This window comes from Neisseria sp. HMSC078H04 (assembly GCF_001838135.1).
Taxonomy (GTDB): domain Bacteria; phylum Pseudomonadota; class Gammaproteobacteria; order Burkholderiales; family Neisseriaceae; genus Neisseria.
The window spans coordinates 217,425-274,488 of the sequence record NZ_KV835822.1 but is presented as its reverse complement, the minus strand read 5'-3'; the positions used below and the strand labels follow the sequence as shown (position 1 = coordinate 274,488).

Genomic DNA, 57,064 nt, shown 5'->3' with positions numbered 1-57,064 from the left:
GTGGTGCCTTCTGGGGCATAAACCGCATTGGCAACATTGGTTTGCAGGGATTCGGCAAACGAGCCGCGATACACTTTTGCGCCTTGGTGGGTCAGATTGGATTGCACGTCGACGTACACTTCGCCGCCGATTTGACGCCAGAGGTGGCAGAATGTGTAGTCTTCGGATAGGTAGCGTTTGCTTTCAGGGTCGACCATGCAGTCGAAGAAGCGGTAGTGCAGGCCTTTGTTTTCCGGGCTGTAGTCGCTGTCGGAGACGTAGTTCAACTCGGGATAGGCCTCTATCATTTTTTCAAATACGCTGCGTTTGATAACCATGAAGCCGGTTGGCGCGTCATGGACTTTCATAAAACCGTCTTCATCTACTTTCAGGACGATTTCACCGTTTTCATTTTTGTCGTTGGTATTGACGGTGTAAGAAGTGTACATGCGCTCAAAATCGGCTTGGGTCATGCCAGCCGGAAGGCCTGCTTTCGGCCAGTTTTCTCGTTTGAGCGGATAAACGCCGGCTACAACGTCTTTGTCGGCCAAGAGCAGGCGGTAGAATGAATCGGGAGAGAAGCCGATGTCGGAGTCAATCCAAAATAAATGCGTCCATTCTTTGTTTTCCAAAAATCTGGCCACGCAGTTGTTGCGCGCGCGCGTAATCAGGCTTTCGCCGCGCTGCATCATCACTTGAAGCGGCAGGCCGTGTGCGGCGTTGGTGTGGACGATGTTCAGAAGTGAGAGGGTGTAGTTGTGGAAATATTTGCCGTCATGGCTGGGGGTCATGATTACAGGGTACATTTCGGCAAGGGCTGATTCTGGCAACATGAGTTTTCCTTATTGTTGATTGTGAACTTCATTATTGTAAGGGATTTAATTGTATCAATAAACAAACCGTACTATTTTGTTTGGTTGATCAGTCGGTATTGCGTGCGCAAAAATTCGTCTAAGACGGCCTGTTGTATTTCCAGCCGTTTGGAAACGGGGGAGGCGAAGCGTACGATGATGTGGTACACCTTGTCATCATGCGGCACGCGGGACACGCGCGGCTGGGCGGCGGGGGTAATAAAGAGTTTTTGCGCTTGAACGTTTTCCAAATATTGTTGGATAACGGGAACATAGGCCGCGCACAACGGCTCAAGAACGGCTTTCAGACGGCCTATGATTTCGTCCGAATCCAAATGAATCGGCACGGGGATTTCCACCGTATGAATCACATAATTGCCCAAAATATTGTCGCGGCGCACGGTGTGGCTTAGAAGTAGGCTGTTGGGAAACGAGAGTGTTTTTCCGGAAAGCTGGCCAATCAACGGATTGGGGCCGATTTGCATCATCAGCGTGTTCAGCATATTGATATCGACCACCCGTCCGCGCAGGCCGTTGATTTCGATGTGGTCGCCGATGGAATATTGTTTGGTTACCGAGCGCAGGATGCTGCCGGACAAACACATAATCAATTCTTTGGTCGCCACCACAATCGCTGCGGCTACCGCAAACATCGACAACGCCAAAGTTTGAATCTGCGCCGCCCAAATCATCGCCAGCCCGAACAAGAGCAGCAGCATGGTAATGTTGCGGCTGACTACCAGCGAACGGCGTTTGTTTTCAATGCTTAAATCCGGATGGCTGCGAAAATGCGCCGAGAGTAAGATGCTGCGCCCGGCAATGACGGCCACAATCATCACCACCGACATCAAAGCCGATTTGATGATTTCTTCACTGACAGGCAAAGCGTTCAGCCAATCCTGTATGGTGTTCCACATAATGCTGTTTCCTTTCCCTTTTTAGGCCGTCTGAAAACCCACGCGTTCAAAAATTTCTGCCGCACACGCTTCCGATACCGCAAACAAAGTTGCCACGCTGCCCAAAGCCCGTTGTGCTGCCACGCTCAAATCGTCGCGGCATACTTCGCCCAACCACTCAACCGGCCGCACCAGCGACATTTTTTCATCGTCCCATTGCGGACAATGCACCGCGCCGCCTGTAATCCTGCCGACCCGATAACGGCGCAAGGCAGGCGAGTAGGTCAGTACGGCATCTCCATCAGCCAATTCGTTGACAAACCGCCACACCTGAGCCGCGCCCGATTGCGCCGTTCTCAACTTCACATCCGGCACGGCCGAACGGTAAATATCGGTCAGCTCCTCACGGCCAAAACCTTTTGCCGCCGCTTCAGCCAGCATGGGCCAAGCCAACGCCGCCACGCCGCGTTCAAAAAATACATCATAAAGCGCACCTTGCGTGCTGCGAACCATATAAAGTCTGGCTTGTTTTCCCATTGCAGTACCTGTTTGTTTGAAGAACATATCACTTTGTTTCCATGTTACCCGTTACAGCTGAAAAATTCGATATTTTGAATGGTCGGAAGGGTTTGAAGTTCTCGCTGAAAATAAATGAATTATAAATGAAAGGCCGTCTGAAAAATAAAATAGGCTTATATATCAACAGATGATATATCGTAACAATATATTAATAACTGTAAAATTTTTTACGTTTGTATCAAAAAAAAGATAAAATGAAAGAATCAATCGCGAAAGATTGCTATTCACTGAACATTAGGAGAGAAAAAATGACCTGCAAAACCCACGAACATCATGACCACGTTCACGGCGCAAACTGCGGCCACACTGCCATCAAACACGAAGACCACGTCGATTATCTGCACGACGGCCACCTGCACCATGAGCACAACGGCCACTACGACGAGCATGCCCTGAGCGTCAATGAAACCAACCCTGACGGCTGCCACCCGGTTGACACCTGCCACGGCCACGTTCACGGCGAAGGTTGCGGCCACGAAGCCGTACCGCACGGTGATCACGTCGACTACATCGTCAACGGCCGTCTGCATCACCAACACGGCGACCACTGCGACGACCACGGCCCGGTTGAAATCGTTAAATAAAACTGTTTTTCAGACGGCCTTTGATATGGGGCTTCTATAGAAAAAGGGGGTGTATTTTCACCCCCTTTTTTTGTGGGCTATCTTTTCCTATTAGCCAAAGTCTCTTGCAATAAACTTTTCAGATAATCTCTCTATACAATAAGGTCGTCTGAAAGCCTCAATCCGTATTTGATTTATGTTTTTAAAGCGCTTTTTAAATTAAAGGCCGTCTGAACGTGTAGTTTCAGACGGCCTTTAGTCTTACCAATTCACACGAACTGCCCTGCTGCCGAGCAATGTTTCCAGTTCGTCAAACAAGGCGGTGCTTGGCGTTACAATCCATTTGGGCGCAATTTTCAATTTACCCGATGCTTTGCCGTTGCTGTACGATAGTTGCAGCGGGATGTGCGATGTGTCGGGCAGGCGGTGTGTAGTGAGGATGGCGGCGAGGCGCGTGATGTCATGGCCGGGGGTGAGGGCGAGGCTGAGACTGCGGGCGTAGCGTTCGCGCGCCATTTGCAGGGTCATGACTTGGTTGGCCATAATGCGCAGTCCGTCGCCGCCGCCGTAGTCGTCGCGGCTGACTTTGGATTCGATAATCAGCACTTGGTCGGATTTGAGGTAGTCTGCGCAGTTTTCCAGCGTGTGGCCGCTGACCATGATTTCAATCTGCCCGCTCAAATCTTCAAGGCTGACGAAGGCGATTTTGCCGCGTTTGCCCATCATGGTGCGCACGGCGGTAACGAACCCGGCGAGGCGCACGCTGTCTTGCGGTTTCAGACGGCCTAATTTGGTCGGGGCGATTTGGCGGACTTCTTGGGCATATGGGCCGAACGGGTGGCCGGAGAGGTAGAAGCCGATGACGGTTTTTTCTTCGGCGAGTTTTTCCGATTCGCTCCACATGGGGGCATCGACGAGCTGCACCGGTTCGATGGCGTCTTCCATCATGTCGAAAAGCCCGCCCTGATTGGCGTTGGCGGCTTTTTGGTCGGCGTTGTTCATGGCGAGGTCGATGTTTGCCAAGAGCATGGCGCGGTTGGGTTCGATGCTGTCGAACGCGCCGCCGCGTATCAGGGCTTCGAGGGTGCGGCGGTTCATGTGTTCTTTGCCGACGCGCTCACAGAAGTCCAACAGGCCGGTAAATTTGCCGCCGCTTTGCCGCGCGGCGATGATGGATTCGACGGCGGCTTCGCCCGTGCCTTTAATTGCGCCGAGTGCGTAGCGGATTTTCATGTTCGGATACGGCGTGAAGCGGTAGTCGGATTCGTTGATGTCGGGCGGCAGGAACTCGATGCCGTTGGCGCGGCAGTCGTCGTAGAAATGTTTGAGCTGGTCGGTGTTGTCCAATTCAGACGACATGGTCGCCGCCATAAATTCGGCGGGGTAATGGGCTTTGAGCCATGCGGTCTGGTAGGAAATCAGGGCGTATGCGGCGGCGTGGGATTTATTGAAACCGTAGCCGGCGAATTTTTCCATGTAGTTGAAGATTTCGTCGGATTTTTCGCGCGAAATGCCTTGTTTAGCCGCGCCTTCGGCGAAGATTTCGCGGTGTTTCACCATTTCTTCGGGCTTTTTCTTACCCATGGCGCGGCGCAACAAGTCTGCGCCGCCGAGCGAGTAGCCGCCGATAATTTGAGCCGCCTGCATCACTTGTTCTTGATACACCATAATGCCGTAGGTTGGTGCGAGGATGCCTTCCAACAGCGGGTGGATATATTGGAATTCCTGACCCTTCATACGCGCGACGAAGTCGGGAATGTTGTCCATCGGGCCGGGACGGTAGAGCGATACGAAGGCGATGAGTTCTTCAAACTTGGTCGTATGTGCCGTTTTCAGCATTTTTTTCATGCCGGTCGACTCGAACTGGAATACGGCGGTGGTGTTCGCATCGCGGAAGATTTGGTAGGCGGCTTGGTCGTCAAGCGGAATCTTGCCGACATCGACGATATCGCCGGTGGTGTTTTTGATGTTGTTCTGCGCCATTTCGATAATGGTCAAGTTGCGGAGACCCAAAAAGTCGAACTTCACCAAACCCACGTCTTCCACATCGCCCTTGTCGTACATGGATACGGGCGAGGCGGATTCGTCCGCCTGATACACGGGGCTGTAATCGGAAATCTTGCCCGGCGCAATCAACACGCCGCCTGCGTGCATACCCAAACCGCGCGTCAGGTCTTCCAGCTTTTTCGCCAGCGTAATGAGTTCGTCCGCTTCTTCTGCTTCAATCAATTCCTGAATCTGCGGCTCGGCCTCCATGGCTTTTTCCAAACTCAGGGGTTTGTTGGCTTCCAACGGAATCAGCTTGGACAGTTTGTCGCACAGCATAAACGGCAGTTCCAGCACGCGTCCGACGTCGCGAATCACCGCTTTGGACGACATCGTGCCGAAGGTAACAATCTGGCTGACCGCATCCGCGCCGTATTTCTCGCGCACATATTCAATTACGCGGCCGCGGTTTGCCTGACAGAAGTCCACGTCAAAGTCGGGCATAGAAACGCGTTCAGGGTTTAAGAAACGTTCGAACAGCAGCGCGTATTTGAGCGGGTCGAGGTCGGTAATTTTCAGTGAATACGCCACCAGCGAGCCTGCGCCCGAACCACGGCCCGGCCCAACCGGACAGCCATGCGTTTTTGCCCAGTTGATAAAGTCTTGTACGATAAGGAAATAGCCGGGGAATTTCATCTGGATAATGATGTTCAACTCAAAATCCAAACGTTCCTGATATTCCGGCATTTTTGCCGCACGCTCCGCCTCGTCGGGATAAAGCTGAACCATGCGTTCCTGCAAGCCTTCGTTGGACAGTTTCACCAAATAATCATCCAGAGACAGGCCGTCCGGAGTAGGGAAGAGCGGCAGGAAGTTTTTGCCCAATGTGATGTGCAGATTGCAGCGTTTGGCAATTTCCACCGTGTTTTCCAAGGCTTCAGGCAAATCGGCGAAACGTTCGGCCATGGTTTCCGGCGGAATGAAAAACTGGCTCGGCGTGAAATCGCGCGGACGTTTTTTGTCCGTCAATACCCAGCCGCCTGCGATACACACCCGCGCCTCGTGTGCGTTGAAATCGTCGCGGCTCATAAACTGCGTCGGGTGTGTCGCCACCACCGGCAAACCCAGTTCCTCCGCCAGCTTCACGCTGCCCGAAACGCAAGCCTCCCATTCGGGGCGTTCGGGCAGGCGTTGCAGCTCTAAATAAAACGCATCGGGAAACCACGCCGCATATTTCAACGCCGCCGCACGCGCCGCGTCTTCATTGCCGTTTAAGAGATTCACGCCCACTTCGCCGTAATGCGCGCCGCTCAAACAAATCAAGCCGCTGTTGTCGCCGTTTTCCAGCCATTCGGGATTGAGTTCCGCATGATGGATATTACGGTCTTTGCCGACATAAGCCTCTGTCAAAAGCTCGCTCAAGCGCAGATAGCCCGCATCGTTGCGGATAATCAGCATGGCGCGAAATGGCTTGTCGGGCGCATTCGGATTGCCTATCCACACGTCCGCCGCCCCGATGGGCTTAATCCCTGCTCCGCGACAGGCTTTATAGAATTTCACCAAACCGAATTCGTTCATCAAATCGCTGATGCCCAAAGCAGGCAAACCGTATTCCTGCGCTTTGGCAATCAGTTTTTTAATCCGCACCATACCGTCGGTAATCGAGAATTCGGTATGCAGGCGCAGGGGGATGTAGGTCGGCTCGGTCATGGCAAAATCGGCGTGAACAATAAAAGGCGTATTGTAGCAGGGTTGGCAGCTAAAGGCCGTCTGAAAACCAAATGTAATGAGGTTGGATAAAGCAAATAAAACAGAAGGGGGCTTTCTTTCAGACGGCCATGTTAAAATATCGCCATTATTGAAAAGGATTAAATGATGGAAGCAACCGTCTATCTTGAAGACAACGAATACATCGCGTTGTGCGACTTATTGAAATTGGCCGGTCTTGCCGAAAGCGGCGGACAGGCAAAAGCGTTTATCGCCGAAGGGCTGGTGTTGCGTAATGGCGAAACTGAAACCCGTAAAACCGCCAAAATACGCGGCGGCGAAGTGATTGAGTTTGACGGTGCGCGCTTGGAAATCGCCGATGGATACGACCCTGAAGAATAAAGCCGAAGCCATCTTGGGCGAGCCATTGTTAGACGAACCCGTCCGCCCCGAGTCGTGGGAATGTTGCGGCAGCGAATGCGGCGATGCCTGTATCCAGACAATGTATTGGGTGGAAAAAGCACGCTATGACGCGCAACAGCGGAAATTGAAAGAAGCAGGGTGGGTAGATGGCGAAGATGAGGCAAAGGCCGTCTGAAAAAGGTTTAGTTGAATAAGACCATGCTTTTTAAGATTTTTCACTGATGCGTCGTTGTTTTTAGTTTGCGATAAGAAAATAAAAAAACGCAATAAAAAAGGGTATGCGTATACATACCCTTTGAAAGTCAGATAGAAAACGGCATTATAGAAAAACAAATGACGGAATAAGATTTGCGGTTGGTCAATTCATCTTATTCCGCCTTGTTTTACAATCACTCAGGCGATGCTTCGCCTGCAAGATTTTCGATTTCTTCGCGATGCGCGTCAAACCATGAACCGACCACTTGATTGACTTCGTCCATGCCTTGTTTTTTCAGGCTGGAGAACAGTTGAACGCTGATTTTTTGACGCTCGGTGTAGGGTTTGAGTGATTTTTTTACCGCCGCCAAAGTTTTAATCTGGTCGTTTTTAGACAGCTTGTCTGCTTTTGACAGCAGGATATGCACAGGGCGACCAGTGATGTGGAAAAAGTCCAGCATTTGAATGTCTAAAGCCTTAAGCGGATGGCGCGAGTCCATAATCAAAATCAGGCCGATCAGTTGGCGGCGTTGTTGCAGGTAGTCGCCCAAGAGTTTGACCCAGTGCGCACGAATGGCCTCCGGTACTTGCGCGTAGCCGTAGCCGGGCAAGTCGACCATGAAATTGCCGTTTTCCAGCTCAAAGAAATTGATGTGTTGGGTGCGGCCCGGTGTTTTGGAAACGTAGGCAAGGCGCACATGATTGGTTAAAGTATTGATGGCGCTGGATTTACCGGCATTGCTTCGGCCGACAAAGGCAATCTCGGCCGGCGTGTCGGGCAGGTCTTTCAGATGGTTGACCGTTGTAAAGAATTTGGCGTTTTGAAAAAGGTTCATCAGGATTTCCTTACATGGAAACAAAACTGCAACATCATAATTTGTATCGGGCATTTATGTTGCAGCAGTTTGGTAATTTGAGTAGTAATTTAATGTAAACTTGGTATAGAATAGCACGTTTATAGAATTATCGGTTTTAATCGGGAAAATTCCCCGGTATTTGAGTATAAAAAAGGCATTGACGCGGTACGCAATGCTGTAATCAGGAGCACTCCATGAAACGATTGACTTTATTGGCCTTGGTATTGGCTGCCGGTGCGGTTTCCGCTGCCCCTAAAGCAGATGCTGAAAAAGGCAAACAGGTAGCGACTACTATCTGTGCGGCGTGTCACGCAGCCGATGGTAACAGCGGTATCGCAACTTATCCTAAACTGGCAGGTCAGTTTGCGGCCTACACCTACGGTCAAACCATGGCCATCAAAGACGGTACCCGTACCCACGGTGCTGCCGGCGTGATGAAACCGATGGTGATGAACTTGTCCGAACAAGACATCCGTGACGCTGCCGCCTACTATGCCAAACAACAAGGCAAACCGGGCGAAGCCAACCCTAAAGAAAACCCAGAGCTGGGCGCGAAAATCTATCGTGGCGGCCTGAGCGCTAAAAAACTGCCGGCATGTATGTCTTGCCACGGTCCTAGCGGCGCAGGTATCCCTGGCGGCGGTACTGAAATCCAAGCCTATCCTCGTCTGGGCGGCCAACACAAAGCTTACGTTGTCGAGCAAATGAAAGCTTACCAATCCGGCCAACGCAAAAACGCCATCATGGCCGATATTGCCAACCGCCTGAGTGAAGAAGAGTTGAACGCGGTAGCCAACTTCATCCAGGGTTTGCACTAATTTCGTTTTGAAACGAGCTTATTGATACAGGCCGTCTGAAAACCCTTCAGACGGCCTTAGCCAATATAGGCTGATAAGCCTGATTGGTTTTTTCAAATAGCGACAGCAAGATTTTTACTACAATATGCAGTATTCTTCCTTTCGCATCATAACGTCCATCGCAGCCCGATTGATTGGGTTGTTCAAAGCCGACAGTTGAAACATGAGTAAATCTTCATCATCCGTCCCACTCATCCGCAGACCGTGGTTTGCCTTTTTCAGCTCCATGCGTTTTGCCGTCGCCCTGCTCAGCCTGTTGGGCGTGGCTTCGATTATCGGTACGGTCTTGCAGCAAAACCAGCCACAAGTCGATTATTTGGTGAAATTCGGCCCGTTTTGGTCGCAGATTTTCGGCTTTTTGGGCCTGTACGACGTGTACGCCTCGGCGTGGTTCGTTGTCATCATGATGTTTTTGGTGATTTCCACCGGATTGTGCCTGATTCGCAATGTTCCGCCGTTTTTGCGCGAGATTCGTTCGTTCCGTGAAAACGCGAAGGAAAAATCACTGGCGGCAATGCGCCATTCCATCGTTTTAGACGGACAGGTGACGCCCGAAGTTGCGCAACGTTATTTGGAAGTGCAGGGCTATGGCTGCAAAACCGTTACGCGTGAAGACGGTTCGGTTTTGGTGGCGGCGAAAAAAGGCGCGATGAACAAATGGGGCTATATCTTTGCTCATGCCGCGCTGATTGTAATTTGTTTGGGCGGTTTGATAGACAGCAATATCCTGCTGAAAATCGGTATGCTTACCGGCCGGGTCGTGCCGGACAACACTGCGGTTTACGCCAAAGACTTTAAGCCCGAAAGCGTGTTGGGTACGTCCAATTTGTCGTTTAGGGGCAATGTCAATATTTCGGAAGGGCAGAGCGCGGACGTGGTATTTCTGAATGCGGATAACGGCATGCTCGTGCAAGACTTACCGTTTTCCGTCAAATTGAAGAAATTCCATATTGATTTTTACGATACCGGTATGCCGCGTGATTTCGCCAGCGACTTGGAAGTTACGGACAAGGCAACCGGCAAAGTCAGCGAACACACCATCCGCGTCAACCATCCTTTGACGCTGCACGGTATTACGGTTTATCAGGCAAGTTTCGCCGACGGAGGCTCAGACTTGACGTTTAAAGCTTGGAATCTGGCTGATGCCGACCGCACTCCGGTCAAACTCAAAGCAACTTCCATGCGCGAGTTTCCGCTGGATTTGGGCAAGGCTTCTTATAAATTGGAATTCGACCAGTTTACTTCGATGAACGTCGAAGACATGAGCGAGCCGTCTGAAAAAGAGCAAAACCTGAAATCCGCCATCAACGATGTTCGCTCCGTCCGTCAAGAAGGCAAAAAATACACCAATATCGGCCCGTCTATCGTTTACCGCATCCGCGACAAAGCAGGGCAGGCGGTCGAATATAAAAACTATATGTTGCCGCTGAAACAAGATGAAGACTATTTCTTCATTACCGGAACGCGCAGCGGCTTGGCGCAGCAATACCGCTGGTTGCGCATTCCGATGGATAAAAACGGTAAAATCGATACCTTTATGGCTTTGCGCCAATATTTGAAAGACGATGCGGCACGCCGTAAAACCGTTGCCAATGCCGTTAAAGGCGCGCCTGCCGAAATCCGTGAGCAATTCATGGCGGCGGCGGAAAACACCTTGTCGATTTTTGCCAAAGGCGGCTATTTGGCTTTGGACGAATTTGTTACCACCAACATTCCGAAAGAGCAGCAGGAAAAAATGCAGGGCTATTTCTACGAAATGCTCTATGGCGTGATGAATGCCGCTTTGGAAGATACGATCAGCACATACAATCTGCCGGCTTGGCCGCAAGATGAAAAACGCAACCGCTTCCTGCTGCATGCAATGGACGCGTACACCGGTTTGACCGAGTACCCTGCGCCGATGTTGCTGCAATTGGACGGCTATTCCGAAGTGCGCTCTTCCGGATTGCAGATGACCCGTTCGCCGGGCGCATTCTTGGTGTATTTGGGTTCGGTATTGCTGGTGTTGGGCACGGTGTTTATGTTCTATATCCGTGAAAAACGCGCTTGGCTGCTGTTTTCAGACGGCCGTATCCGTTTTGCCATGTCTTCCAGCCGCAACGAACGCGACTTGCAGAAAGAATTTCCGCAACACACACGGCAATTGCAGCAGCTTGCCAAGGATTTGAACCATGAATAACAAACATCAGGCCTTGCCCGAGCATGAGCTTCTGACACACAAATCATTTATCCGAAACCTCAACCTTTTTGACTGGGCATTTGCGCTGCTGATTGCAGTCGGCGCGTTTATTGCCCAAACCCAAGCCGGTCTGCACATGGACATCTACGAAATGGTGATTTTGTGGGCGAGTGCCGGTATTGCCATTTTTCTGGGTTGGTTTTTCAAACCGATGCGCTGGTTTATCCCTTTGGGTGTGTGCTTGGCGTATTTGGCCGTTGATTTGTATGGCGGTGACATCAAACATGCAGACGGTTTCCTGCTCAAATATCTGTTAAGCAGCCAGTCGGCGATTATGTGGCAATGCGCGTTTGTGTTCTTTGCCTTGTTTGCCTATATCGTCGGCGCGATAGCGGCGGTGCGCAAAAATGTGTCGTCCAATACGCTTTTGGGCATGGGTACCGTGTTTGCGTGGGTTTCCGCGATGGCGGGCTTTGTCGGTTTGCTGGTACGCTGGCATGAAAGCTATCTGCTGCGTCCCGATGCCGGCCATATTCCGGTTTCCAACCTTTACGAAGTATTTATCTTGTTCTTGGTCATTACGGCACTGATGTACCTCTATTACGAAGGCCGTTTTGCCGTACAAAAACTGGGTGGCTTTGTCTTCAGCTTTATGGCAATTGTGGTCGGATTTGTCTTATGGTACAGCGTTTCACGCGAGGCTCATGCCATTCAGCCGCTGATTCCGGCTTTGCAGTCTTGGTGGATGAAAATCCACGTTCCGGCCAACTTTATCGGCTACGGCGCATTCTGTATCGCTGCCATGCTGGGTATTGCCGAACTGCTGGCGCTCAGAAAAGAAGATGCGGGCAAAAAATCATGGCTGCCGCACTCGCAAGTCATTGAAGAAGTTATGTACAAAGCGATTGCTGTCGGTTTCTTATTCTTCACGATTGCCACCATTCTCGGCGCATTGTGGGCAGCCTCTGCGTGGGGTCGCTATTGGAGCTGGGACCCGAAAGAAACTTGGGCATTCATCGTTTGGCTGAATTACGCTGTTTGGTTGCATTTGCGGCTGGTGGCAGGCTGGCGCGGCAGGGTGTTGGCTTGGTGGGCAGTCATCGGCCTGGTCATTACCGCCTTTGCCTTTATCGGCGTGAATATGTTCTTGAGCGGCCTGCATTCTTACGGCACTTTGTAAACCGCTTATTCCGCACTTTATTTCAGACGGCCTTTTTCCGTTTTCGGAGAAAACGCCGTCTGAATCGTTTTTAATCATTTTTTCAGACGGCCTCAAACCATGTTGGTATTAGGAATTGAATCATCTTGCGACGAAACCGGCGTTGCGCTCTACGATACCGAGCGCGGCCTGTTGGCGCATCATTTGCACACACAAATGGCGATGCACGCCGAATACGGCGGCGTTGTCCCCGAATTGGCCAGTCGCGACCATATCCGCCGTGTCGTGCCGTTGACGCAAGGTTGCTTGAAGGAAGCAGGCGTAGGCTATGCCGACATCGACGCGGTTGCCTTTACGCAAGGTCCGGGCTTGGGCGGCGCATTGCTGGCCGGTTCAGGCTTCGCCAACGCCTTGGCATTTGCCATCGGTAAGCCCGTTATCCCTGTCCACCATCTTGAAGGCCATTTGCTCTCGCCTTTGTTGGCAGACGACAAGCCTGAATTTCCATTTGTCGCTTTGCTGGTGTCGGGCGGGCATACACAATTTATGGCTGTACGCGGTATCGGCGATTACACCTTGCTGGGTGAAAGCGTGGATGATGCGGCAGGCGAGGCGTTCGACAAAACGGCCAAGCTTTTAGGTTTGCCTTATCCCGGCGGTGCCAAATTATCCGAGCTGGCCAAACTCGGCACGCCTGATGCCTTCACATTCCCACGTCCTATGCTCCATTCGCACGATTTGCAGATGAGCTTTTCCGGTTTGAAAACAGCCGTTTTGACCGCTGTCGAAAAAGTCCGCGCCGAAACCGGCAACGATGAAATTCCCGAGCAGACACGTAACGACATTTGCCGCGCTTTCCAAGATGCGGTGGTTGACGTGTTGGCGGCCAAAGCCAAAAAAGCGTTGTTGGATACCGGCTTCAGAACTTTGGTGGTTGCCGGCGGTGTGGGTGCAAACTGGAAGCTGCGTGATGAATTTTCGCGCTTAACCGTCAAAATGCCATCTGAAAAAGGCAAACCAAAGCCGCAGGAAGAAAAAATCAATGTTTATTTCCCGCCGATGGCATATTGTACCGACAACGGAGCAATGATTGCCTTTGCCGGCGCGATGCGTCTTGCCGAGCGTCAGGCTGTCGGCGCATTCAATGTCAAGCCGCGCTGGCCGCTGTCGGATATTGTGAAGCAGGGTTGATGCATTAGACTGCTTTGATGCAATGAAAGGCCGTCTGAAAACCTGAAAACATGGTTTTCAGACGGCCTTTAATGAAACGGATGTTTACGGTAAAACTTCATTCAAAAAGATGAGTAATTTTTTCATCCGTTTTTTCTACAATATTAACTTTGATTGATTGCAAAAGGCCGTCTGAAATGACGAATTTATCCAAAGGTTTGCTGGCTGCGATAGCGTCCAATTTGTTGTTTTCCATGCTGTTTCTGTACGGTATGTGGATGAGGCCGATGACGGGGACGGAGGTGTTTGCCTGGCGCATGGTCGCCATGCTGTCGGCTTTGTGCGTGCTGATGACGATGGTCAGCGGTTGGCTGGCGGCAATGCGTTTTGCTTATGGAGTCGGCCGGGATTGGAAACGGTGGCTGCTGATTGTATTGCCGACGCCGATATTTGCCAGCCAGTTGTGGCTGTTTGTCTGGGGGCCGGTCAATGGGGAAGGAGTAAACATTGCCATGGGTTATTTCCTGTTTCCTTTGGTGATGATGCTGGGTGGACGGATTTGGTTTAAAGAGCGTTTGAACCGGTTGCAGAGGGTGGCGGTAATCTTGGCGTGTGCAGGCGTGGCATGTGAATTGGTGCGGTCGGGCGCGTTTTCGTGGACGACTGTATGGGTGTTCGGTACTTATCCGTTTTATTATCTGCTGCGCCGCAAGCTGGGCGTGCCTTCCTTAATCGGGCTGACCTTTGATTTATTGATGATTACGCCGTTTGCGTTGGCGTATATTTTGCTGGCAACGGATACGCCGGCGATGATTGCGGCCAAACCGGTTTTAATCTTTTTTATTGTGTTGCTGGGTTTTAATAGTGCAATATCCATGCAGTTGAATTTGAAGGCGAATCAGTTGCTGCCGGTGGCAGTGTTCGGCATGTTGAGCTATTTGGAGCCTGTATTGCTTTTTATTGTGTCGATTGTATGGCTGGGCGAGCCGGTGCAAAAAGGCGCATTGATCGGCTATGGCCTGATTTGGTCGGGATTGTGCGTGATGATTGTTAATGGCTTGTTAGGAATGAATAAAGAAAAGAAATTGGCTAAAGCTTGATGATAGATTGAGGCCGTCTGAAAAATGGGTTGACCAATATTTTCAGACGGCCTTTGATATTGAAAGGGATGTATCGGATACGTTCCTTTTGTTTTACCAGCATTGGGCGATACGGTCAGCTTCTTGCAGGCGTTCGACTGTACCGACGTCCAGCCAAAGGCCGTTATGGTGTTCGCCGCTGATTTGGCTTTGGCTCATAGCTTGACGCAACAGAGGGGCAAGCTTGGCAGCCTGGTGCGCCGGGGTATCTTTGAAAAGCGCGGGATGATAAACGCCCACGCCGCTGAAAGTCAGGGCCTGGCCGTCTGAGGATGATGCGGATACCAGGCCGTCTGAAAGCAGGCCGAAGTCGCCTTCGGGATGATGGGGTGGATTGTCCACCAGCCACAAATGGGCGAGAAGGTTGTGTTCCTGCATGCGCTGGGCAGCCAGTCGTGCAGCTTGGAAATCAATGTCGGTCAACACGTCGCCATTGACGACCAAAAACGGCTCGTTGCCCAAAAGCGGCAGGGCGGTGGCAATGCCTCCGGCAGTTTCCAGGCCTCCGGCGCGCTCGGGAGAATAGGCAATGTGTACGCCGTAGGCTGAACCGTCTTTCAAGGTGTCTTCGATTTGCTGGCCAAGCCAGGCATGGTTGATGACGATTTCAGTAAAGCCGGCCTTCCGCAGGCGGCGTAAGTGCCAGCCGATAAGCGGCGTGCCTGCTACTTCGAGTAAGGGTTTGGGCGTGTGGTCGGTCAGGGGGCGCATGCGTTCGCCGCGACCGGCGGCCAGTATCATTGCTTTCATGGGTGTGCCTATAATGTGTGAAACAGAAAAGGTCTCAGGCCGTCTGAAAAAATGAAACCGATGTTTCAGACGGCATGAGACCTTTATTTATGCCAAAGATTTGAATTGCCTACGGAAATACAGCAATGCCGGCGCTTGCGTATCGGTATTGCGGATTTCATTGATCTGAACGAAAAAGACGTAATGCGTGCCGATTTCGCGTTGATCGACAATGCTGCCGTGCAGGTGCGCCAGCGCGCCTTCGACTTCTAGCTGTCCGGTTTGTCCTCTATGCCAAATATGGTATTCAAAGCGTTCTTCGGGCGAGAGGTCGGTCAATCCGGCAAAGTGTTCAGCAACATCCTGTTGGCCGTCGTTGAGTGTGTTGATACACAAATCACGGTTGCCTTGCAGGATGGGAATGATGGCGGATTGGCGGTTGATGCACAGCATGACCGTCGGCGGCTCGTCGGTAACGGCAGTTACGGCAGTCATAGTAATGCCATAGCGCCCTGCTTCACCGTCTGTCGTGATAACGTGTACACCGGCGGCACAGGAGGCCATGGCATCTCGGAAAGATCTCTTGAGTGTGTGTGTTGAATCTGTCATCCGGCTCGCTTTATTTTAATGCCTGTTCGATTTTTGCCAGCTCTGCCAAGAGTTCTTTGAGTTGTGCCATTTTTTCTTTGGTGAGGACTTTTTCAATTGCGTCATAGCGCTCGTCAACCAATGCGCCGGTGGATTCATAGAGTTTCTCGCCTTCGGGCGTCAGTTTCAGATAAACGCGGCGTTGGTCGTTGGAAGGCTTCAAGCGCACGGCCAAACCTGCTTTTTCCAAGCGGGTCAGAATGCCGGTCAGGCTGGGACGGAGGATGCAGGCCTGATTGGCCAAATCTTGAAAGTCGAGTGTGCCGTTTTCCGCTAAGAGCCGGATGATACGCCATTGCTGGTCAGTAATATTGGCTTGGTTCAGAATAGGGCGGAATTGGGTCATCAATGCTTCCCGTGCCTGAATCAGACCGATATTGATAGATGCATGTTTAGATTGGTTGGGCATTACTAAGTCTCCGGTGTTATCAAAAATCAAACCGTTGAAGCGTGAGGTAGATTGATAAAGGCGAATATTGCTGTTTTAAGGCTGCCGTCGGCAGCCGGGTCATGGGAACAAAAGCATCACTGCCACAATATTAGATGAAGATCTCTAACAGTTTGTTTTGATAATAATGTTTCCAATTGTTCTTATGGTTATATCTTAGTCTATTTTCTTTATAATCTCAACAAAATCATATGTTATCGGGAAAGAGATAGTTTATTTATTTATGAAGTGGAATAGGATAAAAATATTCGGCGAAGATGATTCTTTGGATTTTCTATTTTTGGTGGATTTTCAATGAATTTAGCCGAAGATGTCTGCTAAGTAAATTCTGATTTTTAAGCCGATGTAGCTAGAAAGCCCGGATGTGTGATGAATCATTTTGCCATCTTTTAATATGATAATGGTCGGTGTGACGGCTATATTCCATTTTTGAGCCATCAGGCCGTCTGAATCATTGAAATTTGGAAAGGATAGGTTGTTTTCTTGCATATGGTGGGCAATGTCCGTGTCGCTTCCGGAGCGCAAGGCTACGCCCAATGTTGGGATATTGTCTTGGTGCAGTTTTTCTATGGTTGATGATGTGTATGAACAAATACGACACCAGCTACCCCAAAAATAAACGACGGCAACCCGATTTTGGCTGAAGGATTGAAGGGAAGTGGTTTGCCCATCGGTTAAAGTAATGGTTTGTGCCGCTGATTGTAAGGGCTGGTTAGGCTTGCGTACCCAGTCGACAATCAAGGAGAGCAAAATGAAAATAATCACGGCCTGAAGCAATGATTTGGCGTAGTGGAGCAGGGTTTTCATCATATATTGCGGAGGATATTGGATTATTGTTTTATAAATGAAAAAAGCCTTGCAGAGCAAGGCTTTTTGATTCGATTCTGAAAACGTATTAACGTTTGGAGAATTGTTTTGCGCGACGTGCTTTGCGCAAACCAGGTTTTTTACGTTCAACTTCACGAGCATCGCGAGTAACGAAGCCTGCTTGAGACAGGGCTGGTTTCAGGGCTGCGTCGAAGTCGATCAGGGCGCGGGTAATGCCGTGACGGATGGCGCCGGATTGACCGGTTTCGCCACCACCGGTTACGTTAACTTTGATGTCGAAAGATTCGGCATTTTCAGTCAGAACCAGAGGTTGACGTACAACCATGCGGCTGGTTTCACGTGCGAAGAATTCGTCAACGGGGCGGCCGTTTACGATGATTTGGCCGGTACCTTTAGTCAAGAATACACGAGCCACTGAACTTTTGCGGCGGCCTGTGCCGTAGTAGTATTTACCGTTCATGTCGTGTCCTTATTATTTCAGTTCCAAAACTTTAGGTTGTTGTGCAGCGTGGCCGTGTTCGGCGCCGGCGTACACTTTCAGTTTTTTGATCATGGCGTAGCCCAGAGGACCTTTAGGCAACATGCCTTTTACGGCTTGTTCCAAAGCGCGGCCTGGGAATTGCTCTTGCATTTCGCGGAAAGTACGCTCGTAGATGCCGCCTGGGAAACCAGAGTGACGGAAGTATTTTTTGTCTTCGAATTTAGCACCAGTCACGCGCAGTTTGTCTGCGTTGATGACGATGATGTAGTCGCCAGTATCAACGTGAGGGGTGTATTCGGGTTTATGTTTGCCGCGCAGACGGTGTGCGACTTCGGCTGCGACACGACCCAGAACTTTGTCTTCTGCGTCAATGACGAACCATTCGCGCTTCACCTCATGGGGTTTTGCAGAGAAGGTTTTCATGGTTGGAATCCAGATATATATAGAAAGTTATGGATTTTAAAGAGGAGATTGGTTTTTGTCAATCTTAATTGAGTGTGTTTGATGCATGAATATGCGGTTTTTTCAGACGGCCGGAAATCTTTATAAAAGTCTTTACTTGGAAAGGGAAAAGCCACACCTGTCGGTATGGCTTTTTTAGGGAATCCCCACGAGTGCCGTTTAGGCTGAATCCGCTTGAACCTTGCTGACAAGGCGGTCACCTCGGGTAGTTTCGGGTGCGTCCGATAAACGGACACTCGCGCCCACTACAGCTCCCGGCAACCTAAAGCGAACGTATTGGTTCAAAGGAATATATGCCTTCGCGAACACCGCAGGGAAAAGGGGAAAATCAGTTTTGCTCCAAGCGCGCCAGTGCTTTTTGGCACGCGTTGTTCATGTCGGTTATTTTACGCTCAAATTCACCGATTGCCAAATCATCGTTGAGGGTGGTTTTCAAGAGGTCGTGTACGACGTTGAGGGCTGCCATGACGACGATTTTGTCCGTGCCGACGATGCGGCCGCTTTCTTTAATCGCATCGCTTTTTTTGTTGAGCATTTCAACGGCTTGCAGGAGGGTGGTTTTTTCTTCACTCGGTGTGTTGATGGTGAAGTTGACATTCATGATGTCAAGATTGACTTGTTCGATACTCACGGGGCGTCCTTTTATTGTTGTGTTTCTTGGGGCAATCGGGCAATGAGGCTGCGGATTTGGTCTGCACTTTGGGCCAGCGCGTTGCGGTAGTTTTCTTTTTCGGCAGTCAGGTTGTCAATTTTGCTTTGCAGGTCTTCTTTGAGTTTGCCGACTTGAACCAGCAAGGCTTCGCTGAGTTCGTCAATAGCTGCGTCGTGTTGGCGTTTTTGTTGCTCTTGCTCGAGTTTGAGTCTGTCGATTTCTTCGTTGAGACGGCGGTTTTCTGAAACCAGCGTTTCAAATTTTTGGACAAGTTGGTAAACGTTGATTTCCAGATTGTTCAGTGATTGGTTCATGTGTTTCCCTTCAGACGGCCTGATGGCCGTCATATTGTGCGTCAGGCCGTCTGAATGGTAGACGGCGCGACCGTTTATTCGAAGCGAGCGCTTCGTTCCATCAGGCGTTCAACGACTTGCTGCGGTGTCATTTCTTTGCGGATGAGTTGCAGCAGGGTTTGAGTGATGGGCATATCGATTTGGTATTTGGCGGCGGTGTTGAAGACTTCTTCAATGGTGCTGACGCCTTCGGAAACGTGGCCGATTTCGACAAGCACTTGATGTAACTCTTTGCCTTCTGCGAGGCCGAGGCCGACGCGGCGGTTGCGCGAGAGTGCGCCGGTACAGGTCAGGATAAGGTCGCCGATGCCTGCTAAGCCCATCATGGTTTTGGGTTGAGCACCCATGGCGATGGCAAGGCGGGTGATTTCGGCAAGGCCGCGTGTTACTAAGGCTGCACGTGCATTGAGGCCGTATTCGAGGCCGTCTGAAAGGCCGGTGGCAATTGCCATGACGTTTTTAACGGCACCGCCCACTGCGACACCGATGACGTCGGTGCTGCCGTACAGGCGCATTACGTTGGTGTTCAGTTGGGTAGTGGTTTCTTCCACCCAGTCTTTGTTTTCGGAAGCAAGAACGACGGCGCAAGGCAGTTGGGCTGCGAGTTCTTGGGCAAAGCTCGGTCCTGAGAGAACGCCGATTTTTTTATTGTTAGGCAGGACTTCTTTCAGCACTTGGAAAGTCAAAAGGCCGGTATCTTGTTCAAAACCTTTGCAGGCGGCGAGAACGGGAATATCGGCGGCGTTATGCTGTTTGAGCAGCTCGGCGCTGCTTCTGAGGCCGGCTACGGAGGTAACGATCAGGGCAAGTTGGCTGTCTTTCAGCGCTTCGCCCAAATCGGCATAAACGGTCAGGGACTCAGGGAAAGGGAAGCCGGGCAGGCCGCGTTTGTTTTCGCGGTCTGCTTGCAGGGTGCGGATTTGGTCGGGATTGCGTGTCCAAAGGGCGACTTCATTGTTGTGGTGCGCAAAGTGCAACGCGAGAGCTGTACCCCACGAACCTGCGCCGATGACGGTAATTTTCATGTTTTTCTTCCATATGGGAACGGGGCTTACTTTAAAACAAACGGCTTTGGGGTGCAAGGGCGGCGTTTGTGAAAAACATTTTGTGCTGTTTAAAAAGCCTCAGGCCGTCTGAAAGTTCAGACGGCCTGCTTCGTTTTATGATTTATTGTTGCCGGAATGGTAGGCATCGTAGGCGTAGTAGTCGTAGCTGTTGTTGGCTTCGCGCTTCATGCCGTTGAGGACGACACCTTTGATGTTGATGTGGTTTTGTTTGAGGCGTTCGACGCTGGCCTCAAGCTCTCGTGCACGCGTGTGCGCATAACGGCTGATCATCAGGACGGTGCCGGCATGTTGGCCGATGATAACGGCGTCAGTAACGGCCAATACGGGCGGCGTGTCCAAGATGACGTAATCGTAGCGTTGGCGCGCGTGGGCAAGCAACTCGTTGAAGCGGTTGTCCATCAAAAGCTCGGACGGATTGCTGGGATAGCTGCCGCTGCTGATGAAGTGGAGGTTTTCAATGCCGGTCTCTTGTACGGCTTTGGCCGGAGCCGCTTTGCCGCTTAGGATGTCGGACAAGCCGAACTCGGGGGTAAGGCCGAAGAGTCGGTCAAGATAGCCTTTGCGCATATCGGTATCGATAAGCAGAACGCGTTTGCCCGATTGCGCCATTACGGCGGCGAGGTTGGCGGAGATAAAGGATTTACCTGCCTCAGGCGCGGCGCCGGTAATCATGAGGACGTTGTTGGGCGCGTCCAGCATGGAGAAGTAGATATTGGTGCGCAGGGCGCGGATGGCTTCGACGGCCGTGTCGGTACGGTCTTCGCTAGCCAGCAGATAGTTGGAACGGCCGCCGGTTTTCTTGAATTTGTTTTTGAAGAAGTCGCGTTTTTGCTGGGTTTTGGAGTGCGGAACAAGAGCAACGACTTCTAAGTTGAGGTTTTCGATTTCTTCGGATGAAGTAATGCCGTTTTTCATGCGGTTGCGGATCATCAGCCACAAAGCGGTCAACGAGCCTGCGGCAAGTGCGCTCAGGAGCGTGATGACGGCTTTGCGCGGTGCAACCGGGTTTTCAGGGACGTAAGCATAATCGACGATGCGGACATTACCTTGCGCACTGGCTTTCATGATGTTGAGCTCTTGTTGTTTGCTCAACAGTTGGACGTAGGTTGCTTGGTTGGTTTCTACGTCGCGGGTCAGGCGGATGACTTCTTGTTGGGTATTGGGCAATTCGGCGATTTGTTGGTTGATTTTGTTTTTGGCGCGTTCGAGGACGGAGAGTTTGTCCAATACGGCTTTATAGGAAGGGTGTTCCGGTGTGTACAGCTCGGCCAAACCTGCTTCTTCGGTTTTAAGCAGGGTAATTTGGGTTTCGATGCCGGTCAGGCTTTCCAATGCGCCTTTAGACTCAAGCGGAATGTCGAGGGAGCCTGATTGTTGGCGGTAGGCATTGAGTTTGTTTTCAGCGTCCTGCAAGGTTTCTTTCAGGCGCGGCAATTCTTCGCTGATGAAAGCCAAGCCGCTGGATGCGACTTGGACGTCGCGTTCGCGGTTTTGCGCAACATAGTTGTCGGCAATGCTGTTGAGGATGACGCTAGTGCGTTTAGGGTCGGTGCCGGTAAAGGTAAGGTTGATGATGGGGCTGGTTTTACCTTTGCTGATGACCGCCAGTTTGCTTTGGATGTTTTCGATGGCGCTGATGCGTGAGAACTTGGTCAACGCAAACTCTTGGCCCGGATCGGCCAGGATTTGATCGATTTTGAGGATGGTTTGGTTGTTGATTTTCAGAGGCACGCCGACCTTGCCTTCGACGACGTGTTTGTCGGGAAGGGTGAGGGTATAGGCTTTGTTGTTTTTGACGGTCAGCGTGAAGGTTTTGTTGAACCATTCTTCTTGTACGGTAAAGTTGCCGACGGTCAGTTTGGGATCGGGGTTGCCGCTGAGATTGTGCATCAGGCTGCCGATAACAGGCGTGTATTTGGCTTTGACTTCTTGGTCGAGTTGGAGGTCGTCAACGGTTTTACCCAGCACCAGGCGTGATTGAACCAGCTCGACTTCTGCTTCAGACGGCGTGGTTTGGTTGTTGAAGATGCTGTTGATTTCGGTCAGGATTTGGTTTTGCCGCGTTTCAATTTCCAACATGGCGTCGGCGCGGTATTGCGGGGTGGATGCCAGGCTGAAGGCCGTGCCGAGTATGCCGCCTGCAAGCAGGGCGGCGAGGATTTTGTATTTGTGCATCCAAATGACGCGGAGCTGTTGGCCGAAGTCGATTTCGTCGTTGTCTGCGCTATAAGGTGTGTAGGTCGTTTTTTTCATTGCTTGCTTTCTTGTTCATGCCGGTTTTATACCGGTTGAGTTTTTCCGTTTAGTTTGGTTTTCCAAGTGTCTGCGGCAGCATTGAGCTGTTCGAAAACGGCTTCAAACATTTCGCTGCTTTGTTTGTATGGGTCAGGTACGGTTTTCTTCGGCAACCATTGGGCAAACAGCATGGTTTTGCTGCGTGCCGGCGGATGGATGTCGGCCACCATGTCGATTTGACTGGGCTCCATGACGAGAATCAAATCGGCCTGTTCGCACATTTGGGCGGTCAGTTGGCGTGCCGTATGGCCTGCAACGATAACGCCGTATTTGAGTGCGGTTTTGATGGCTTGGAAATCGGCATCCTTACCTGCCAGTGCTTTTATGCCGGCGCTGCTGATGCGGTGGCCGGGTAGTTTTTTCTGCATAATCCGCTCTGCGGTGGGGGAGCGGCAGATGTTGCCTAGGCAGACAATGAGTATGTTGTGGTACATGATATTGTTTCGGTTTATGGTCTGAAAAAAGCGTGAGTCAGACTATAAGGTACTGCTTTTCCGTTTGTGTGGTGTGTACGGCTTTTATATGCCGTTTATGTAATTTGGTCGGATTGTGCGTGATTTTGTATCCTGCTGTCAAACGGGGTCTGACAGCAGGAACCACTGCTTATTTAAACGTATTGTCGAGGGTGTTGACGTTGCTGATGGAGTTGGTAATTTGTGACATTACGCGGTTCCAACGGGTAACCGGGGCGGAGGTAACGTAAACGGTGTCTTCCGAACGCAGTTTGAATTCGCTGCCCATTGCGTAAGAGGTCGCATCTTTCAGGTTGAGCTGGTAGATGTGGATAGGTTTGGCCGCATCTTCAGGCACGCGGCGGATCACGAATACGCCGGTTGCATCCGCATAGGCTTGGTTCATACCTCCCACTTCGCCGAGCGCTTGGGTCAGGTTGAGGCCGTGGTTGCCGATCGGCAGGGTCGCTTGTTTGCCAACTTCACCCATGATGTAGATTTTGTTGTTGCTGCTGTTAGGAACGTAAACGATGTCGCCATGGCTGAGGAGGTGGTTTTGCGACATATCGCCGTATTGCAGCATGTTTTGCAGGGAGATGGTGCGGTCGACGCCGTTGTGCGTCCATTTGATGTGCTGGGTGTCGGCGCTTTGGGTAACGCCGCCGGCTTGGTTGATGGCATCCAAAATGGTCATCGGGATATTGGTAATCGGCAATTGGCCGGCTTGGTTGATGGCGCCGGAAACGGAAACGCGTTGCGAGCGGAACTCGGTAACGTTGATGGCGACTTGAGGGTTTTTGATGTAGCGTCTTAAAAGGTTGGTCAGGATGTTTTGCAATTCGTCCAAAGTTTTGCCTTTGGCTTGGATTTTGCCTGCCAACGGGTAAGTGATGTAACCGCCCTCATCCACCCAGGCGCCGCGGCTGACTTGGTTGGTTTGCGGGTTGCTTTGTTGGATAGGGGAGTTGAGGTCGGAATGCGCCCAAACCATGATGTTGAGGACGTCGCCGCTGCCGATGCGGTAGCGGTAAGCGCTTTTGCTTTGCTCCAAGCCTTGGTTGGCTTGGGAAAGTACGGGCGGCGTACGCATTTTTTCAATCAGGTTGGGCGTGATGGGGTAAACGGCAACACGGCTGTCGAGGTTGGTATCGGCGGCGGTGTCGTTGTCGGTGTAAACAATGGTTTTGGTTCGGGTTTTGATGGTCGAACCGGGAATGACTGTCGTGCTGTTACAGGCAGCCAGTGCAAATAGAGTAAGCAGGGAGAGCGTTTTTTTCATGTAGTAGTCCTTGCAGTATGGTGTCCGGGCCGTCTGAAAATGTTCAGACGGCCTTGTTGTTTTGTTGCCAAACCAAGTCGCAGATACCGTCTTTAGGTACGAAGCCTGTCGGTGCGCGCAACAGAAGCTGGCGCAGGCTGTTTTGGTCGCTTTGGAGACAAGCGGTTTGGAGTTCCGACAGTATGTCAGATAATTGCGTCCATGGAAGCATTACTTCACTGGCGGTCATAATCCGGGGATGAGTGGTTTTTTGCACCTCGTCGCCGATGAGCAGTTCTTCATAAAGTTTCTCGCCCGGGCGCAGGCCGGTAATCTTGATTTCGATGTCGCCGTGCGGGTGTTGCTCGTCTTTGACTTTGAGGCCGCTGAGGACAATCATTTGACGGGCAAGGTCGATGATTTTGACGGATTCGCCCATGTCGAGGACGAAAACGTCGCCGCCTTTACCCATTGCGCCGGCTTGGATAACCAGTTGCGCCGCTTCGGGAATGGTCATGAAGTAGCGGGTAATGTCTTGGTGGGTCAGGGTAATCGGGCCGCCTTCGGCAATTTGTTTTTCAAATACCGGGACAACGGAGCCGGACGAACCCAATACATTGCCGAAACGCACCATGCAGAAGCGTGTTTTTTGTTCCGGCTCGGCGGCAAGGGCTTGCAGGCAGAGTTCGGCCATGCGTTTGCTGGCGCCCATGGTGTTGGTCGGGCGGACGGCTTTGTCGGTGGAAATCAAAACAAAGGTGGAAACGCCAGCATCTACGGCAGCCTGTGCGCAGCAGAGTGTGCCGAACACGTTGTTTTGAATGCCTTCGATGGTGTTGAACTCGACCATAGGGACATGTTTGTAGGCTGCGGCATGATAGACGGTATCGACTTGGTAGGCCTTCATGACGCTGCTGAGGCGTTCTTTGTTTTGAACCGAACCCAAAAGCGGTACGACTTCGACTTGGCTGCCTTGCGCGGCTTGGGTTTCGCGCAATTCTTTGTCTATGCTGTACAGGGCGAATTCGGACAATTCAAACAACAGCAGTTTGGTCGGACGGCAGTTGAGAATTTGACGGCAAAGCTCGGAGCCGATAGAGCCGCCTGCGCCGGTCACCATCACGACTTTGTCGCTGATGTCGGCACTCATCAATTCAGGGCGCGGTGCCACAGGGGCGCGGCCGAGCAAATCGACCACGGAGATTTTTTTCAATGAGCTGACGCTGATTTTGCCGTCCACCAAATCTTTCATGCCCGGAATGGTCAGGACTTCGCATTTGTATGCTTCGAGGCGGCGGATGATGTCTTTGCGTTCTTCAGGCGTAGAACTTGGAATCGCCAGCAGAATTTTGCGAACGCCGTAGCGGCTGATCAGCATCGGGATTTCGTTGGGGTTGTAGACGGCAAGGTCATAGATGACGGTGCGTTGGATTTTCGGGTTGTCATCGACAAAGGCGATGGCCGAGTATTCGTTAACCTGTTTGATGGCTTCCAGCAATTGGCGGCCGGATTGGCCTGCGCCGTAGATGATGACGGGGGTCATCTGCTTGCGGTGGTGGTCGGTCAGAATCGCGCGCAGGATCATGCGCGAGCTGGTTACGCCGACCACCAAGACCAAGAAATAGACGATGGGCAGGGCAAGGTGCAGTTTTTGTTCAAAAACCAGGGTGGTCAGGCAGAACAAGACCGCTGAAATAATGCTGCCGAATGCGGCGGCGGTCAGGACGCGGACGCTGACGAAGCGCGTAACGGCGCGGTAGAGGCCAATACGGATGAAAAGGATGATGGTCAGCAACGCGGTGCTACCGAAAGCCAGCCAGTTGGCGATACTCAACCATTCGTCGGAGTATTGCACTTTAAGGCTTTGGGCAAACCAAAATGCCACGAAGATCATCAAGATATCGTGAATGACGAAGAAGGTTTTTTTTAGATTGCGCGGCAGAGCCAGCAGGGTTTCCAAGTTCATTTTATTTTTTACGTGTGTCTGAGTGTTGTAATGTGGCTTGGTACGGATTGTTTGAAGCAGGCTGTTTTGCTTTTTTCAGACGGCCTGAGGTTGCAGGCCGTCTGAAAATGATTATGCCGTGGCTTCAGTCAATACGGCTTCTATGTTTTTTTTGCAGAACGCAATTTCTTCATCGGTCAGGGTCGGGTGCACCAAGAACATCAGGCTGGTGTCGCCCAGTTGGACAGCGTTTTTCAGCCGCTCTTTCGGACGCCAAGGCGTGTTGTCGAAGGCTTTTTCCAAATACACTTCGGAGCAGCTGCCTTGATAGCAGGGGACTTTGCGCGCGTTCAGTTCGCTGACGATGCGGTCGCGCGTCCAGCCTTCTTTCAGGTGTTCGGGTTTGACGAAGGCGTAGAACTTGTATTGTGCGTGTTCGATGTAGTCGGCCACTTCAACCAAACGGATGCTGGCGAATTTGCCCAAGCTTTCAGCCAGTTTGGCGGCGTTTTCTTGGCGGCGCGCCGTCCATCCGGGCATGCGTTTGAGCTGGATGCGACCGATGACCGCCTGCATTTCCAACATGCGCCAGTTGGTACCGAAGCTTTCGTGCAGCCAGCGGAAACCGGGGGCGTGTTCGCGGTGGTACACGGCATCGTAGCTTTTGCCGTGGTCTTTGTACGACCACATTTTGCTCCACAGCTCTTTGTCGTTGGTGGTGACCATGCCGCCTTCGCCGCCGGTGGTCATGATTTTGTCTTGGCAGAACGACCAAGCGCCGACGTGGCCGATAGAGCCGACGGATTTGCCTTTGTATTTCGCGCCGTGTGCTTGGGCGCAGTCTTCGATAACCCACAAGTTATGTTCTTTGGCCAAAGCCATGATGTCGTCCATTTCGGCAGGCATGCCGGCAAGGTGAACCACGATGATGGCTTTAGTGTTTGGTGTCAGCGCGGCTTTGATGGTTTCGGCGCTGATGTTTTGGCTGTTTAAATCGATATCGGCGAAAACCGGATTGGCGCCGGCGGTTACGATGCAGGACGCGGAAGCCAAGAAGGTGCGCGAAGTGACAATCACATCATCGCCTTGGCCGATGCCCATTGCTTTGAGGGCTACGTCCAAAGCCAACGTACCGTTGGAAAGGGCGACGGCGTATTGCGTGCCGACAAAGGCAGCAAATTCTTTTTCAAATTCGCGACATTCCGTACCTGTCCAGTAGTTGACTTTGTTGGACAGCAGGACTTTGGAAACGGCATCGGCTTCTTCTTGAGTAAAGCTTGGCCATGGGGAGAGTGATGTATTAAGCATTTGTTTTTCCTGCAAAAAGACTGGTTGAGCCTTTGGGGGCGATTTCTTCCAGCAGTTGGCGGTTGATCAGGGTGTATTTCTGACCGTTGATTTCGACGTATGCGCCGTCGTAAGGAGGGAACCAGAAGGCGCGGATTTTCTTCTCGATATTGTCGCCGTCGAGGATTTGCTTCATGGCTTCCATTTCGTCGCGGCTGACGTAGCGGCCGCCGATGTTGGGCGTGGTCGGCAATTTGGTTTTCGACTCGATGGCGCGGGCGATGATGCGTTGTGCGAACGGTTCCAGCGCCTGCATGGTTTTGCGTTCGAGCGATTGGGCGGTTTCTGTTTCGGCATCGATGGGGAAGCGGTCCACTTCGATGATTTCGCCGGTGTCGATGGAGGCATCGACGTAGTGGGCGGTGTTGCCCCATTCGTTCAGCTCATCCATGATGGCCAGGTTGTAGCCGCCTGTGCCTTTGTATTCAGGCAACAGCGCAGGGTGGAAGTTGATCGTGCCCAAAGTCGGAATGCTCAGGAATTCATCACGCAGCTTGCGCCAGTAAAGGACGGACAAGCCCAAATCGTATTTCAGACGGCCTTCACGCATTGCTTCCAAAGCCGTATCGAAGGTGTACAGGGGCAGGCCCAATTCCTGCGCGGCAGCCGTGGTCGGCGAGCCTTGCAGATGGCTGTCGGTCAAAACGCCGACGATTTCGATATGGTCTTGTTTGGTCAAAAAACGAAGCAGGTTGGCGGAAACCTGTTTACGACCCATAAATAAGATTTTCATGGAGAAATGTCCCTTATGCATTTGCTTTTTCGGTGGCGGAAGTTGTCAGTGTAGTCAATTCTTCCAGGGTGTTTATCCAAAGGGTGGGCTGGTATTCACGGCCGTATTGCTCGGGCTCGGCTTGATGAATATTGTGCGGCTTAGGCATGATGCCTATGGAGAGCCAACCCAGTTTGTTGGGTGCGACAAAATCTTTTTTGATGTTGTCGCCGATGTAAATAAAACGTTTTGCGGCCGGATATTTGTTTTGCAGGAAGACAAAACGCTTATCGTCGGGTTTTTCCGATTGCATGGCTTCCGAAATCAAAATGTCGTCAAACAAATCGGTCAGGCCCAAGGCCTGTATTTTCAACCGCTGTGTCAGGCTGCGGCCGTCTGTAATCAGGGCGCGTGCGGCAAAAGGGCGCATCAGCTTCCGTAAAAAAGACGGTTCGACATAGGGTCGGATGGCAGGCCGATGCAGTCGATATTGCCACAAGAGTGATTGTTTCTCTGATTCGTTTAATTTGCAATGATGACACAAATTGTCGAGCCAGTCTTTACTTTTATTGTCGGCAATTTCATATAGTACGCCGGCATTGTATTGCGGATAAAGCGACGTAATCATCTCTACAACTGCCCGTATTCCGGAGCATTTGTAGTCATGTTCGGAGTAAAGCGTATCGTCAAGGTCAAAAACGATGACGGATTCTTCCGGCTTAATCATGTTCTCTTACCAAAACCTTAGCATCATAACGAAGCATGATTAAATTGTTTTCCCAGTCGTCGGAGAAGGGAATGTCTTGGCCGCCGATGTATTCTTGAATCAGCCAGCCCGGATAGTTGCCGCCTGCGGCGTAGGTCAGTGGGAAACCGCCGCCGAAACGCGGGTTGATTTCCACGCCGTAGGTCGTATTGTCGGTTTTGCTGACGAAGAACTGCGCGGTAATGCAGCCGCGTGCGCCTTCCAATACGGCCATTTTTTCAACCAGCTCTTCATACAGGGCATTGCGCCGGGTCGCGCCTTTGCTGACTTCGCCGGTGCGCACTTCCAAACGTTCGCGAGGAATGGCGCATTTCAGACGGCCTTGACGGTCGTAATACATATCGACGGTAAACTCGGAAAAAGCATTTTCAATATCGATGTATTGGGCGAACATCATTTTCGGATCTTCGGCAATGTCGGCGGTCAGATCGGCCGGTGTGTTGATTTTTTTCGCACCGATGGCGCGGCTGCCGTCGTAAGGCTTGGCAAAACACGGGAAGGCCAGGCTGTCCCGTTCGTAAATTTCAGGCGAACGGATGCCGTATTGTGCAAACAGGCCTGCGGTCAGGCGCTTGTCGCGACACAGGGTAATCAGTTTGGCGTCGGAAATGACGATGTGTATTCCTTCGGCTTCAAAACGGTCGCGTGCTTCGGCCAGCTTGAGCAGTTCGGTATCGATGGTCGGCACAATCAGGCCGATGTTGTGTTGTTTGGCCAGTTCGAAAATGCTGTCGATGTATTCGGCTGCGTCGATGCGCGGTACGCTGAAAGCGCGGTCGGCGACATGACAGGCTGAAGACATGTGGGGATTGAGGTCAGTGGCAAATACGCCGATGCCGTCTGAAAAACGTGCGGCTTCGGTTTGGAAGTCCTGCACCAATTCGACGCGGCGGCCTGCCGACAGAATCAGTATGTTATTTTTTTTCATCAGTTTTATTACCCGTGAAATAAGGCATAGTGGCTTCTCCTTCGGCTGAGATGCCTTCTTTGACGAAGACTTTTTTAACCGTCAGGAACAAAATTTTAATATCCAGCCAGAAGCTGAAGTGGTCGATGTACCAAACATCGTGGGCGAACTTTTCGTCCCATGAAATAGCGTTGCGGCCATTGACTTGCGCCCAACCGGTCACGCCCGGTTTCATTTCGTGGCGGCGGTTTTGGAAGTCGTTGTACAACGGCAGGTAGTGCATCAGCAGCGGACGAGGGCCAACCAGACTCATCTCGCCTTTTAAGACATTCCATAATTCAGGAAGTTCGTCCAAGCTGGTAGCACGTAATTTTTTGCCGAAATCGGTCAGGCGTTCGCTGTCCGGGAGGGGGTTGCCGTCTTTATCGATTGCATCACGCATGGAGCGGAATTTAATCATTTTGAACGGCTTGCCATCCTTGCCCGGCCGCTCTTGGATGAAGAACACGGGCGAGCCTAAGTTTTTGCGGATGAGGTACACCAAAATCAAAAACACAGGCGACAGGATAATCAGCCCTGAGGCGGAGGCAACAATGTCAAACAGGCGTTTGAAAAATTTATTCATGAGCTAATCTTTCAATCAGGTTGACGATTTTTTGATAGGCAACGTCGCGCTTGAAGCGGCGGACGATTTCTTCGGACTGAACAGGATCGTCTTTGCGCTTCAACATATCTTTGGCGGCTTTAACGAAGCTTTCCACATCGCCAGAACGGTAGTTCGCATGCGGCAGCAGGGTGAGGACTTCGGCAACTTCGTCGTTGACCTGGCTGTTCAGAATCGGTTTTTGCAAAGCCATATAGTCGGACAGTTTGTTGGTAATCGACTGCATGGCGTAAGAGTGGATGGCGTTGACGGAGATGTCGCAGCCCTTGGCGACAGACATCATTTCGGCGTAAGGAATGTAGCCGTAAAACTTGATGCCGTCGCAGGCGTATTGTTTGAGCCTGTCCAAATCGGGGCCACCGCCCATGATGTGCAATTCGACATTTTCGCCGGCATCTAACAGCTTGCGAACGCCTTTGCACACGGTTTCCACGTCATAGCTGTAACTGAGCGTGCCCAAGTAGAAGAAGCGGGTTTTGTCGTCGCCGAAATTTTTGGCAGGCGCGGCATCGAGTTTGGGAAAATCCGCGCCGATATAGACGACTTCGCCGGGTACATTCGGATTGGCTTCTTTGGCGCGGTCGAGATAAGTCTGCGATACGGCGACCAGCGCGTCGGCGTAGCGGTAGGCTTGGTTGGCGCGTGAAGCAAAGGGCAGCAGGTTGTGCGGTACTTTTTTCAAAAACGGTACGACCGAAGAGAAGGACTCTGGCCATACGTCCTGCACATCGACAATCAGCTTGTAGCCCAAACGCGCTTTGTGTTTGCCCAAGAGCAGGTTGGTAGCAATCAGCGGATAGGCGGAAAAGACGACGTCTTGTTCTCCCGGACGGCAGTTTTCCAACCATTTTTCAAAATGTTTGACGAAGCGGTGATGGCTGGTCACGCGCCCTAAAGACACGTTTTTGCTGTATCCGCTTTCTTCCAACAACATCACTTTCAGACGGCCTTGTGAGGCGGCCTTTGCATCTTCGGGCCGTCTGAAAGATTTGTCGTAGTGTTTGAAATTGCTGGTAATCAGCAACACGTCATGCGACTGCGACAACAGCTCGGCAAGATACCAGAAGCGGTTGAAATGCGGCTCGGACGGCAGCGAGCAATAAGGGGCGACGATGGTAATGTTCATGTTTCAGACGGCCTTACATTTTGTACGCAGCCATGGTGGTGCGGTAGATTTCGTCGTCGGAGCATAAAGTTTCGACATGTTTGTGCAGGGCTTTGCCCATTTGACCGCGCAACTCTGGATGTTTGATGAGTGTATCGACGGCTTCGATAAACGCTTCGTCATCGCCGAAAGGAATGCAGTAGCCGGTTTGGCCGGTGATGACCATTTCGGAAATGCCCGCCATGTTGTAGGTCACGACAGGTGTGTCGTAAAGGCCGGCTTCCAAAATATTGTTGCCGACGCCTGCACCGTGGTCGCCCACGCAATGCGGCGTGTTCACCAAAATATCGACTTCTTTGAAGTAGCCGGTCAAGTCGCGGACGCCGCCGAGGAAAGTAACCTTGTCTTCGATGCCCAAACGTTTGGCTTGGGCTTTGAGGTTGTCCATTTCTTCGCCGATGCCTGCAACGTTAAGGCGTACAGGCATACCGCGGTCAACCATTTTCTTGAGAATGTCCAACATCAGATGCACGGCGCGGACGGTGTCCAAACGGGAAAGCGTGCCCAGTTGGACATAGTCTTTGACTGTTTTTTCAGGAACGTAATCCGCTTTGTGCAGGGCGTTGTAAGTGTAGGTGATGCGGTTGGCAGGGAAACCGTAACGGATGAGTTTTTCGCGTTCGTGTTTGCAGTTGCCGATGATGTACACGCCCAGCTTGTCGAAAAGCTTGGCAATTTTCGGATAAGTTTCCGGATCAAGGCCGCGCGCATGGTAGAACACTTTGGTTTTCGGCGAGGCAAACTTGGCCGCAATGGCGCAGGCCGGAACGATACGCGCCATTTGGCAGTGAATCACATCAGGTTTCTCTTTTTTCAGCAGTTTCATGTAGGCAAACATGCCTTTGATGTAACCCAAAAGCCCGCCTTGATAAAAATCAATCGGCTGCCAACGGATGCCCAATGCTTGCGCTTCCTGAATCAAAGGGCCGTCTGAAGAGGCCAATACGATATCGTGTCCGCGTTGTTTGAGCAGGCGGCCGAGGCGAAAAGTGGCGTTTTCAGTGCCACCGAGGCCGGACATGGAGGTAGTCAGGATGATTTTCATGATGGTTTCTTCGTATCGTATAGTGTTTCGTTGTATGCGTAAGCGGCCATATCTTTCAGCTTGGGCGCGACAAATACGCTGTAAATAAAAATCAGCAGGCAGGGCAGCCAGATAAACGGCATACGCAAAATAGTGGACGGAATAAAACCGGCCAGCAGGAAAATGCCTAAGGCAACCCAAGCCAAAACGCGTGATTTGCCGGTTACTGCTCGGTTTGAGGCGGTATAGAGGAAATAACACGCCACAAAGGCAATAAAGCCGAGCAGGGAAATCATGCCGAAACCCAGATACAGCTCGATGATGAAGCTGTGCGGGTTTTCAAAGCCCAAGCTGCCGCTCAAATGGCCGCCGAAATATTCGCGGAAGTTTTTAGGGCCGTAGCCGGTCAGCAGCAGGGGCGGGTTGTTCCAGAAGTAGTTGTAAATCTCCTGACGGTAGGACACGGAGTTGTCGCTGCCCAAGTCGTACAGGAAGAGGTACACGCGGCTGGAAAAGCGTTCCAAAAACTGGTTGCCGTTGAGCGACAGCAAAAATTCCGCAATCGCTCGTGACGGAATCATCGACAACACCAACGCCAGTAAACCAGCGACGCCGACCGTAATAAAACCGTTTTTGCGATAGGCCGTATAAACCAGCAAAATCAACAGGTAACAGCCGATGGCGGTACGCGATACGCTGGCGAAAATGGCCATGCCCAACAGCAGGAACAAGCCCCAGCCCAGCAGTTTTTCTTTGTGTTTTCGTCCTTGGAGTTGGAAGAAAAACAAAATGGCAGGCGCAAGGCAGACTGCGGTGGCGGCAAGGTTATTCGGGTTAAAGAACAAGCCCTTGAGCGAGCCTTCGTCAATAGCCAACTCATCGCTAGCACTTACAAACTGAATACCGGTGGCCAGTTCTGCAAACGGCGGTACGGCGATAAACAATGTAAATACGATGAGGAATTTCTGAATCGTTCTCAAAGGGTCATCGGCGCGCTTCAATACTTGGTAAAACAAGTAGAAGAAAGCCGGAACCGCCATAAAAAACAAAATATCCATGTACTGCGTCGGCGTCAGCGACGTAATGCCCATGTGGATGGCAGGCCAGATGCACATGGCGGTCAGGGCGCAGAGCATGGCAAAAATCTTGCGCGGAATATGCTTGCTTTCCAGAAAAAATACGACAAAACCAAGCAGTACAAATATCAGGGTCAGCGGGTTGTCGATACGCGGCACGCCGACCTTAAAGGACAGCGCGGGCCCCAGCATATAGGCTGCGAGCATGATGTATAGGATGTAAGTGTATAAGTTCAGACGTTTTATTTTCATAGTCGTGCTGTTGTTATCGTAGAGACGTGAATCTCAGGTTGGCTATTTTGCCGAACGGTTTAATTTGGCTTTGATTTTTTCGGTCGCGGCAAATAGTGCGTGTTTGTATTTTAGGAACAGGAAACCCAGTCCGACTGCCCATGCCAGCGCAAACCAAATATAGTTGTCGCGTGTACCCAGCCAAGTGTAGGCAAGGCAGATTATCAGGCAGAGCGTTGAGTTGGTATAAATCTTCAGGCGCGGCAAAGGCTGCCACAGGCGTGAAGAGAATTCGGTTTTAAAGATGAAAAACAGCCAAAAAGCCGTTGCGCTGGCCATAGCTGCACCTTTTGCACCAAATTTCGGTACCAGCAGATAGAGTAGGGCGGTATTGGCGATAAAGGCAACGATGTTGATGACGGTAATCAGCCAAGTCGAGCGGACGACGTTCAAACCGATGCCGCTGACTTCGGTCAGCGTGTAAAACAGGGGGAAGAGCATACACGAGAGCAGGATAAATTGAACCTGCGTGTATTTTTCCGGCAGTATCCAGGTCGCCATCGGCGAGAAAATCCCGATGAGGCAAATCATTGCGCTGATGAGGACGGTCATGGAAAGCGTGATGTCGCCGATTTTGTCCAGATTGTTTTTTTCTTCTACCCATTTGAACACCAAAGGCGCCCAAATGGTGGAGAACACGCTTTGGAAAATCAAGGCGACGGCGCCAAAGCTGACCGCCATCGAATAAATGCCCAACTCGTCCAAGCCAGAGATGTTTTTGAGGACAAAGCGGTCAATCGAAGTCAGGCCCCAATAGGCCAAGTTGCCGAATGCCAGCGGCAGGCCGTAGCGCAGGCCGTCCCGATGCAGCTCGGACGACCATTTCGCATGGGAAACGGCTTGCAGATCTCGGCGCAGTTGATAGATCAACAGTAAAACAGTCAGCACTTGGGCTGCGGTGTAGGCAAAAACCAGCGAAGTAGTATTGGCAGGCAAGCCGGAAGCAATCACGGCAAAAACCAACACCAAAATCAAGAATTTCGGCGCAAGCTGGCTGACGGAAAAAGCCAATGCCTGCTCTTTCATCCGCAAAATCAAGGCTAAAAAACGGATAATCAGCGTGGTGGCTAAGAAAATCAGGAAGAGAATCCCCAAATTCGCACTGGGGATGTCGAAAATGATTTCAGACGGCCATGATGCGTTTATCAGCAACACTAAAACCACAACCGCCACCGTCAGAATCAATGGCGATAAAAAAACGGATTTGAACAGCGCGGCCTTGTCTTTAACGGCGTAATAGTCGCGAATATAGGATTGGTCCAGCCCCAAGCCCAAGAGCAGAATGCTCAGTCCGGCAATGGTCTGCAAGAGTACGATACGGCCGATGTCTTCCGCAGGGAAGTACCATGAGATGAGCGGCAGGGAAAGCAGGCCGAAAGCGGCGCTTCCTATCGGGCCCAATGCGTAGCCGAGGATTTTTTTCGCGTTCATATTATTTGTTTTCAGACGGCCAGAAGTTCGAGCTGAGCGTTTTTCGTAAGAGATGCGTTGTTACCGTTGCCGGTTTGCCAAGGCCGTCTGAAAAACAAATGGCCTTGGGAAACCGGCCGCCGTCCCGGTCGGGGAAACCGGTGGTAGCCGGATGCGTCTGAAGCAAGATTATGCTTTGATGACTTTAGGATTTTTCACTGGGAATTTGCCGCGAGTATCGACAATCAGCTTGGCATGTTCGGTGATCATGTCATAGTCGAATTTGTCGTGATCGGTGGTCAGAACCACGCAGTCGTATTGAGCGACAGTTTCAGGGGTCAGCGCTTCGCTCTTCAGGTCGAAGTAGTGGTGGCCGGGGATATGTGGGAACTCTGGAACGTGTGGGTCAGAGTAGGAAACCACTGCGCCCAGTTTGTGCAGGCGGTCCATAACTTCCACAGACGGGCTTTCACGCATATCGTCCACATTTTTCTTGTAGGCGATACCCAATACCAAGATTTTGCTGTCTTTGATAGAACGGTTGTGGTCGTTCAAAGCCAGGCCGACTTTTTCGATAACGTAGTCGGGCATGTGGGAGTTCACTTCGCCTGCCAGCTCGATGAAGCGGGTGTTTACGCCGTATTCGCGGGCTTTCCAAGTCAGGTAGAACGGGTCGATAGGGATACAGTGGCCGCCCAAGCCAGGGCCTGGGTAATAAGCAACGAAGCCGAACGGTTTGGTTGCGGCGGCATTGATGACTTCGTGAATGTCGATGCCCATTTTGTCGGCAACAATTTTCATCTCGTTCACCAAACCGATGTTTACGGCGCGGTGGATGTTTTCCAGAAGTTTGGTCAGCTCGGCCGCTTTGGTGGAGCTTACCGGAACAACTTTATCGATGGCGGGTTGGTACAGTGCCAGGCCGACTTCCAAACAAGCAGGGGTATGGCCGCCGATGACTTTTGGAATGGTACGGGTTTCAAAGTTAGGGTTACCCGGGTCTTCACGCTCAGGAGAGTAAACCAAGAACACGTCTTGACCGACTTTCAAGCCGCCTTCTTCCATGCGCGGCAGCAATTCTTCTTCGGTAGTACCGGGGTAGGTAGTGGATTCCAAAGACAGCACTTGGCCGGCGCGCAGGTAAGGTTTTACCGCATCGGTAGTGTCGATCACAAAGCTCATGTCCGGCTCGCGGTATTTGTTCAGCGGAGTCGGTACGCACAAAATGACGGCTTCTACTTCGCCGATGCGGGAGAAGTCTGTCGTTGCTTCAAACAGGCTGTTGGAAGCAGCGGCAATTTTGTCGGAAGGGATATGCTCGATGTAGCTTTCGCCTTTGTTGAGCTTGTCGACTTTGTTGGTGTCAATGTCGAAACCCAAAACTTGGTAACCGATATCCACATAGCGCAACATCAGTGGTAAACCGACGTAGCCTAAGCCAACGATGCCGATTTTTGCGGTCTTATCGGCAAATTTTTGTATCGTAATGTTTTTCATGATGTCTTTCGTGTAATGAATGAGTAAATCGGGAGTGTTTGCCCGATGCCTGAGTTGTTTGCTGCAACCGCATAGCCATAGCCGGCTGCCGTATCGTGTGAAGCCTTAAAACCATACTTATAATTACATTAGACAAAATCATAAGCACTTATCTGATTCGTCTCAATCAAAAAAGTTTAACGGTCGTTCAGGCGGCCTCTATGGTATGGAAACGGTATTTTTGAATGCTTAATTTTTAGAAATTACATTCAACCACATGTTTTGATTTTAGATATTGTTTTGTCAAATGTATGATTCATGAAATGAAACTACCGTTTATGCCGTTTAAAACCCTTCTAGAATAAAAACTTTTAATAAATTTTCGTGGCTTAACTTATCTTAATAATCCATTATTTCGTGATGAAAAAAAGGAAAATTTGTCGACAATCGGCTTGAGGATAGTTAACTTAAGTCAAAGTTTTAAATTGGAATACGCTAAAGTCATTATAATATATTGACGAAAAAATTACATTTATTGCTATGTAAATGATAGATATATACTATTAAAAGTGGTTTGATTATTAAGTTGAGGCAATTAGACGGATTTTTTCCGGAGAACCCATTTAATGTCCTGTCCGATGATTTCTACTGATTGACTTTGCCAAGGGCCGTCTGAAAGTAGGGCGGCCGGATTTTCAGGGAGGGAGAAAAGAGGTTTGCCTGCGCCTAACAGTTTCGGTGCTTGGTAGAGGACGATTTCATCCACCAAGTCATCCTTCAGGAAGGCTGAAGCAAGTGTTGAGCCGGCTTCTACCAGAACTTCGCCAAAGCCAAGTTCTGCCAGTTGCGGCATGAGTGAAAGAAGATTGATGCGGCCGTTGATGTGTTCAGACGGCCTGATGATGCGGATATGTTCAAATTTACCCAGCGCCTGCAAACGTTGTTCGTCTGAGGAAAGGGTAACGATAACGGTCGGGCTTTCGGTATCAGTCACGAGGTGGCAGTCCAAAGGGGTTTGCAGTCGGCTGTCCAAGACGATACGCGCAGGTTGGCGTAAGGTAGGGAAACTGCGGACGTTGAGCTTCGGGTTGTCGGCAAGCACGGTACCGATACCGGTCAAAACGGCGCAACTTTCGGCACGGAGAATTTGTACGTCTTCGCGTGCGGCTTCGCCGGTAATCCAAAAGCTGCGGCCGTCTGAAAGGGCGGTTTTACCGTCCAAGCTGGCGGCGCATTTGAGGCGGACAAACGGTCTGCCGCGTTCGATACGCGACAGGAAACCGCGGTTGAGTTCGCGCGCCTGAGCTTCCAACAAACCGCTTTCGGTACGGATTCCGGCGGCTTCCAACATAGACAAGCCTTTGCCTGCGACCAACGGGTTGGGGTCGGTCATGGCGGCGACTACGCGCGTTACGCCGGAATGAACCAGCGCTTCGGCGCATGGTGGCGTGCGGCCGTAATGGCTGCAAGGTTCCAGCGTGACATAGGCTGTTGCGCCTTTTGCCGCCGCTCCGGCCTGCCTTAATGCGTGAACTTCGGCGTGCGGCTCGCCTGCTTTGACGTGGAAACCTTGTCCGACGATTTGGGCACCGTGTGCAATTACGCAACCGACGCGGGGATTGGGGGAAGTAGAGAACCGCCCAAGCTTGGCCAGCTCGAGGGCGGTTTGCATCATTTGGGTATCAAGTGCGGAAAACATGGTTTCAGACGGCCTTATTTGGCTTTGCATTCGGCGATGACTTGGGTGAATTCGGAAACGTCTTTAAAGCTTTTATAGACAGAAGCGAAACGGACATAAGCGACTTGGTCGATTTTGGCCAGCTCTTCCATCGCCATTTCGCCGACGATGCGCGAAGCGACTTCTTTTTTGCCCAAACGGTAGAGGCGCTGCTCGATAAGAGCAACGGTTTCATCGATTTGTTCTTGTGTGACAGGACGTTTGTGCAGCGCGCGCTCAAGGCTGGTCTGCAGTTTGTGCGCATTGAAGGGAACCCGTGTGCCGTTGGATTTGATGACTTGCGGCATCCGCATTTCAACGGTTTCAAAAGTGCTGAAGCGTTGTCCGCATTCCAAGCATTTGCGACGGCGACGGATGCTGTTGGTGTCTTCCAGCCATCGCGAGTCGGTTACTTGTGTGTTGGGGTGTTGGCAAAACGGGCACTTCATCGTGTTTCCTTGTCATACGCTCGGCAAGGTCGCTAAGCAATTGAATTTATTGTTTGTGAACTATTATTGTAGCGGATTGCGTTATTTTCGTATAGTAAAGGCTCTTCGCTGGATTAAGTATAAAAAGGCCGTCTGAAAGGGCAACTTTGGCGAAGTTGGGCTTTTCAGACAGCCTTGAGTTTTCAGTCAATCAACCGTTAAACCGATACGCCGACGGCACGGGCGATTTCCAAACCTTCTTCCGCACTCATGTAAACCGGATTTTCGGGGCGGTCGCTGCGGACGATATCGCCGTCTTGAAACATCACCAATTCATTGACTGCCAATTGCGACCAGGTTTCATCTCGCGTCAGAGGCAGGGTGGCGATGACGGAAACTTTATCGTTCGGGGTGGTCACTTCTGAAAAATCGACCATGACATCATCGTCCAGCAAACGGGCTTTGCCAAACGGGGCTTTGCGCACGATGTAGTGCAGTAAGGTACTGGCGTGGGCAAACAGGCAGTCGCCGTTGGACATCACAAAGTTGAACAAGCCGTAGCGGCGGATTTCATGAGTCAGGCCGGCAATGGCGTCAAACAAAACTTCAGGTTCGGGTTTGGTGGCAAAGCGGCTGCGCAGGCGGTTGAGGATAAAGCAGAACGCGCGTTCGGAATCGGTCGTGCCGACGGCATGGTAGTACTCGCCCTGCTCAGGAAAAAAATCAATCAAATGGCCGTTGTGGGCAAACAGCCAATATTCGCCCCACATCTCGCGCATGAAGGGATGAGTGTTTGCTAGTGAGGTCTGGCCTTGTGAGGCCTTGCGGATATGGGCGATAACGTTTTCAGATTTGATTTGGTAGGCGCGCACCAAGTCGGCAACGGGAGAGTTGGCGCTGGGCTTGTCGTCGTGAAACAAGCGCACGCCTTTGCCTTCAAAAAAACCGATACCGAAGCCGTCGGCATGGTGGTCGGTAATGCCGCCACGACGGCGGAAGCCTTCAAAAGAAAACATGATGTCTGTGGGAGTGTTGCAATTCATGCCGAGCAGTTGGCACATGGCGTTAACCTTTATTTTTGGGGTATTTATAGGGTTATTATGGTGTATCGGGCAGGCAGTTTCAATATGTAGAGTGTGATATGTTTATAACTGTCTCATACTTGGCGGGCCGTCTGAAAAATTGCTGTCAAAAATTCAGACGGCCTTAAAGTGTTCCCAGACCGGGCGGCATTGTTCGGGTAAGTCGGGACAGGCGCCGAGTATGCCGCCGCTGAAGTCGTTGGGGCGGTGGAAGTCGCTGCCTGCGCTGGCGAGAAAGTCGAAGCGGTCGGCAAGCAGGGCATAGTTGAGGCGGTCGTTTTTGCAGCAGTTGCCGCTGTGCACTTCAATCCCTGCGCCGCCGAGATTTTTAAATTCTTGAAACAGGTTTCGTTTGGCGGTGGCGGATAATTCATAGCGCATCGGGTGGGCAATAATGGCCATGCCGCCTGCGCCTGTAATCGCGGCTACACAGTCTTCCAGTGTGGCCCATTCGTGTCTGACGGAACAGGATTTGCCGTCGCCCAGATATTTGGTAAATGCCTGCTGTTTGTTTTTGACATGGCCTTCGCGGATGAGGAATTCGGCAATGTGGGTGCGGCTGGCCATTTCTTTGTTGGCAGCTAATGCCAGCGCGCCTTCATACGTGCCTGTTATGCCTTTTTTCTCCAATTTGGCGGCGATGGCTTCCAATCGTTTCAGACGGCCTTTGCGGACTTCGGCAAGCAGGCTTTGCAGGGTTTCGTTGTGTTCGTCAAAGTCCAAGCCGACAACGTGGATGGTGCGGCCGCGCCAAGTGACGGATATTTCCACGCCGTTGACGAAGGGGAGGCCGAGGGTATTGGCTTCGGCGCGCGCTTCGGCAAGTCCGCCGGTATGGTCGTGGTCGGTCAGGGCGAGTAGGGTGCAACCGTTTTGACGGGCGAGTCGGACGACTTCGGTTGGGGAGAGCATGCCGTCTGAAACGGTCGAATGGCAGTGTAAATCAATCATGGTTTTGCTTTGAATTTTCTTAAAAAAGGCCGTCTGAACGTTTCAGACGGCCTTGCTTTAGAACATTAGAACAGAGAGTCCAGTTGTTGTCTGTTATTGTTGCCGGTATTGCTTGGCAGAACTGGGGTTTCGTCTGATTCTTCACGGGCTGGCGCATTGCCGCTCTCGGTACGGCGGCGGTTTTCATTCGGAACCGCGCGACGGGCAGGTTGAGCGGGGCGCGGTGCAACGCCGCTGTTGTCCAAGGCCAAGTCGGAGCTGGTGGTCATGCGTTCGCGCATATACACTTCGCCACCGTTCGAAACCACGCCCTCAGGAGCTTTCATCGGTTTGACGCTGGTGCCTTTCAGGGCAAAGCGCATGTATTCTACCCATACCGGTACGGCGATTGTACCACCGTAGCCTGCACGACCCATGCTGCGCGGTTTGTCAAAGCCGATATAGACGGCAGTCACAACGCTAGGGTTGAAGCCGACAAACCATGCGTCTTTGTTGTCGTTGGTGGTACCGGTTTTACCGGCGATGTCGGAGCGGCCGAGCGCGGCTGCACCGCGTGCGGTACCGACACGGACAACGTCTTGCATGATTTTGTACATGATGTAGGCGTTGCGCGGGTCAATGGCCTGAGGTGCATTCTCACCGGCTACCAAAGGTTGCATTTGCGCTCTCAGACGGCCTTGGCTGTCGTAGATTTTGTCGATGACGTGGGCAGATACTTTGTAACCGCCGTTGGCAAAGACGCTGTAACCCTCTGCAATACGCAACGGCGTGGTTTCGCCTGTACCCAAAGCCATAGACAGGCTGGCAGGGATTTCAGATGGCTTGAAGCCGAAGCGTTGGATGTATTGTTGCGCGTAGCCGATGCCGATCGACATCAGGATGCGGATGGACACCATGTTTTTCGAAGCGGTCAAAGCCTGGCGTAGCGTGATGTAACCGGAATAGCGGCCGTCTGAATTTTTCGGGTTCCACGCTTTGCCGTTTGCACCTTTGCCCGGCAGGGAAATCGGCGCATCGTTAATCATGGTGGAAGCAGTCATGCCTTTTGCCAAAGCGGCGGAATAAACGAACGGTTTGAACGTCGAGCCGGGTTGGCGCATGGCTTGAGTTGCGCGGTTGAAGGTTTTGCTGTGATAGTCGTAGCCGCCGACCAATGCACGGACTGCACCGGTTTTCGCATCTAAAGACACCAATGCGCCTTGCAACAAAGGCTCTTGAACGACGGTAAAGGTATCGCCACTGCCTTTAACGCGAATGACGGAGCCGCGACGGATGCGGTCATCACCCATTTTTTCGTTGTTGACGGCACGGGCGGCAAAGCCTAAAGCGTGGCTGTTCAGCGTTACTTTACGGCCGCTTGGCAACTGAATCTGTACACCTTTGCGAGAAGCTTCCAATACAACCGCCGGAATCATTTTATCAACGGTGTAAAGCGTAGAAAGATATTGGCTGACGGTTTCTTCTACGTTGTCGCTTTTGCTCAGGTCAATGTAGTTTTCTGCACCGCGGTAGCTGCTGCCGCGGTCGAAGTTGCGCAGGACTTTACGCAGGGCTTCTGTGGCCACGCGCTGGTGTGCAGTGTCGACAGTGGTATATACCTTAAAGCCTTGAGTGTAGGCATCTTCGCCGTATTTCTCAAACAGCTCTTGACGTACCATTTCGGCAACGTACAGGGCGCTTTGATCGATGTTTTGTACAAAACGCTCGTAATGCAACTCTTCTTTCAAAGCCTGATCGCGTTGCTGCAGGGTGATCATGCCTTCTTCCAGCATATTGTTCAGAATATAAGCCTGACGCAGTTTGGCACGCTCAGGGTTCACAATCGGATTGTAGGCAGAAGGTGCTTTAGGCAAGCCGGCCAACATGGCGGCTTCGGCCAATGTTAATTCATTAACATTTTTATTGAAATAAATTTGGGCTGCAGATGCAAAACCATAAGCGCGTTGACCCAAATAGATTTGGTTGAAGTACAGCTCCAAAATCTTGTCTTTGCTCAAAGACTGCTCGATTTTGTAGGCCAACAGTGCTTCGTTGAATTTACGGGTGAACGAACGCTCGCTGCTCAGGTAGAAGTTTTTGGCAACCTGTTGCGTAATCGTACTGGCACCGGATTGAACGCCGCCGGCCATGACGTTGCCGATTGCGGCACGCGCCACACCCCAAACGTCCACGCCCCAGTGGTCATAGAAGCGTTTGTCTTCGGCGGCAATCACGGCATCTTTCAAAATTTTCGGGAAGTCGCCGATTTTGGTAAATTCACGCCGTTGTTCGCCGTAAACGCCAATGACTTGGCCGTCTGAAGAATAAATCGTCAGCGGCATTTTTGGTTTGTAGTGTTGTAAAGAGTCCAAAGACGGCAGTTTTGGATAGGTTACCAAAATTGCAATTGCAATCAGACCTACACCGAAAAGAGCCAGTCCTAATAAGAGACCCATGCAGGTCGTTATAATCTTTTTAATCATGACTAAGTAATAATTTTGCCATTAATGGCGATAAATAAAGTAAAATGGGAAACGATTTCTATCAGCCACAGTCAATACTGTGTAAAGAATAAGAAGTCCTTTACGGATAACGAAACAGTTACTCACTCCTAAATGATACAGGGAAGTCAAATCATGCGCTTATTTAAAAGCACGAAAGATACCAAAACAGGCAAGGCTTCTAGCGGATTGAACAACCGCTCTGCCATCGGCGTCGATATCAGCCAACATGCCATTAAGATGGTACAACTGACAGGCCGTAGTTTAAACCAAATTCAGCTGGAAAAATACGTTATTACCAAATTGCCTAAAAATATTGTCAAAGGCAACAAAATTCAAGACTACGATCAGCTTGCTACTTACATCCAACATACTTACACACAATTACGCAGTTCTTGCAAAAATATTGTTGCTGCTGTGCCACAAAATTTGGCGACAGTCGAGCAAATTATTTACAACCCGCGTGATACCGATTTGGACTTGGAAGAGTTTATCGAGGCGGAAGTCGGCCAATTTGCGCCTATTGAAGAAATGAACTACGACTTTCAAGCCGAAGAAGTCGGTTCAAGCCAGCATGTTTTAGCTGTTGCCGCCAAAAAAGACGATGTCGAGCCACGCATTGAAATGTTTGAAAATGCGGGCCTGCCTTTGTCCGCTTTGGATTTGGACCTGTTGGCGCAACGTAATGCCTTTGTCTATTGGATGAATACGCATGCTCCCGAAATGGCAGAGGAAAAAGTTGCCGTGTTCGGCATTCATGCGACGCAAATGTATGCCCTGATTCTGCAAAACGGCCGTATCCTCTACAAACAAGAAACGCCGGTCAGTACTGAGCAGCTTAATCAGCTGATTCAGCGTACTTATCAGGTAACGGAAGAAAAAGCCGCACAAATGATGGCTTCTCAAAACAAGCCTTCCGACTACCAGTCTCAGATTGCCGACCGTTTTAATGTTCAGGTTGCGCAGGAAGTTCAGCGTGTTCTGCAATTTTACTATACCACGCAGGCCACTGATTCTTTTCACAATATCAAACACATCCTGCTGACCGGCTTTACCGCGCAGCAGGCAGGTTTGGCAGAAAGCATTTTCTCGCAAACCAATACGCCAACAGAATATCTGCATCCGATTTCATATGTGGAACGCAGTGCAAAAGTAGAATTGCCGCAGTTTCAAATTGATGCGCCGTCACTGACTTTGGCGTTCGGATTGGCATTAAGGGGACTTTGAGAACATGATCGAATTAACCAGAATCAACCTTCTCCCATATCGGGAAGAGATTAAACAGCGCAAGCAGCAGCAATTCAAAATATTGATGCTTGGCGCTTTTGCAGTAGGTTTGGGCTTGGCGGCCGCTACCTATCTTGGTATTGACAGCGCCATCAGCAATCAAGAAGGCCGCAACAACTTCCTGCAAACCGAAATCGACAGACTTGATAGAGAATTGGGCGAAATCGATAAACTTCAGCAAGAAAAAGAAGCCTTCTTGGCCAAAAAACTGAAAGTTGAAGAGTTACAGGAAAAACGCTATCAAGCGGCCTATATCCTTGATTCTTTGAATACACTTACGCCCGATAATACTTATTTGACTGCGTTGGAAGCAGAAAGCCCGACCAGCTATAAAATCAGCGGCCATGCCATCAGCGACAATAAAATCGCCGTTATGATGCGCTCCCTGCCAAGTACAGGTATTTTCTTGCAGCCTGAATTGTTGAGCATTAAAAAAGTAGATAACTACCAAGAATTTACTTTGAAATCTTCAATCAACCAAGTGAATACGCCGGCTCCTGCACCGACTGCCCAAAGCAGCGGTGAAATGGCCGAACCTGTGGCAGAACCTGCTCCGGAGGCTCAATAATGGCATCTAAAAACCTGAAACAATTGGACGTACAAAACCTGTACCTGCTCAATATGCCTTCAAAACTTTTGCTGGCAGGTTTATTGATTGTCGGTATGTTGGCTTTGGGCTATGTCGGCGTATTTAAAGATCAGATTGAAACCTTAAATACGCAGGAAGCCAAAGAAGCAGAGCTGAAGGAAACCTTTACGCGTAAAAGCATTCAGGCGGCAAGCTTGAATAATCTGAAGGCTGAATTGGCTTCGATCCGCTCTGCATTTGATGTTTTGTTGAAACAACTGCCGACCGACGCGGAAATTCCGAACCTGATTCAAGAGCTGCATCAGGCAGGTTCAACTAACGGGTTGCGTTTGGATAGCGTTGCACCGCTTCAACCTGAAAACGATGGTCCGATTCAAAAACTGCCGTATCAGATTTCCATCACAGGCAAATACTCACAGATCAGCCAATTTACCCGTGATGTAGGCGATTTGTCGCGCATTATTACTTTAGATTCTTTAAAACTCGTGAACGCAGGTGAGGACAAAGAAGGTAAAGGTACTAAAGGCGAGTTGACATTGAGCGCGATTGCGACGACTTACAAAGCACGTCCGGCTGAAGAGATTGCTGCCGAATTGGCTGCGCAACAGGCACAAGAAGAAGGCAAACCTGCCGAGAATGAGCAAAAATAAAAGAATAGGGAAATCATGAAAAAAATCATCTTACTCTTAAGTCTTCTTCCCTTGGCAGCCTGCACGCAAAGCTATGAAGATTTGACTCAATGGATGACGCAAACCCGTCAGGAGGCGAAGTCCAAGATTATTCCATTTGAAGAGCCGACGGTTACATTGCCTAAGCCGTATAGCCCGCCGAACTTTAAAGGCATGAATGCGTTTGATTCACGCCGTTTGGACACTGCCCCTAAAGGCGGCAATGCGCCGGATGTAAACCGTCCGAAAGAAACATTGGAAGCTTTCAGTTTGGAGAATATGGCCTTTGTCGGAACGCTGCAAAGCGGCGGCAAAGTTTCCGGATTTATCAAGGTCAACGACCATGTTTATACCGTTTATCCCGGAAACTACATCGGTCAGAATTACGGCAGAATCCAAAGTATTACTGAAGATAAAATTATCCTGACCGAGCAAGTTGAAGACAGCTACGGCAACTGGGTGTACCGGAAGGCCGAATTGCCATTGAGCAGTAAAGAGGCGGATTCTTCCAATAGCTCAGATAGTTCGAACTCAAATTAATTTAGGGGTCTCACTCAATTATGAAAACCAAGCACATGACAAAATTATTTGCCGGCTTCAGCGTTGCCCTCGCTGTTCAGACGGCCTTTGCAGGCAATATTACCGATATCAACGTTTCCACTTTGCCTGACAACCAAAAAATCATCAAAATCCGTTTCGACAAAGACGTCACTACACCTCATGGTTTTGTAACATCTACTCCGGCGCGTATCGCATTGGATTTTGCCAACACCAATATCCGTTTGCCTCAGCCTGTTTTGGAATATGCCGATCCATTGCTGAATCAAATTACTGCGGCACAAAACAATGACCGCGCACGCGTGGTTTTGGGTTTGAACAAAATCAGCCAATACAATACTGAGATTCGCGGCAACGAAGTTTGGGTATTTGTAAACGAATCTACTGACCAAACCAATGCGGCTGTTGCAAATGAACGTGCGGCTACGCCGTCTACCGCGCGCGCTGCTCAGACTTATCAAGCTGTTTCAGCAGCCAATATCGATTTCCGCAAAGGTGCACGCAATTCCGGCATTATTGAATTGTCTGCCCCAGGTTTCAGCGGACAGCCGGACATTAAACAGCAGCGCGATCGCGTGGTTGTAACCTTGAAAAACCATACGCTGCCGACACAAGCGCAACGCAGTTTGGATGTGGCTGACTTCAATACGCCTGTACAAAACGTTACGCTCAAACGTATCGGCAATTCTACCCAGCTCATTATCCGCAACAATAATGCGAATTGGGACATCAATACCAAAGCTTCTTCCGGCCGTTTTGTATTTGAAGTATCGCCTAAAGCCGCCAATACCGAATCCAGCGGCTTGAACCAAAATGCGAACAAATCGTTCAAAGGCCGTAAAATTTCTTTGGATTTCCAAGATGTAGAAGTTCGTACCATCTTGCAGATTTTGGCAAAAGAATCCGGTGTGAATATTGTTGCCAGCGATACCGTCAAAGGCACCATGACTTTATCCCTGAAAGATGTACCTTGGGATCAGGCTCTGGATTTGGTTATGCAGGCGCGCAATTTGGATATGCGCCGTCAAGGCAACATCATCAATATCGCACCTCGCGATGAATTGTTGGCAAAAGACAAAGCCTTCTTACAGGCGGAAAAAGAGATTGCCGAATTGGGCCCGCTGTATTCTCAAACCTTCCAGTTGAAATACAAAAACGTGGAAGAATTCCGCAAAATTCTGCGTCTGGAAGAATACGACAGCAATAATTCCAATACCCGCAATACTCTGTTGAGCAACCGAGGCAGCGCCTTAATTGATCCGGCCACCAATACGCTGATCGTGACCGATAACCGCGGCGTGATTGAGAAATTCCGCAAACTGATTGATGAATTGGATGTTCCGACCCGTCAAGTAATGGTGGAAGCGCGTATTGTGGAAGCAGAAGATACCTTCTTCCGTAATTTGGGCGTTAAATTCGGTTCCGGTGGTGCAAGTGGCCGTAACGCATGGGGCAGCAACTGGAGCAATGCACAAACCAACTACAATACCAATGCTTCGTTTAACCGTGGTGACGTAGGCTACCGCACATGGACTTTGGATCCAAACGTCAGCCTGCCGACCGCAGCCGCAGTCAACAGCATTGCGCTGGTGCGTGCGTTCTCGTCCGGTGCATTGGGTTTGGAAATCAGCGCGTCTGAAGAACAAGGTAAGAGCAAAACCATTTCCAATCCGCGTGTGCTGACACAAGACCGCAAAGAAGCCAAAATTGAATCCGGTACGGAAATTCCTTACCAAGAAGCTTCTTCCAGCGGTGCAACTTCGATTACCTTCAAGAAAGCCGTTTTGGGCTTGACCGTAACGCCGAATATTACGCCTGACGGTCAAATCATCATGACTGTGAAGATTAATCGCGATACCCCGATCGACTGTACCGTAGATTCTCTGACAACCAAGTGTATCAACACCAAACACTTGAATACCCAAGCCATGGTTGAAGATGGCGGCACGCTGATTGTCGGCGGTATTTACGAAGAAGAAAGCACCAATGCAGTGAACAAAGTACCTGTTTTGGGCGATATTCCTGTTGTCGGCAATCTGTTCAAATCACGCGGCAAACGTGAAAACCGCCGTGAGCTGTTGATCTTTATCACGCCGCGCATTATGGATAATGTGGGTAACAATCTGCGTTACTGATTTTTAAAATGACAAACAGGCATATCTGCAAAGGTATGCCTGTTTTGGTTTTCAGACGGCCTGAGATGAAAAGGCCGTCTGAAAAACGACGAACTTTTCCACGAAACCACCATATCGTATAAAATGACCCACATGGAAAAAATCAACGGCAATTTAATTTTAATCGGGCTGATGGGCGCGGGCAAAACCACTTTGGGCAAGCAGCTTGCCCAAATGTTTGAATGCCCGTTTTACGACAGCGATTACGAAATCTGCACTTCTTCGGGCGTAACCATTCCGACCATTTTTGAGATGGAAGGGGAGGAAGGCTTCCGCAACCGTGAAACCAATATGCTGAAGAAGCTCGCTTCCCGGCGCAACATCATTTTATCGACCGGTGGCGGCTCCGTATTGCGCAGTGAAAACAGACAGATTTTGCGCCAAAACGGCGCGGTTGTTTATCTGCATGCCAGCCCCGAAACCTTGCTGGAGCGTACCCGTTACGACAGCAACCGGCCGCTGTTGCAAGTTGCCGACCCTTTGGCCAAACTGCAAGAGCTGTATGACCAACGCGATACGCTGTACCGTCAAACCGCCCATCTCGTCATCGAATCCGACAGTTGTCACAAAACGCTCAAACGCCTGATACAGGCTTTAGGCGAATAAACACGCTTTGCAAAGGAACACCATGCGCACACTGACTGTCCAAACCCCGTCCCATCAATACCCCATCTTTATCGGGCATAAACTGATTGAGCAGGCAGATACGCTGCTTCAGCCCTATTTAGGCAAAAAAGCAGCCATCATTACCAACGAAACCGTTGCTCCGCTTTATCTCAAACAGCTTCAGACGGCCTTAGACAGATTGGGCGTGCCGCATTTCAGCATCATCCTTCCCGACGGTGAAGAATATAAAAACTGGCAGACGCTCAACCTGATTTACGATGGCTTGATGCAAAACCGTGCTGAACGCAAAACTACTTTAATCGCTTTGGGAGGCGGTGTGATAGGCGATATGGTCGGCTTTGCCGCGGCGACTTATCAGCGTGGCGCACCTTTTATCCAAGTGCCGACCACCTTGCTCAGCCAGGTCGATTCCTCAGTCGGCGGTAAAACCGCCATCAACCATCCGCTCGGTAAAAACATGATTGGCGCGTTCTACCAGCCGCAAGCCGTGCTGGCCGATTTGACCGCCCTACAAACGCTGCCGCAACGCGAGCTTTCCGCAGGCATGGCCGAAGTCATCAAATACGGCGCATTGGGCGATGCCGAATTTTTTGCTTGGTTGGAAGAAAATATGGCCGACCTGATGGTGCAACACCAAGAAAAAATGGCAGAAGCCGTTTACCATTGCTGCAAAATGAAGGCCGATATTGTTGCCCAAGACGAAACCGAGCAGGGCATCCGTGCATGGCTTAATCTCGGCCACACTTTCGGCCATGCCATCGAAGCTGAAATGGGCTACGGCGTATGGCTGCACGGCGAAGCCGTTGCCGCCGGTTGCGTCCTTGCTTCCCGTTTGTCGCAAATCTTAGGCAAAACCCAACAAGCCGATACCGACCGCATTGCTGCTTTAATGAAAGCCGCCTCCCTCCCGTCTGCACCGCCTGTTTTCTCATTTGAAAAATGGATTGAACACATGAGCCATGACAAAAAAGTCAGCAGCGGCATTATGCGTTTTGTCGGTTTGGAATACTTGGGTAAAGCCAATATCACCGAAATTACCGATATGGAAATCCTCCGTCAAACCTTGCAGCCGTATTTGTGATGAATGAATTAGGTTTACTTTAAAATATAAAAAGGCCGTCTGAAAGTCATTTTCAGACGGCCTTTGGTTTTAAAACGTTTTGATTCATCGGCTTAAAGATAGATAAACCAATTTGGGCGGGTAAAGCGTCTTTTTATCCAGCTCGGCAATAATCAACAAGCCGCTGTCAAAGCGTCGGCTGTCGGCCAGTTTCAGACGGCCTTGATGGCGTTTGACAATGGTGTCTGCAATGGACAAACCAAGTCCGGTGCCTTGTTGTTCGGTACCGAGAATGCGGTAGAAAGGGTCGATAACGCGTTGGCGTTCGCTTGAGGGAATGCCGGGCCCGTCGTCTTCCACCCAGATGTTGAGGTATTCGGCGGTTTCATCAAAGCCCAAATCGATGCGGCCGCCTTTGGGGGTGTAGCGGATGGCGTTATCGGTAAAGGTTTTGATGAGGGTGTAGATTTCAGTGTCGTCGGCGTGGATTTGGCAGTCGTTTTCAACGGCGACGCCGATGTCTTGACCTTTGGCCAGCGCCAGTGGCATGAGTTCCTGCAAGACGCGGCGGAACTGGTTTTGCAGGCTGATCAGGGTTTTAGGGCGTTGGGTTTCGGGTGCTTGGGCGCGTGCGAGGGAGAGGAGTTGCTCGAGCAGGTGGCGGTTGCGCTGTATGCTTTGTTGCAACAGGGCGGACTGCTCGCGCGCTTCGGCGGACAGCTGCATATTGTTGAGCCGCTCTGCCTGAAGGGAAAGGGCGGTCATGGGGCTGCGCAATTCGTGTGCGGCATCGGCGATAAAGCGTTGCTGTTGGCGGACGTTTTCGTCGGTACGTTGCAACAGGTTGTTGATGGCGACGACAAAGCCTTGGATTTCGCTGGGAATGTCTTGCGTGTCCATTGGCGAGAGGTCGTTGATTTGGCGCTGTTCCAAATCGTTGGACAGGGTTTTGACGGAACGCATGGCGCGGTGGGTAATCCAGACGGTGAGCAGGATAATCAGGGGCAGGGCGAGAAGCATGGGAAGGATGCTCTGCACGGCGGCCATTTCGGCTAGCTCTTCGCGGTAGTCGCTTTCCTGCATGACGGCGATGCGGCCTTGCTTGGTGTTGCGGGTATAAACGCGGTAGTAATCGTCGTCGTCATCGGCCTGAATGGTGTGCAGGCCGTCTGAAATCTTCTCAGGCAGGCTGACAATGGGGTTGGGCGTATTAGGAAATTGAACGGAAATCTTGTTGTCGTTGTCGAGTGAGTGTTTCTCGTCATCGGCATCGCTCGGGTCGAGATAGTTCGCGACTTGGCGCAACAGATCGTCTTGAACCTCTTGGGTTTCGTGATAAGTATCGTAATATGAAAATATGCCTGCAAGAATGGAGAGGGGCAGGAGCATACAGATCAGGGCGAGGCTGATCCGGACTTGCAGGGATTGTTTGATGGTGTGGATAAGGCGTTGCATGGTTTGTGTGTTGATATTGTTTTGGTTTTTCAGACGGCCTGGTTGCTTTGTGCAACCAGCCAGCCGACCCCGCGGACGTTTTGAATCGCTTCTTTGCCGAGTTTTTTGCGTAAGGCGTGAATCAGGAAGTCAACGGCGTTGCTTTCAACTTCTTCGCCCCAGCCGTAGATTTTGTCTTCCAAATCGCTGCGCGACAGAATCATGCCCGGACGCAGTAGCAGGGCTTGGAGGACGGCAAATTCTTTGTTGCTGAGCATGATGGCCTGTTCCTGCCCGACTACTTCCGCCTGATGGGTGGAAGGGTTGAGCGTGATGATGCCGTTGGTCAGCAGCGTTTGCGCCTGTCCGCCGTGTCGGCGCAATACGGCACGCATACGGGCTTGCAGTTCCGCCATGTCGAAGGGTTTGACGATGTAGTCGTCTGCGCCGCCGTCTAAGCCGTTGAGCCGGCTGTGCAAATCGTCGCGCGCGGTCACGATTAAGACGGGAACGGTACAGCCGCCGTTGCGGATTTGCGCCAATACGTCCAAACCGTCTTTGCCGGGCAAACCCAAATCCAAGAGCAGCAAATCGTATGCTTGCGCCGCCACTGCTGCGGCAACTTCCGAACCGCGGCTGACCCAATCGACAGCGTAGCCGGTGTCTTTCAGATTAGCACTGACGGCTTGGGCAATCATGGCATCGTCTTCAACCAATAATACGCGCATGGAAGTTCTCCGGAGGATGGGTGGACAGTGATTATAACCGCACTCAATTAGTAAAAATTTAGGAACTGTCGAAAAACAAAAGATGAGGCCGTCTGAAATTTCGTTTTTCAGACGGCCTGTATGCTTCAATTCCGATTATTTAGGGTTTTTCTCAATCAAGGCAACCAATTGGTCGATATAGCCTTGAACAAAGCCACGCGCGGATTCGATGAGCTGGCCGTTGTCGTCAAACAGGGTAGGCGAGTTGCCGAGGAACACTTCCGGTTGACCGGTCAATGGCATATCGAAATACGAAAGGGCAAGGCGCAGATTTTTTTGCGCGCTATAGCCGCCCATTTTACCGACAGAATGACTGATGATGCCGGCAGGTGTTTTTTTCCAGGCAACATCGGCATTGGGTTTGGAGCCGATGTCGATGGCGTTTTTCAGGCAGGCGGGGACGGTACGGTTGTTTTCGGAAGTCACGAACAATACGCCGGCAGAGGCTTTGATGGTTTCACGGAACTCGGTATAGCTGGACGGAGTAGGGAAGTCGGTAACGGCAGGATCGTCGTAGTCGAAGTTGTATAAAGGCAAATGCCCGATTTCGACGATTTGCGCTTCGTAGCCTTCGGGGAACATGGGAATGACGTTTTGTGCGACTTTTCGTGCGAACGAGCCTTTACGCAGGCTGCCGACCAAGATGCTGACTTTCTTTGACATGTTTTTCTCCTGTTTAATAATAAAAATGAAGACAATTCTAAATTTTAGTGTTATCTGGGGAAGCGGTCAAGGTTTCAGACGGCCTGTTAAAATGGTTTATGCTAAAATAACGGTTTCGCTGATATTTCAAATTATTATGCACGCTTCTGATTCGCAAGAGGACGCAACGGCACACGAATACTACGCCGACAATCCCGACTTTCCTGCTAAAACCATTGTCGCCACCTTATTCATCGGCGCATTTTTCGGCTATCTCAACGATACGCTGCTGAATGTCGCGCTCACGCCGATTATGAAAGATTTCGGTGTCGATAAGACCACGGTCCAATGGCTGACGACGGGTTTTCTGCTGGTCATGGGGGCATTTACGCCGATTACGGCAGGCGTGATTCAATGGTTTGAAACACGCAAAATGGTGCTGTTTACGCAGGCAACGTTTTTAGCAGGATCGCTGATTTGCGCGTTTGCACCGACGTTTGGCGTATTGGTGGTCGGTCGGATGGTGCAGGCAGTGTCTGCCGCGTTTTTTGTCCCGCTTCTGTTTAACGGCGTGTTGTCGATTTTCCCTTCCAACAGGCGCGGAACGGCGATGGGTGTGATTACCATGATGTTTACCGCCGCGCCTGCAATGGGGCCTACGCTGTCGGGCATCATCATCGACCATACGCATTGGCGTGTGCTGTTCGGTTTTACCGCGCCGTTTATGTTGGCGGCGATGGTGATGGTGGGCAAATATTTGACGGTCAATTTGAGCAACATCAGCCGTCCGAAAATCGATATGTTGTCAGCTGTGCTGTCGATTGCGGGCTTCGGCGGGTTGGTTTATGCGAGCAGTAATTTTGCCCATATGCCGCTGCTGGAATTTATCCTGCTCTTTGCCGCTTCCGTTGTGCTGGTGGGGTGGTTTGCGCACCGTCAGTTCCGTTTGGCTACGCCGTTGTTGAACCTTCGTGCGTTTGAATACAAACAGTTCAGATATTGCGTTGTGATTTTGGCCGGTGCGATATTCCTGTTCTTGGGTTTGGAACTGATGGTGCCGATGTATACGCAGCAAGTGTTGATGCTGACCGGTACGGCAACCGGTCTGATTCTGATGCCTGCCAGTATTGCCCAAGCGGTTGCCGCGCCTTTGTTCGGCAAATTGTTGGATAAAAAGGGCGGACGCTTTGTCGTTTTGCCGGCAACAGTGATGCTGGTGGTGTCGCTGGCGGTATTGTGGCTGTTTTTGCGGATTGATACGCAAGTGGTGATGTTGACCGCGATGTTTACGCTGTTGGCGCTTTCCGTGTCTGCTTGTGTAACCGGCGAAACCCATGGTCTGAACGCGTTGCCGAAAACGCTCAATCCGCACGGTGCGGCGATTCTGACTACCATTAACCCGATTGCCGGTGCCATCGGCGCGGCGTTTTTTGTCGGTGCAACCAATATCGGCGAGAAACTTTCCAGCGCAGATATGCCGCAACAGGCAATGCTGGACGGTATCCATTTGGCGATGGGTTGCGCTTTGGTTGTCGGTGTTGTGGTTGTTATGTTTGCTTTGCGTTTGAAAGCGCATCAGAAATAAATAAAAAGGCCGTCTGAAACGTTCAGACGGCCTAAGTACCTCGTAAGAATTTATAAGATTTTTGTAACGCAATGAAGTTAAAAAGTATTTTATCAGTCGGCTTGATGATGGCGGTTTGTCCGTCATGGGCTTTGGATTTCGGGCGTATTCCTGAAAATGAGATTTCCGTTTATGTGCAGGAATTGGACAGTGGCAAAGTGATTGCCGAACACCGTGCCGATGAATTGCGTAATCCTGCTTCGACCATGAAGCTGGTAACGGCGTTTACCGCGTTTCGTATGCTGGGCGGCGATTATCGTTGGAAAACCGAGTTTAAAACCAACGGCCTAACCAAAGGCGATACATTGAAAGGCAACGTGTATTGGGTGGGGAGCGGCGATCCTGTGTTTGACCAGCATGATTTGGTGCAAATGCAGCAACAGATGCGCGATAAGGGCATACGCCATATTGACGGACATCTGATACTCGACCGCAGCCTGTGGGGCGATGTGAAGAATCCGGATGATTTTGCTTCCGATTCTGCCGAAAGCTTTATGACGCCGCCCGACCCCAATATGTTGGCGTATAAAACCGTTGAACTCCGTGCTGAAAAAGAAGAAGACGGAAGCTTGGTCATCCGTACCAATCCGCCGCTGCCGAATCTGAACATTCAAAACAAATTGACGCTTGAGAATAAAGAAGGGAAGTGCAGTGTTTTAAAAAACCACATGAAGACTTCCTATAAAAACAATACGCTGACCGTATCGGGCAAGCTGCCGGAAAGCTGCTTGGGACAAGAGCTGTATCTGAATATGTACAGCATGAAAGAATATGTCGGCAAAAGTTTTGTGAACCAATGGCGCCAACAAGGAGGTACGGTTTCAGACGGCCTGACGACAGGTGTCGCGCCTCATGATGCGCATGTGTTGGCGAGCCATCTATCCAAACCGCTTACCGATATCCTCACCGATATGAACAAGCATTCCAATAATCTGATTGCCCGTTCGGTTTTCCTGAAATTTGCCGGAAATATGTCTGATTACAAGCTGGCGCAGACTAAGGCCGCGTCTATCGTAAAAAGCGAGCTGGCGGTTGCCGGTATCAATACGGAAGGGTTGGTGTTGGAAAACGGCTCAGGCCTGTCTCGCGTCGAACGGCTCAATGCGCGAATGATGGCGCAAATGTTGGAAAAAGCCTACTTCAGCCCGTTTAAAAACGAGTTTATCAGTACGCTGCCGATTGCCGGTAAAGACGGCACGCTTAAAACACGCTTGAAACAGCCAGGTGAAAACCTACGCCTCAAAACCGGTACGCTTAAAGATGTCCGCGCGCTGGCAGGGTATTGGTTGGGCGAAAAGCCGTTGCTGGTTGTCGTCATTATTAACAGCCAAAAATCAACCGATTATTTACGCGATTTGGATAAGCTGGTATCTAAAATTGTTCAGCCCGGTGGCGAACATTGGATTGATGCTAAGGCTTCCTGCATGATTAGGTATCAGGCTTGATAAGCTAAAAAAGGCCGTCTGAAAATATATTGACGTTTTCAGACGGCCTTTGTGTAAGAAGGGGAGGCAAGTATTTATGTCTATTTTGAAAGATAATTCAGGGATTGAATGAATAAACGTTTTGGGCGAATCAGTTTGAGATGTATGGTTTTATCTTCGGTATTTAAGACGTATGTTTTAAGTTTATCTCCGGCTTCTCTTGTCTAAATAATCAGGCTCTTTACAAAGAGGCATAGGATACAGACGAAAAAAATACCGGTAAAGACCGGTATTTTTTATTTTTAACTTGATGGCGCGGCGGACGGGGCTCGAACCCGCGACCCCCGGCGTGACAGGCCGGTACTCTAACCAACTGAGCTACCACCGCGCATCCACTGTCAAAGACAATGAAAGGAAACTTGGTGGGTGATGACGGAGTCGAACCGCCGACATTCTGCTTGTAAGGCAGACGCTCTACCAACTGAGCTAATCACCCGAAAAAGGGAGATACTGAAGAATCAGTATTTTTAAATAATGGCGCGGCGGACGGGGCTCG

Annotated in this window: 53 protein-coding genes, 2 tRNA genes and 1 other RNA gene (1 of these 56 running past the window's edge); 17 read left to right on the top strand and 39 right to left on the bottom strand. The window is 50.8% G+C overall.

What is annotated here, in order from left to right; genetic code table 11:
* The 3 genes from HMPREF2560_RS01530 to HMPREF2560_RS01520 form a co-directional block, all read right to left on the bottom strand.
* Positions 1–812, bottom strand: partial view of a hypothetical protein gene (locus HMPREF2560_RS01530; protein WP_070607226.1) — the 5' portion only. 55 nt of this gene lie to the left of the window's left edge; 812 of the gene's 867 nt are visible here — the first part of the coding sequence; the start codon lies at positions 810–812; the stop codon falls past the left edge of the window.
* A 71-nt stretch (positions 813–883) separates the two neighbouring features.
* Positions 884–1,747, bottom strand: a complete 864-nt coding sequence (locus HMPREF2560_RS01525) for a mechanosensitive ion channel family protein (RefSeq protein WP_070607222.1) — start codon at positions 1,745–1,747, stop codon at positions 884–886.
* Positions 1,748–1,768: 21 nt separating this feature from the next.
* Entirely contained in the window at positions 1,769–2,290 is a 522-nt protein-coding gene (locus HMPREF2560_RS01520; protein ID WP_283116220.1) for a restriction endonuclease, read from the bottom strand.
* Between the two features lie 263 nt (positions 2,291–2,553).
* Here HMPREF2560_RS01520 and HMPREF2560_RS01515 point away from each other — a divergent pair, with 263 nt between their 5' ends.
* Positions 2,554–2,889 carry a hypothetical protein gene (locus HMPREF2560_RS01515; RefSeq protein ID WP_063076601.1) on the top strand — a complete coding sequence of 112 codons (336 nt, stop codon included), beginning with the start codon at positions 2,554–2,556 and terminating at the stop codon, positions 2,887–2,889.
* A gap of 240 nt (positions 2,890–3,129) precedes the next feature.
* Here HMPREF2560_RS01515 and dnaE read toward each other — a convergent pair whose 3' ends face one another.
* Positions 3,130–6,564 (bottom strand): DNA polymerase III subunit alpha, encoded by a 3,435-nt coding sequence (dnaE, locus tag HMPREF2560_RS01510; protein ID WP_070607219.1) that lies wholly within the window; start codon positions 6,562–6,564, stop codon positions 3,130–3,132.
* Between the two features lie 165 nt (positions 6,565–6,729).
* On the opposite strand from dnaE, the gene HMPREF2560_RS01505 reads away from it, so the two are divergent.
* Together HMPREF2560_RS01505 and HMPREF2560_RS01500 are read left to right on the top strand one after the other, a co-directional pair.
* On the top strand, positions 6,730–6,963 hold the full coding sequence (locus HMPREF2560_RS01505; protein WP_002221492.1) for an RNA-binding S4 domain-containing protein: 234 nt from the start codon (positions 6,730–6,732) through the stop codon (positions 6,961–6,963).
* The gene (locus HMPREF2560_RS01500) at positions 6,941–7,159 is read left to right on the top strand and encodes a hypothetical protein (RefSeq protein ID WP_070607215.1); all 219 of its coding nucleotides are present in this window, start codon (positions 6,941–6,943) and stop codon (positions 7,157–7,159) included. The genes HMPREF2560_RS01505 and HMPREF2560_RS01500 overlap by 23 nt, the downstream gene beginning before the upstream one ends.
* Positions 7,160–7,373: 214 nt before the next feature.
* Here the strand turns inward: HMPREF2560_RS01500 and yihA are convergent, their stop codons facing one another.
* A complete protein-coding gene (yihA, locus tag HMPREF2560_RS01495) occupies positions 7,374–8,015 on the bottom strand; it encodes a ribosome biogenesis GTP-binding protein YihA/YsxC (protein ID WP_070607212.1) in 642 nt (213 codons plus the stop codon).
* Between the two features lie 215 nt (positions 8,016–8,230).
* Between yihA and HMPREF2560_RS01490 the strand changes: the two genes are divergently transcribed.
* The 5 genes from HMPREF2560_RS01490 to rarD all read left to right on the top strand — a co-directional run bounded on the left by HMPREF2560_RS01490 (position 8,231) and on the right by rarD (position 14,501).
* The gene (locus tag HMPREF2560_RS01490; protein ID WP_049322625.1) at positions 8,231–8,854 is read left to right on the top strand and encodes a c-type cytochrome; all 624 of its coding nucleotides are present in this window, start codon (positions 8,231–8,233) and stop codon (positions 8,852–8,854) included.
* A 265-nt stretch (positions 8,855–9,119) separates the two neighbouring features.
* On the top strand, positions 9,120–11,072 hold the full coding sequence (locus HMPREF2560_RS01485) for a cytochrome c biogenesis protein ResB (RefSeq protein WP_070607209.1): 1,953 nt from the start codon (positions 9,120–9,122) through the stop codon (positions 11,070–11,072).
* Positions 11,065–12,252 (top strand): c-type cytochrome biogenesis protein CcsB, encoded by a 1,188-nt coding sequence (gene ccsB / locus HMPREF2560_RS01480; RefSeq protein WP_070873654.1) that lies wholly within the window; start codon positions 11,065–11,067, stop codon positions 12,250–12,252. The genes HMPREF2560_RS01485 and ccsB overlap by 8 nt, the downstream gene beginning before the upstream one ends.
* Before the next feature lie 99 nt (positions 12,253–12,351).
* Positions 12,352–13,422 (top strand): tRNA (adenosine(37)-N6)-threonylcarbamoyltransferase complex transferase subunit TsaD, encoded by a 1,071-nt coding sequence (tsaD, locus tag HMPREF2560_RS01475; protein WP_004520888.1) that lies wholly within the window; start codon positions 12,352–12,354, stop codon positions 13,420–13,422.
* Positions 13,423–13,598: 176 nt separating this feature from the next.
* Positions 13,599–14,501 (top strand): EamA family transporter RarD, encoded by a 903-nt coding sequence (gene rarD / locus HMPREF2560_RS01470; RefSeq protein WP_039862520.1) that lies wholly within the window; start codon positions 13,599–13,601, stop codon positions 14,499–14,501.
* A 93-nt stretch (positions 14,502–14,594) separates the two neighbouring features.
* On the opposite strand, the gene murU is transcribed toward rarD, so the two are convergent.
* The 29 genes from murU to HMPREF2560_RS01325 form a co-directional block, all read right to left on the bottom strand.
* Positions 14,595–15,290 carry an N-acetylmuramate alpha-1-phosphate uridylyltransferase MurU gene (gene murU, locus HMPREF2560_RS01465; protein ID WP_004520885.1) on the bottom strand — a complete coding sequence of 232 codons (696 nt, stop codon included), beginning with the start codon at positions 15,288–15,290 and terminating at the stop codon, positions 14,595–14,597.
* 87 nt (positions 15,291–15,377) lie between these two features.
* Positions 15,378–15,878, bottom strand: a complete 501-nt coding sequence (hpaC, locus tag HMPREF2560_RS01460) for a 4-hydroxyphenylacetate 3-monooxygenase, reductase component (protein ID WP_049336944.1) — start codon at positions 15,876–15,878, stop codon at positions 15,378–15,380.
* Between the two features lie 10 nt (positions 15,879–15,888).
* Positions 15,889–16,326, bottom strand: a complete 438-nt coding sequence (hpaR, locus tag HMPREF2560_RS01455) for a homoprotocatechuate degradation operon regulator HpaR (RefSeq protein WP_004520883.1) — start codon at positions 16,324–16,326, stop codon at positions 15,889–15,891.
* A gap of 339 nt (positions 16,327–16,665) precedes the next feature.
* The gene (locus HMPREF2560_RS01450) at positions 16,666–17,175 is read right to left on the bottom strand and encodes a protein disulfide oxidoreductase (protein ID WP_039862516.1); all 510 of its coding nucleotides are present in this window, start codon (positions 17,173–17,175) and stop codon (positions 16,666–16,668) included.
* 85 nt (positions 17,176–17,260) lie between these two features.
* Positions 17,261–17,653 (bottom strand): 30S ribosomal protein S9, encoded by a 393-nt coding sequence (rpsI, locus tag HMPREF2560_RS01445; protein WP_003681515.1) that lies wholly within the window; start codon positions 17,651–17,653, stop codon positions 17,261–17,263.
* 12 nt (positions 17,654–17,665) lie between these two features.
* A complete protein-coding gene (rplM, locus tag HMPREF2560_RS01440) occupies positions 17,666–18,097 on the bottom strand; it encodes a 50S ribosomal protein L13 (RefSeq protein ID WP_003684605.1) in 432 nt (143 codons plus the stop codon).
* A 178-nt stretch (positions 18,098–18,275) separates the two neighbouring features.
* Positions 18,276–18,456, bottom strand: a non-coding RNA gene (gene ssrS, locus HMPREF2560_RS01435) — 6S RNA.
* A gap of 8 nt (positions 18,457–18,464) precedes the next feature.
* On the bottom strand, positions 18,465–18,767 hold the full coding sequence (gene zapA / locus HMPREF2560_RS01430; protein ID WP_070584685.1) for a cell division protein ZapA: 303 nt from the start codon (positions 18,765–18,767) through the stop codon (positions 18,465–18,467).
* Between the two features lie 11 nt (positions 18,768–18,778).
* Complete coding sequence (locus HMPREF2560_RS01425; protein ID WP_036494022.1) at positions 18,779–19,102, bottom strand: hypothetical protein; 324 nt, start codon at positions 19,100–19,102, stop codon at positions 18,779–18,781.
* Positions 19,103–19,176: 74 nt separating this feature from the next.
* Positions 19,177–20,166 carry an NAD(P)H-dependent glycerol-3-phosphate dehydrogenase gene (locus tag HMPREF2560_RS01420; RefSeq protein WP_070873653.1) on the bottom strand — a complete coding sequence of 330 codons (990 nt, stop codon included), beginning with the start codon at positions 20,164–20,166 and terminating at the stop codon, positions 19,177–19,179.
* A gap of 135 nt (positions 20,167–20,301) precedes the next feature.
* Positions 20,302–22,461: a polysaccharide biosynthesis tyrosine autokinase gene (locus tag HMPREF2560_RS01415; RefSeq protein ID WP_049359205.1), complete on the bottom strand. Its 2,160-nt coding sequence runs from the start codon at positions 22,459–22,461 to the stop codon at positions 20,302–20,304.
* Between the two features lie 26 nt (positions 22,462–22,487).
* Entirely contained in the window at positions 22,488–22,937 is a 450-nt protein-coding gene (locus tag HMPREF2560_RS01410; RefSeq protein ID WP_049322617.1) for a low molecular weight protein-tyrosine-phosphatase, read from the bottom strand.
* 169 nt (positions 22,938–23,106) lie between these two features.
* Entirely contained in the window at positions 23,107–24,234 is a 1,128-nt protein-coding gene (locus tag HMPREF2560_RS01405; RefSeq protein WP_049322616.1) for a polysaccharide export protein, read from the bottom strand.
* Between the two features lie 43 nt (positions 24,235–24,277).
* Complete coding sequence (locus HMPREF2560_RS01400; protein WP_003749000.1) at positions 24,278–26,179, bottom strand: polysaccharide biosynthesis protein; 1,902 nt, start codon at positions 26,177–26,179, stop codon at positions 24,278–24,280.
* 111 nt (positions 26,180–26,290) lie between these two features.
* Positions 26,291–27,466: a DegT/DnrJ/EryC1/StrS family aminotransferase gene (locus HMPREF2560_RS01395; RefSeq protein ID WP_049322615.1), complete on the bottom strand. Its 1,176-nt coding sequence runs from the start codon at positions 27,464–27,466 to the stop codon at positions 26,291–26,293.
* A complete protein-coding gene (locus HMPREF2560_RS01390; protein ID WP_049322614.1) occupies positions 27,459–28,238 on the bottom strand; it encodes a methionyl-tRNA formyltransferase in 780 nt (259 codons plus the stop codon). Before HMPREF2560_RS01390 ends, HMPREF2560_RS01395 begins: the two co-directional genes overlap by 8 nt.
* Before the next feature lie 13 nt (positions 28,239–28,251).
* Positions 28,252–28,944 carry an HAD family hydrolase gene (locus tag HMPREF2560_RS01385; protein WP_036492784.1) on the bottom strand — a complete coding sequence of 231 codons (693 nt, stop codon included), beginning with the start codon at positions 28,942–28,944 and terminating at the stop codon, positions 28,252–28,254.
* Positions 28,937–29,911: an ATP-grasp domain-containing protein gene (locus HMPREF2560_RS01380; protein WP_049322613.1), complete on the bottom strand. Its 975-nt coding sequence runs from the start codon at positions 29,909–29,911 to the stop codon at positions 28,937–28,939. Before HMPREF2560_RS01380 ends, HMPREF2560_RS01385 begins: the two co-directional genes overlap by 8 nt.
* A complete protein-coding gene (locus tag HMPREF2560_RS01375) occupies positions 29,898–30,515 on the bottom strand; it encodes a sugar transferase (protein ID WP_036492790.1) in 618 nt (205 codons plus the stop codon). The genes HMPREF2560_RS01380 and HMPREF2560_RS01375 overlap by 14 nt, the downstream gene beginning before the upstream one ends.
* Positions 30,508–31,680 carry a glycosyltransferase gene (locus HMPREF2560_RS01370; RefSeq protein ID WP_049322612.1) on the bottom strand — a complete coding sequence of 391 codons (1,173 nt, stop codon included), beginning with the start codon at positions 31,678–31,680 and terminating at the stop codon, positions 30,508–30,510. Before HMPREF2560_RS01370 ends, HMPREF2560_RS01375 begins: the two co-directional genes overlap by 8 nt.
* A 13-nt stretch (positions 31,681–31,693) precedes the next feature.
* On the bottom strand, positions 31,694–32,764 hold the full coding sequence (locus HMPREF2560_RS01365) for a glycosyltransferase family 4 protein (protein WP_049322611.1): 1,071 nt from the start codon (positions 32,762–32,764) through the stop codon (positions 31,694–31,696).
* Complete coding sequence (locus HMPREF2560_RS01360; RefSeq protein ID WP_070607160.1) at positions 32,761–34,071, bottom strand: O-antigen ligase family protein; 1,311 nt, start codon at positions 34,069–34,071, stop codon at positions 32,761–32,763. The genes HMPREF2560_RS01365 and HMPREF2560_RS01360 overlap by 4 nt, the downstream gene beginning before the upstream one ends.
* A 42-nt stretch (positions 34,072–34,113) precedes the next feature.
* On the bottom strand, positions 34,114–35,541 hold the full coding sequence (locus HMPREF2560_RS01355) for an oligosaccharide flippase family protein (protein WP_070607158.1): 1,428 nt from the start codon (positions 35,539–35,541) through the stop codon (positions 34,114–34,116).
* Between the two features lie 168 nt (positions 35,542–35,709).
* Entirely contained in the window at positions 35,710–37,017 is a 1,308-nt protein-coding gene (locus HMPREF2560_RS01350; protein WP_004520865.1) for a nucleotide sugar dehydrogenase, read from the bottom strand.
* Positions 37,018–37,591: 574 nt separating this feature from the next.
* Entirely contained in the window at positions 37,592–38,695 is a 1,104-nt protein-coding gene (gene ribD / locus HMPREF2560_RS01345; RefSeq protein ID WP_070607155.1) for a bifunctional diaminohydroxyphosphoribosylaminopyrimidine deaminase/5-amino-6-(5-phosphoribosylamino)uracil reductase RibD, read from the bottom strand.
* A 14-nt stretch (positions 38,696–38,709) separates the two neighbouring features.
* The gene (gene nrdR, locus HMPREF2560_RS01340; RefSeq protein ID WP_070607152.1) at positions 38,710–39,162 is read right to left on the bottom strand and encodes a transcriptional regulator NrdR; all 453 of its coding nucleotides are present in this window, start codon (positions 39,160–39,162) and stop codon (positions 38,710–38,712) included.
* A 197-nt stretch (positions 39,163–39,359) separates the two neighbouring features.
* Positions 39,360–40,202 (bottom strand): class II glutamine amidotransferase, encoded by an 843-nt coding sequence (locus HMPREF2560_RS01335; protein WP_063068260.1) that lies wholly within the window; start codon positions 40,200–40,202, stop codon positions 39,360–39,362.
* A gap of 135 nt (positions 40,203–40,337) precedes the next feature.
* Positions 40,338–41,174 (bottom strand): PHP domain-containing protein, encoded by an 837-nt coding sequence (locus tag HMPREF2560_RS01330; RefSeq protein WP_070734699.1) that lies wholly within the window; start codon positions 41,172–41,174, stop codon positions 40,338–40,340.
* Between the two features lie 65 nt (positions 41,175–41,239).
* Entirely contained in the window at positions 41,240–43,636 is a 2,397-nt protein-coding gene (locus HMPREF2560_RS01325; RefSeq protein ID WP_070734701.1) for a penicillin-binding protein 1A, read from the bottom strand.
* A 153-nt stretch (positions 43,637–43,789) separates the two neighbouring features.
* Between HMPREF2560_RS01325 and pilM the strand changes: the two genes are divergently transcribed.
* From pilM to aroB, 7 genes are all read left to right on the top strand, one after another.
* Positions 43,790–44,881: a type IV pilus assembly protein PilM gene (gene pilM, locus HMPREF2560_RS01320; RefSeq protein ID WP_070713662.1), complete on the top strand. Its 1,092-nt coding sequence runs from the start codon at positions 43,790–43,792 to the stop codon at positions 44,879–44,881.
* Positions 44,882–44,885: 4 nt separating this feature from the next.
* Positions 44,886–45,509, top strand: a complete 624-nt coding sequence (locus HMPREF2560_RS01315; protein WP_070460446.1) for a PilN domain-containing protein — start codon at positions 44,886–44,888, stop codon at positions 45,507–45,509.
* Complete coding sequence (gene pilO / locus HMPREF2560_RS01310) at positions 45,509–46,180, top strand: type IV pilus inner membrane component PilO (RefSeq protein ID WP_070734705.1); 672 nt, start codon at positions 45,509–45,511, stop codon at positions 46,178–46,180. The genes HMPREF2560_RS01315 and pilO overlap by 1 nt, the downstream gene beginning before the upstream one ends.
* A gap of 15 nt (positions 46,181–46,195) precedes the next feature.
* Complete coding sequence (locus HMPREF2560_RS01305) at positions 46,196–46,738, top strand: pilus assembly protein PilP (protein WP_003684527.1); 543 nt, start codon at positions 46,196–46,198, stop codon at positions 46,736–46,738.
* Between the two features lie 20 nt (positions 46,739–46,758).
* Positions 46,759–48,891 carry a type IV pilus secretin PilQ gene (gene pilQ, locus HMPREF2560_RS01300; RefSeq protein WP_070734707.1) on the top strand — a complete coding sequence of 711 codons (2,133 nt, stop codon included), beginning with the start codon at positions 46,759–46,761 and terminating at the stop codon, positions 48,889–48,891.
* A 132-nt stretch (positions 48,892–49,023) separates the two neighbouring features.
* Positions 49,024–49,536: a shikimate kinase gene (locus HMPREF2560_RS01295; protein ID WP_070734708.1), complete on the top strand. Its 513-nt coding sequence runs from the start codon at positions 49,024–49,026 to the stop codon at positions 49,534–49,536.
* Between the two features lie 22 nt (positions 49,537–49,558).
* Positions 49,559–50,638, top strand: a complete 1,080-nt coding sequence (aroB, locus tag HMPREF2560_RS01290) for a 3-dehydroquinate synthase (protein ID WP_070734710.1) — start codon at positions 49,559–49,561, stop codon at positions 50,636–50,638.
* Positions 50,639–50,722: 84 nt separating this feature from the next.
* On the opposite strand, the gene HMPREF2560_RS01285 is transcribed toward aroB, so the two are convergent.
* The 3 genes from HMPREF2560_RS01285 to HMPREF2560_RS01275 all read right to left on the bottom strand — a co-directional run bounded on the left by HMPREF2560_RS01285 (position 50,723) and on the right by HMPREF2560_RS01275 (position 53,481).
* Positions 50,723–52,072, bottom strand: coding sequence for a sensor histidine kinase (locus tag HMPREF2560_RS01285; RefSeq protein WP_070734712.1), 1,350 nt, complete (start codon positions 52,070–52,072; stop codon positions 50,723–50,725).
* Between the two features lie 29 nt (positions 52,073–52,101).
* Positions 52,102–52,779 carry a response regulator gene (locus tag HMPREF2560_RS01280; protein WP_070734714.1) on the bottom strand — a complete coding sequence of 226 codons (678 nt, stop codon included), beginning with the start codon at positions 52,777–52,779 and terminating at the stop codon, positions 52,102–52,104.
* 135 nt (positions 52,780–52,914) lie between these two features.
* On the bottom strand, positions 52,915–53,481 hold the full coding sequence (locus tag HMPREF2560_RS01275) for an NADPH-dependent FMN reductase (protein ID WP_070587528.1): 567 nt from the start codon (positions 53,479–53,481) through the stop codon (positions 52,915–52,917).
* Between the two features lie 136 nt (positions 53,482–53,617).
* Here HMPREF2560_RS01275 and HMPREF2560_RS01270 point away from each other — a divergent pair, with 136 nt between their 5' ends.
* Both HMPREF2560_RS01270 and dacB read left to right on the top strand, forming a co-directional pair.
* Positions 53,618–55,045, top strand: a complete 1,428-nt coding sequence (locus tag HMPREF2560_RS01270; protein WP_070607395.1) for an MFS transporter — start codon at positions 53,618–53,620, stop codon at positions 55,043–55,045.
* Positions 55,046–55,116: 71 nt separating this feature from the next.
* Positions 55,117–56,529 (top strand): D-alanyl-D-alanine carboxypeptidase/D-alanyl-D-alanine endopeptidase, encoded by a 1,413-nt coding sequence (gene dacB, locus HMPREF2560_RS01265; protein ID WP_070607134.1) that lies wholly within the window; start codon positions 55,117–55,119, stop codon positions 56,527–56,529.
* A 290-nt stretch (positions 56,530–56,819) separates the two neighbouring features.
* On the opposite strand, the gene HMPREF2560_RS01260 is transcribed toward dacB, so the two are convergent.
* Positions 56,820–56,896, bottom strand: a tRNA-Asp gene (locus tag HMPREF2560_RS01260).
* Positions 56,897–56,928: 32 nt separating this feature from the next.
* A tRNA-Val gene (locus tag HMPREF2560_RS01255) sits at positions 56,929–57,004 on the bottom strand.
* Between the last annotated feature and the right edge of the window lie 60 nt (positions 57,005–57,064).

Coding starts and splice junctions, on each gene's coding strand:
- HMPREF2560_RS01525 (WP_070607222.1), bottom strand. CDS start 1,747: ATGTGGAACACCATACAGGATTGGCTGAACGCTTTGCCTGTCAGTGAA.
- HMPREF2560_RS01520 (WP_283116220.1), bottom strand. CDS start 2,290: ATGTTCTTCAAACAAACAGGTACTGCAATGGGAAAACAAGCCAGACTT.
- HMPREF2560_RS01515 (WP_063076601.1), top strand. CDS start 2,554: ATGACCTGCAAAACCCACGAACATCATGACCACGTTCACGGCGCAAAC.
- dnaE (WP_070607219.1), bottom strand. CDS start 6,564: ATGACCGAGCCGACCTACATCCCCCTGCGCCTGCATACCGAATTCTCG.
- HMPREF2560_RS01505 (WP_002221492.1), top strand. CDS start 6,730: ATGGAAGCAACCGTCTATCTTGAAGACAACGAATACATCGCGTTGTGC.
- HMPREF2560_RS01500 (WP_070607215.1), top strand. CDS start 6,941: ATGGATACGACCCTGAAGAATAAAGCCGAAGCCATCTTGGGCGAGCCA.
- yihA (WP_070607212.1), bottom strand. CDS start 8,015: ATGAACCTTTTTCAAAACGCCAAATTCTTTACAACGGTCAACCATCTG.
- HMPREF2560_RS01490 (WP_049322625.1), top strand. CDS start 8,231: ATGAAACGATTGACTTTATTGGCCTTGGTATTGGCTGCCGGTGCGGTT.
- HMPREF2560_RS01485 (WP_070607209.1), top strand. CDS start 9,120: ATGCGTTTTGCCGTCGCCCTGCTCAGCCTGTTGGGCGTGGCTTCGATT.
- ccsB (WP_070873654.1), top strand. CDS start 11,065: ATGAATAACAAACATCAGGCCTTGCCCGAGCATGAGCTTCTGACACAC.
- tsaD (WP_004520888.1), top strand. CDS start 12,352: ATGTTGGTATTAGGAATTGAATCATCTTGCGACGAAACCGGCGTTGCG.
- rarD (WP_039862520.1), top strand. CDS start 13,599: ATGACGAATTTATCCAAAGGTTTGCTGGCTGCGATAGCGTCCAATTTG.
- murU (WP_004520885.1), bottom strand. CDS start 15,290: ATGAAAGCAATGATACTGGCCGCCGGTCGCGGCGAACGCATGCGCCCC.
- hpaC (WP_049336944.1), bottom strand. CDS start 15,878: ATGACAGATTCAACACACACACTCAAGAGATCTTTCCGAGATGCCATG.
- hpaR (WP_004520883.1), bottom strand. CDS start 16,326: ATGCCCAACCAATCTAAACATGCATCTATCAATATCGGTCTGATTCAG.
- HMPREF2560_RS01450 (WP_039862516.1), bottom strand. CDS start 17,175: ATGATGAAAACCCTGCTCCACTACGCCAAATCATTGCTTCAGGCCGTG.
- rpsI (WP_003681515.1), bottom strand. CDS start 17,653: ATGAACGGTAAATACTACTACGGCACAGGCCGCCGCAAAAGTTCAGTG.
- rplM (WP_003684605.1), bottom strand. CDS start 18,097: ATGAAAACCTTCTCTGCAAAACCCCATGAGGTGAAGCGCGAATGGTTC.
- HMPREF2560_RS01425 (WP_036494022.1), bottom strand. CDS start 19,102: ATGAACCAATCACTGAACAATCTGGAAATCAACGTTTACCAACTTGTC.
- HMPREF2560_RS01420 (WP_070873653.1), bottom strand. CDS start 20,166: ATGAAAATTACCGTCATCGGCGCAGGTTCGTGGGGTACAGCTCTCGCG.
- HMPREF2560_RS01415 (WP_049359205.1), bottom strand. CDS start 22,461: ATGAAAAAAACGACCTACACACCTTATAGCGCAGACAACGACGAAATC.
- HMPREF2560_RS01410 (WP_049322617.1), bottom strand. CDS start 22,937: ATGTACCACAACATACTCATTGTCTGCCTAGGCAACATCTGCCGCTCC.
- HMPREF2560_RS01405 (WP_049322616.1), bottom strand. CDS start 24,234: ATGAAAAAAACGCTCTCCCTGCTTACTCTATTTGCACTGGCTGCCTGT.
- HMPREF2560_RS01400 (WP_003749000.1), bottom strand. CDS start 26,179: ATGAACTTGGAAACCCTGCTGGCTCTGCCGCGCAATCTAAAAAAAACC.
- HMPREF2560_RS01395 (WP_049322615.1), bottom strand. CDS start 27,466: ATGCTTAATACATCACTCTCCCCATGGCCAAGCTTTACTCAAGAAGAA.
- HMPREF2560_RS01390 (WP_049322614.1), bottom strand. CDS start 28,238: ATGAAAATCTTATTTATGGGTCGTAAACAGGTTTCCGCCAACCTGCTT.
- HMPREF2560_RS01385 (WP_036492784.1), bottom strand. CDS start 28,944: ATGATTAAGCCGGAAGAATCCGTCATCGTTTTTGACCTTGACGATACG.
- HMPREF2560_RS01380 (WP_049322613.1), bottom strand. CDS start 29,911: ATGAAAAAAAATAACATACTGATTCTGTCGGCAGGCCGCCGCGTCGAA.
- HMPREF2560_RS01375 (WP_036492790.1), bottom strand. CDS start 30,515: ATGAATAAATTTTTCAAACGCCTGTTTGACATTGTTGCCTCCGCCTCA.
- HMPREF2560_RS01370 (WP_049322612.1), bottom strand. CDS start 31,680: ATGAACATTACCATCGTCGCCCCTTATTGCTCGCTGCCGTCCGAGCCG.
- HMPREF2560_RS01365 (WP_049322611.1), bottom strand. CDS start 32,764: ATGAAAATCATCCTGACTACCTCCATGTCCGGCCTCGGTGGCACTGAA.
- HMPREF2560_RS01360 (WP_070607160.1), bottom strand. CDS start 34,071: ATGAAAATAAAACGTCTGAACTTATACACTTACATCCTATACATCATG.
- HMPREF2560_RS01355 (WP_070607158.1), bottom strand. CDS start 35,541: ATGAACGCGAAAAAAATCCTCGGCTACGCATTGGGCCCGATAGGAAGC.
- HMPREF2560_RS01350 (WP_004520865.1), bottom strand. CDS start 37,017: ATGAAAAACATTACGATACAAAAATTTGCCGATAAGACCGCAAAAATC.
- ribD (WP_070607155.1), bottom strand. CDS start 38,695: ATGTTTTCCGCACTTGATACCCAAATGATGCAAACCGCCCTCGAGCTG.
- nrdR (WP_070607152.1), bottom strand. CDS start 39,162: ATGAAGTGCCCGTTTTGCCAACACCCCAACACACAAGTAACCGACTCG.
- HMPREF2560_RS01335 (WP_063068260.1), bottom strand. CDS start 40,202: ATGTGCCAACTGCTCGGCATGAATTGCAACACTCCCACAGACATCATG.
- HMPREF2560_RS01330 (WP_070734699.1), bottom strand. CDS start 41,174: ATGATTGATTTACACTGCCATTCGACCGTTTCAGACGGCATGCTCTCC.
- HMPREF2560_RS01325 (WP_070734701.1), bottom strand. CDS start 43,636: ATGATTAAAAAGATTATAACGACCTGCATGGGTCTCTTATTAGGACTG.
- pilM (WP_070713662.1), top strand. CDS start 43,790: ATGCGCTTATTTAAAAGCACGAAAGATACCAAAACAGGCAAGGCTTCT.
- HMPREF2560_RS01315 (WP_070460446.1), top strand. CDS start 44,886: ATGATCGAATTAACCAGAATCAACCTTCTCCCATATCGGGAAGAGATT.
- pilO (WP_070734705.1), top strand. CDS start 45,509: ATGGCATCTAAAAACCTGAAACAATTGGACGTACAAAACCTGTACCTG.
- HMPREF2560_RS01305 (WP_003684527.1), top strand. CDS start 46,196: ATGAAAAAAATCATCTTACTCTTAAGTCTTCTTCCCTTGGCAGCCTGC.
- pilQ (WP_070734707.1), top strand. CDS start 46,759: ATGAAAACCAAGCACATGACAAAATTATTTGCCGGCTTCAGCGTTGCC.
- HMPREF2560_RS01295 (WP_070734708.1), top strand. CDS start 49,024: ATGGAAAAAATCAACGGCAATTTAATTTTAATCGGGCTGATGGGCGCG.
- aroB (WP_070734710.1), top strand. CDS start 49,559: ATGCGCACACTGACTGTCCAAACCCCGTCCCATCAATACCCCATCTTT.
- HMPREF2560_RS01285 (WP_070734712.1), bottom strand. CDS start 52,072: ATGCAACGCCTTATCCACACCATCAAACAATCCCTGCAAGTCCGGATC.
- HMPREF2560_RS01280 (WP_070734714.1), bottom strand. CDS start 52,779: ATGCGCGTATTATTGGTTGAAGACGATGCCATGATTGCCCAAGCCGTC.
- HMPREF2560_RS01275 (WP_070587528.1), bottom strand. CDS start 53,481: ATGTCAAAGAAAGTCAGCATCTTGGTCGGCAGCCTGCGTAAAGGCTCG.
- HMPREF2560_RS01270 (WP_070607395.1), top strand. CDS start 53,618: ATGCACGCTTCTGATTCGCAAGAGGACGCAACGGCACACGAATACTAC.
- dacB (WP_070607134.1), top strand. CDS start 55,117: ATGAAGTTAAAAAGTATTTTATCAGTCGGCTTGATGATGGCGGTTTGT.